Raw genomic sequence first — 57,671 nt, 5'->3', positions numbered from 1 at the left:
TCGCTCAATCCATTTACACAAAAAGGCAATCCGCCGTGGCAAATGCGGTTTTGGGGTTACGAGAGTTTGATGGGGCGGTCTTATGACGAGCCGTTTTCACTCTACGGGTTGCTCGCCGAATCGATTGAAACGCCCGAAGATCGCTCTTGGGTCGAATTCACGCTGCGCGAAGAAGCGCGATTCTCTGACGGAAGCCCGGTGACAGTCGAGGACGTCATTTGGTCCTATGAAACCCTCGGCACCAAGGGCAACCTGCGGTATCGCGGGTTCTGGACCAAGGTGGATAAGATCGAGAAAACCGGCCCGCGCAGTGTCCGCCTCACCTTTAATGTCGAAGACCGCGAGCTTGCGTTGATCGCAGGATTGCGACCGATCTTGAAAAAAGCACAGTGGGAAGGGCGCGACTTTGCGGATGCGGCACCAGATGAGGCCCCTCTGGGCAGCGCACCTTATGTGGTGAGTGATTTTGAGATGGGTCGATCGATCACATTCACCCGCAACCAAGACTACTGGGGCAAAGATCTGCCGCTACGCCAAGGCACAAATAACTTTGACGAAATGCGGTTGGAGTTCTTTGGCGACCAGACGGTGCTGTTTGAGGCCTTCAAGGCGGGCGAGTTGTCTGCTGTGCGTGAATTCAATGCCGCCAAGTGGAGTAGCGACTATAACTTTGCGCGGGTGCAAAATGGCGCGGTCATCAAGACCGAAATTCCAAATCAGAAACCCTCCGGCATGACAGGTTTGGTAATGAACACCCGACGCGCCCCGCTTGATGACTGGCGTGTGCGTCAGGCGTTGATTGAGGCCTTCAACTACGAATTCATCAATGACACGCTGACCGGTGGGCGCTTGCCGCGCATCACCTCGTATTTCTCCAACTCTTACCTGTCGATGCAGCCCGGCGCCGCCACTGGACGGGTGGCCGCGCTGTTGGATCCTTACAAAGATGAACTGCTTCCCGGCACTTTGGAGGGGTATGAGCTGCCCGTCAGTGACGGCAGCGAGCGCAACCGCGCCAATCTGCGTCGCGCCCGTGGGCTCCTGCAGGATGCGGGATGGACTGTCGATGAGGGCGTGCTTCAAAACGCCGAGGGCGAACCGATGCATCTGAAGGTCCTGCTCCAGCACGGCAATCTTGGTGAAGCCGAGATGCAAAAGGCCGTCGATATCTATGCCAATGCGCTCTCGCGCCTCGGGATCACGATGACCGCCGATCTGGTTGACAGTGCCCAATATGTCGAGCGGCAGAATGCCTATGAATTTGACCTGACCTTCTTTCGCCGCTCACTGTCGCTGAGTCCCGGCAATGAACAGATGCTGTATTGGGGCAGCGACGGTGCGGATCTGCCCGGCTCCCGCAACCTGATGGGAATGAACAGCGCCGCCGCTGAGGCCATGATCAAACATATGCTGACGACGAAATCGTCGGATGAGTTTATCGCGGCGACTCGCGCTTTGGACCGGGTGTTGACCGCTGGGCGCTATGTGATCCCCATCTGGCAATATGCCAAGAGCCGGATCGCGCATGACTCGCAGCTTCGCTACCCGATGCGCATTCCGATTTATGGAGATGGCGAATACTACATGCCTGAAGTCTGGTGGCAGGCCTCAGAATAACCATCAAACCGGCCCACTGGGCCGGTTTTTTTACGCGACATAAAGAACTTACCGCGTACTCGGCCTCGAAAATTTGACCTCAAAACACCTGTTCTCGCAGACCGGCCCGATATCTTTCGGTCAGCATCTCCTCGCCGAATGTTTCAAAACCTTCAAATTTCGCTGACAGGCTTATACTTTCTTGCTAGATTTGCGTCTGTAAGTTCGAATTGTGTCCCAGATGCGAGTGTCCCGATGATGAATTGCACTGAATTCGACCTGGCGCGCAGCCTGCCACGCCTACGACAGCGGTTCCCCGGTCTTGTCGTGGACCAGATGCTCAGCGCCCAGACCCAAGCCGATGACCTGATCCGGGCGCTTGCGGCATCACAAGGTATATCAATGACAGAAGCCCGCGAAGAGATGCGGGATTTTCTTTATCTGGAGAGCCTGAGAGCCGAACTCAGCATGCCCAGCTAGCGCCTCAGGGCGTAACGCGTCAGACCTGAACCAGCGAGGTGACCCAGAGGATGGTTGCATCGTCAGAGCTGACGGAAATCACATTGTGCCCCATCGCACCGTCGTAATAGGCGCTGTCGCCACGCCGCATTTCCACTGGTTCATAAAATTCCGTGTAGAGCTTAACGACACCCGTCAGCACATACATGAACTCTTCGCCATCATGGCGCACCCAGCCATCAAATTCATCCATGGAACGCGCCCGGACCCGTGCGCGATACGGCAACATGTTTTTGCGTGTCAGCCCATCCGCGAGCAACTCATGCTCATAGGTGGCAGTCGCATGTGCGGAACCCTCGCCAACCTTGGTGACGATCATCCGCCCGTTGACCTGATCGCGCTGTGGCGGTGTAAACAGCTGCGGCACTGAAATCTGCAAGCCCACCGCCAGCTTCTTGAGCGCCTCATAAGTGGGCGACATCTGGCCGTTCTCGATCTTGGACAGCGTCGAACGCGCAAGCCCTGCCTGACTGGCGGCATGTTCCAAGGTCCAGTCACGTTGTTTGCGTAGCTCTCGCACCCGCGCCCCCAAATCGAGGGCTTCCGGCGCGCTCTGCTCGCCATTGGCGTGAGCGATGGAGATCAGTTTCTTCGGATCGCGTTCTTGCATGAAAACCCTATAAGTCTGCGACGTGAGCCTTGCAACGCTCACTTGCCCGAATTTATGTCGCAGGTTAGGCATTTCATCATGCTTTCCATTTTTGACAATGGCGGCCCGCCAGCCTGCCCCGTGCCATTTAATCTTGCAGCCTATGTTCTGCAGCATGCTGAGGCACGCGCAGAGCATCCCGCTATCCTGATATCGGGGAACAAGGACGATCAGGTCTGGTCCTATGCGGCGTTTTCTGCCGCCGTGCGCGGTACCGCAACGGGTCTGCTCAATTCTGGTTTTAATACGGGCGATATCTTATTGATGCGGATGGGAAATACGTTTGATTTTCCAATCGTTTTCCTGGCCGCTATCAGCGTTGGGATCATCCCCGTTCCCACGTCTGCGCAACTGACACCCCGAGAGGTCGAACGCATTGCGCGCGACCTCAATCCTGCTGGTGTCGTTTCCGCGCCGGGGATCAGCACGGTTTCACATGATCGCCAGCTATCGCTGCCGGACTTGCAAAAGATGCGCGACTGCCCGGCTGCTGATTTTGTGCACAGTGACCCAAACCAGCTTGCCTATATCGTCTATACTTCGGGCACCGGAGGGACACCGCGAGCGGTTGGACATGCCCATCGCGCAATCTGGGCGCGTCGTATGATGATCAGAGATTGGTACGACCTTCGGCCGCAGGATCGCTTGCTGCACGCTGGTGCTTTCAACTGGACCTTCACACTTGGGACCGGGATCATGGACCCGCTGTCCGTTGGCGCCACGGCAGTTATTCCTGCTGCAGATACAGATCTGGCTGGCTTGCCTGAAATTCTAGCACGCACAGAAGCCTCTATATTTGCCGCTGTGCCCGGTGTTTACCGGAAGATCTTAAAATCAGAGACCCTTCCCAAACTGCCCGCTTTGCGCCATGGGCTTGCCGCAGGTGAGAAGCTCTCAAGCGATATTCGAACACAATGGCAGACCCGCCTTGGCACCGCCATTTACGAGGCGTTTGGAATGTCGGAGTGCTCGACTTTCATTTCGTCCGCGCCCCATCGCCCTTCAGAGCCCCAAAACCTTGGCACACCACAGATCGGGCGCCGGATTGCGATCCTTGGTGAAGACGGCCCTGTTCCCATTGGAACTGAAGGCATCATCGCAATCCACCGTGACGACCCCGGCCTGATGATCGGCTACATCAACGCGTCTGAGGAAACCCGCGCGCGTTATGCCGGCGATTGGTTTTTGACCGGTGATCGCGGGATCATGCAGGAGAGCGGCCAGATCACCTATTGTGGCCGAAACGACGACATGATGAATGCGGGCGGCTATCGCGTGTCCCCCTTGGAAGTCGAAGCCATCTTCGCCAACCATCCCGCGCTTATGCAGTTCGCCGTTGCGGAGGTTGAGGTAAAACCCGGCGTTCGCATCATCGCAGGTTTCTACAAGGGTCGCGACGATGTGACCGAATTGGATCTGCATGCTTTTGCACAGGAGCGGTTGGCAGAGTACAAGCGCCCCAAAACCTACAAACGCCTGGCCGAGTTTCCGACAAACCCAAATGGCAAACTCCTGCGCCGCGCCCTGCCCGATCTGTTTAAGGACTAAACCATGACCCAACCGCTTGCGCATGTAAAACTCGATATCTTGTCCGATCCAATCTGCCCGTGGTGCTATATCGGCAAGACTCATTTGGATCGCGCACTGGCGGATGCGCCCGACCACCCGTTTGTCGTAGAATGGCACCCGTTTCAGCTCAACCCCGACATGCCAGAGGGCGGCATGGATCGGCGGACCTATCTGGAAACGAAATTTGGTGGCAAAGACAATGCGGTAAAGGTCTACGCTCAGATCGCAGACCACGCACGCGAAGCCGGTGTGGAGATCAATTTCGAAGCGATGCAGCGCACGCCAAACACGATCGACGCTCATCGCCTGATCCACTGGGCCGGACTGGAAGCAAAGCAATCCGCAATCGTGGATGCGCTGTTTCAAGCGTATTTTGTCGACGGCAAAGATATCGGCGACACCAATGTGCTCGCGGATCTGGCCGAACACGTTGGGATGGAGCGCGCAGTCGTCGAGAAACTCTTGGAAGGCGATAGTGACATCGAGGAGATTCGCTCTCGCGATGCGCATTCCCGAAAGATGGGCGTAAATTCGGTTCCCACTTTCATCATTGCCAATCAACATGTGGTCCCCGGCGCGCAGCAGCCAGAGCTTTGGGCTCAGGTCATAGCGGATATTCGCTCACAGCTTAGCGAACCAGCGCAGAGTGCCGATAATTCTGAACCAAACGGTTCAACACATTAATAGCACTATCGTTTTTAAGGTTTAGCGGGATGCGCGGACCCGGCGATCTGTTTCGGGCGCACAGGTCTTTGTGCGCGCATTTAACAGTTGAACCACTTTCCGGCCCGAAAGATCCGTGTTAGCGCCATACTTGCCGGTGGTCGAACCCGGAGCAATGTCCGCTCCCGTTCTTGCCTCCGTGAGAGGTTACACATGATTGAAACACGCAAAAAAGCACTGTCGCAGGGCGAATTTATCGCCATGATCGCCATGATGTTCGCAACAATCGCTTTCTCGATTGATGCGATGCTGCCCGCCTTGCCGGATATTGGCGCCACTCTGAGCCCGGATGATGTAAATCAAGCTCAGTTGATTGTTACATCCTTTGTGATGGGTATGGGGCTCGGGACCTTCTTTACCGGCCCATTGTCCGATGCCTTTGGCCGTAAACCGGTGATCTTTGTCGGATGCAGCCTCTATTGCCTCGGCGCGCTCGCCTCCTATTTCAGCCAGTCGCTCGAAACCATTCTCTTTTCGCGCCTCCTGATGGGGCTAGGTGCAGCCGCGCCACGCGTCGTTGCGCTTGCGATTGTTCGCGATCTCTATGTCGGTCGTGACATGGCGCGGATCATGTCGCTTGCGATGATGATCTTCACCTTGGTTCCCGCATTTGCGCCGCTTTTGGGTAGCGGGATTATCGCCATCTCCAGCTGGCGCGGTATCTTTGCCGCTTTTGCTGTGTTCTCGCTGATCACAGTCCTTTGGATGGGGGTGCGCCTAGAAGAACCGCTGAAGAAAGCAAACAGACGTCCGTTCCGCCTGCCGCAACTGATCGGTGCCCTACGAGAGATGGTCAGCCATCCAACCGTGCGTCTATCAATCCTCGCACAGACGTTCTGCATGTCCATGTTGTTCACTGTTATCATTATGGTACAGCCCGTTTATGATGTGGTCTTTGACCGCGGAGAGAGCTTTCCGTTCTGGTTCATGATTGTCGCGCTGATGGCCGGTACCGCGAGCCTGTTGAATGCGTCGCTCGTTGGACGCGTTGGGATGCGGCGCATGGTGACATGGGCTTTGGGCGCGCAGATCGTGATCAGCACAGCAATGTTCGCTCTGACGGGGCTGTCGCTGAGCGATCCAATGAGTTTCTATATTTTTGTGTTCTGGCAGACGAGCGTGTTCTTCATGGTTGGGCTGACACTTGGAAACCTGAACGCAATCGCGATGGAGCCGATGGGTCATATCGCGGGCATGGCCGCATCGGTCATGGGAGCGATCTCAACCGTGGCTGCGGCATTCATCGCCGCTCCGATCGGGTTGTTGTTCGATGGAACCGTTGTACCGATGGTTGGCGGCGTTCTGTGTACTGCGGCTCTCGCCTTTGCGGTAATGGTCTGGATGGGCCGCGTTGAGGCGATGACAGCCCCCGCATAAAAAATAAAAGCCCCTCGCTGTCGGAACCTGCGAGGGGCTTTTTATATTTTTCACAATACGTTGCGTGACATTTATAAGGCGATATCAGCTCATCTTGGCTTTCTTACGTTCTGCCACGATCTTCTCTGCCAGATCCCGCGCAATCGCAAACGCGCCTTTGATCTTATCGCTGTCTTTACGCCAGTCACGGCGGACAACGATCTTATTATCCTTCACCTTCGCCAAACCATCCTGCGATTGAATGAACTCGACGAGGCCTTGCGGAGAGGCGAACTTGTCGTTGTGGAACTGAATGGTCGCGCCTTTGGGCCCGCCATCCAGCTTGGCAATACCGGCCTTTTTGCACATCGCTTTAATCCGAACAACCAGCATCAACGTGTTGACCTCCTTAGGCAATTTCCCAAATCGGTCAATCAGCTCGGCGGCAAACCCTTCCAGTTCGACTTTTGATGTCAGCGACGACAGACGGCGGTAGAGCCCCAGTCGCACGTCCAGATCTGGAACATAGGTTTCCGGGATGAGGACCGGCACCCCAAGATTAATCTGCGGCGCCCATTGTTCATCCCCCTCAATCAGCCCCTCGACCTCTCCGGATTTGATCTTGGCGATCGCCTCCTCCAGCATAGATTGGTACAGCTCATAGCCCACATCGCGCATCTGGCCGGACTGTTCTTCCCCCAGCAAGTTACCTGCACCCCGGATATCAAGGTCCTGAGATGCAAGGGTAAATCCTGCGCCTAGGGTATCGAGAGATCCCAAAACACGCAGACGTTTTTCTGCGCTATCAGTCAGCTTCTGGCGCGGTTTTGTCGTAAGATACGCATAGGCGCGTGTCTTTGAGCGTCCAACACGCCCCCGTATTTGATAGAGCTGAGCCAACCCGAACATATCTGCGCGATGCACCACCATCGTGTTGGCAGTTGGGATATCGAGACCAGATTCCACAATCGTCGTCGCCAGCAGGACATCGTATTTCCCGTCGTAAAAGGCGTTCATCCGGTCGTCGAGTTCCCCTGCCGCCATCTGACCGTTTGCCACCACATAGCTAAGCTCCGGCAGTTGCTCCTGAAGGAAGGCCTCAATTTCCGGCAAATCAGAGATCCGCGGCACGACGTAGAAACTCTGCCCACCGCGATAGTGTTCGCGCAGCAGCGCCTCGCGAATGGTGATGGCATCGAACTCCGTCACATAAGTGCGAATGGCAAGGCGATCCACGGGCGGTGTGCCAATAATCGAAAGATCACGCACCCCTGTGAGGCTAAGTTGAAGTGTGCGTGGAATTGGTGTTGCGGTCAGGGTGAGCACATGAATATCGGATCTGAGCTGTTTCAGGCGCTCCTTGTGAGCCACGCCAAAATGCTGTTCCTCATCAATGATCAGAAGGCCCAGATTTTGAAAGCGAATGTTCTTGGCCAGCAACGCATGGGTACCGACAACGATATCAACCGTACCTTTGGCCAGACCCTCGCGCGTTTGACTGGCTTCTTTTGCGGGAACAAACCGCGACAACTGCCTGACTTCTAGAGGAAATCCTCTAAACCTCTCTTTGAAACCGGCCGCGTGCTGACGGGCAAGCAATGTGGTCGGGGCAACAATGGCGACCTGTAGCCCAGACATTGCGGCGACAAATGCGGCGCGCATCGCCACTTCTGTCTTACCAAAGCCCACATCGCCGCAGATCAGGCGATCCATCGGCTGGCCCGAGTTCAGATCACTCATCACGTCCTCAATGGCGCGCAGCTGATCGTCGGTTTCCTGATAGGGGAACCGTGCCGAGAACTCCTCCCATGCGTGCGGCGGTGGATCCATGGCTGGCGCTTTGCGCAATGCGCGTTCGGCAGCAATACGGATCAATCGATCCGCCATCTCGCGAATACGCTCCTTCAGGCGTGCCTTTTTAGCCTGCCATGCGCCACCACCGAGCTTGTCCAATAGCCCTTCGTCATGACCGTATTTCGACAGCAGTTCGATATTCTCAACGGGCAAATAGAGCTTTGATTCTTCGGCATATTCCAACAGCAAACACTCATGTGCTGCACCGGCGGCTGTAACCACCTCCAGCCCGATGTAACGACCAATGCCGTGATCGACATGGACAACAAGATCCCCCGGAGAGAGCGATTGCGCCTCGGTCAGGAAATTCTCGGCTTTGCGGCGGCGTTTGGGTTTTCGGATCAGGCGATCACCGAGCACGTCTTGCTCGGAAATTACCGTCATATCAGGTGCTTCGAATCCGTGCTCCAGCGCCCAGACGGCCAGATGCAGCCCCGCTTTGCCAATTCTGCGCCCATCAGCAACCGCGATTGTCTCAGCCAGCCCTTCATCTTCAATCAGGCCGCTCAACCGTTCGCGCGCACCTTCTGAATAAGAGGCGACAACCACCGGCCCTTTGGTCATTCTTGCTTTGATATGGTCCGCCAAGGCACCAAAAAGGCTTATGCTTTCCTGCTGGCGCTCAGGTGCAAAGTTGCGCCCGATGCGCCCGCCAGCATCCACCACGCCGGGACCAGACGCCTGCGGCAGGGGATGAAACTGCACCGCGCGGTGCGCGCTGATCTGGTGGCTCCATGCGGTCTCATCAAGGTACAGGTTCTTCGGGGGGGTCGGCTTATAAACCGAATCCATCCGTCCCTTGGTGTCCATCGCGATTTTGCGGGTTTCATATTGATCAACGATACTGTCCCAACGCGCCACCCGCGCAGGCGTCAGTTGATCATCCAATGTGACCGTGGCTCCGGGCAGATAGTCGAACAATGTCTCCAGCCGCTCATGGAAAAACGGCAGCCAATGCTCCATCCCTTGATGTTTGCGACCAGCACTTACGGCCTCATAGAGCGGATCATCACTGCCAGCTGCCCCAAACTCAATACGGTAGTTCTGGCGAAACCGCGTGATGGCGGCCTCGTCGAGGATGACCTCAGACACCGGGGCCAGTTCCACCAGATCGAGTTTTTCTGTCGTACGTTGGGTGGCGGGATCAAACCGACGCGCACCATCCAAAGTGTCGCCGAACAGATCCAACCGTACCGGGCCGCTCTCGCCCGGGGGGAAGATATCGATAATGCCGCCGCGCACAGCGTAATCACCGGGTTCCATCACAGTTGGGCTTTGTGAAAACCCCATACGAACCAGGAACTTGCGGAGTGCATCTTCATCTATTCTGGAATTCACGCGCGCAGAGAATGCAGCCTCTTTCAGAACTTCCCGCGCCGGGACACGTTGCATGGCAGCGTTGAGTGTTGTGAGCAAGATGAACTGCTGTGGCAACCCGTGCACCAAAGCCGCAAGCGTCGCCATCCGCGCCGCAGAGATATCTGCGTTTGGAGACACGCGATCATACGGCAGGCAATCCCAGCCGGGAAAAATGACAACGGGAACGTCAGGCGCAAAAAACCGCAGCGCGGATCGCATTGCCTCCATCCGTTTGTCATCGCGCGCGATATGCAGCACCGGCTTACCACCGCGCGCCATTTCCTTCAGAACCAGACGCGCGTCGAACCCTTCGGGCGCGCCCCCCATGACGACGGATTGCTGTGACATGAGTCTTCCTTGTTCTTCGTGTTCGCCGCTCAGCCGAGCACGCCGATTGTCAAATTTTGATACATACCCCAAAGGGCTGTCACAAAGATGGACGCGACACCAACCAATTGGATTATAATCCGCGTGTGCGTTAGCCTCTTGCGCAGAGCTTCGTCATCGTGAGGTGTGCGCAATGCCCGCGCAGTGCGCAAATTGATGAACCCCACAATATACATCGGCAGCAACATCAGCACCACGGCTTGCGCAAATTCAACGTGATACACAAACCCGAGCATCAGCAATGTCGTCACTGCAAAAAACGCGAATGCTGTCAGGATAAATCCTGATACATCAGAGATATATATCAGCCTGTTCACCTGGATACGAACAGCATCCTGCAAATCTTCCGCCGCCTCGCCACCGTGCTTCGCGGCCCGTCCAACCATGTCAAAGGGAACACCAAGTACCCAATGGCTGGCTGAGGACCATAACACCGCCAGCGCAATCCAGTACCACAGATTAGAAAACGACCGAAGGTCAATCAGTTCGAAGATGATACTAAACAGATCCAAGGCGCGTTTATTCCCTGATAGGTTATTGTCGGTGGTGCATATCTGCGCACCCGCCCTGTATCCATCGCCACGCCCTGCGACACAAGTACTGCTGCGTCAGAAATGCGCGGATCGGGCACTTGTGAAACACCTCTGTTCCATGCAACCCATAAGCACCAGAACAGTGTAAGAGACCCAGATGCCCTACGTCAGCACGCCTTTCCCCGCTTCCCGCCCTCGTCGCCTGCGTGCCTCAGCCGCAGTGCGCAACCTGACGCGAGAGAATGAACTGTCGGTGAATGATCTGATCTGGCCCGTTTTTGTACGCGACGGAGAAGGTATCGAGGAACCCGTTCCCTCCATGCCCGGCGTGGTGCGTCGATCCGTGGATAAAGTCGTGGAGGCCGCGATTGAGGCGCACGCGCTCGGCATTCCGGCGATCTGCCTCTTTCCGTATACTGATCCCTCTTTAAAAACAGAGGATTGCGCCGAGGCGTGGAACCCCGAAAACCTCTGCAACCGGGCCATTCGCGGGATCAAGGCAGCGGCGCCTGACCTTGCAGTGATGACCGACGTGGCGCTCGATCCCTATAACATCAACGGGCATGATGGTTTTGTGATCGATGGCGAAATTCGTAATGACGAAACCGTTGAGGCCCTGGTCAAGATGACGATGGCGCAAGCCGAAGCTGGCGCCGATATCATCGGTCCTTCAGATATGATGGATGGTCGTATCGGCGCGATGAGGTCCGCGCTTGAAAGCAAGGGATTTCAGAACGTTACGATCCTATCTTATTCCGCAAAATACGCCTCCGGGTTTTATGGCCCGTTCCGTGATGCGGTGGGAGCATCGGGTGCGCTGACCGGGGACAAGAAGACCTACCAAATGGATCCTGCCAATACCAATGAAGCCATGCGTATGATTGCCCGCGATCTGCGCGAAGGGGCGGACATGGTCATGGTGAAACCCGGTCTGCCATATCTCGATATCTGTCACCGTGTAAAAGAAGAGTTCTCCGTACCCACCTTCGCCTATCAGGTCTCTGGCGAATACGCGATGATCCAGGCCGCTGCACTCAATGGCTGGATCGATGGCGAGAAAGTCATGCTAGAAAGCCTGATGGCCTTTCGCCGTGCCGGTTGCGATGGTGTATTGACATATTTCGCCCCGCAAGTGGCCCGGTTGCTGAACGGATAAGCGGCACGGCAGGTTCCCCCGGCAGGAACCTGCTCAATTTGACAGTCTTCGACATGACAGCCACACGGATTATGCATATAGTGTCGCCAAACAAGGCGTAATAAGCGCTAAATTCCATGAGCAGGTATCAAAATGGACACTTCTAAATCTCGTCTTTCCCGACGTGCGTTTACCGCAACCGGTCTCGCCGCCATTGGTGCAACCGCTGCGTGTAGCAATGGTATTGGCAACACAAACGATGTGAAAATCGACGCACGAGTGAATGCAACGCTCAACCAAATGTATGACCGTTACCCTGGCACGCGCGATCTTGCCAGTAAATCTGCCGGTATGCTGGTGATGCCCCTCGTCACTGAGGCCGGATTTATTTTTGGCGGGGCCTATGGACGCGGTGCGCTGCGGATCAATGGTGCGACCGTTGATTACTACGCCGCACTCAAGGGCAATGCCGGTCTGCAAATGGGCGCGCAGCAATATTCGCATGTGCTGTTCTTTATGACCGATGCCGCTTTGGCCCGCTTCCGCCGCTCCTCCGGTTGGACTGCCGGTGCGGATCTTGAATATGTCGTGATGGATGAAGGCGATGCATTGACCGCTGACACCAACACGCTGACGGCGCCGGTTGTTGCTGCGGTGTTTGGTCAGGCAGGCATTCGCATCGGTGCCACCATCGAAGGCTCCAAATACACGCGCATTATCCCCTGATATTCATAAATATCAGATAGATAAAAGCCTCCCTTCATTTAGGGAGGCTTTGTTTTTTCAGCCCATCGCGCGCAGACGTTTGATAAGAGAAGAGGTGTCCCAACGGCCACCGCCGAGCTTTTGCACGTCCTTGTAGAACTGATCGACGAGCGCGGTCACCGGCAGGCTCGCACCAATATCATCTCCTGTGTCGAGACAGATCCCGAGATCCTTGCGCATCCAGTCCACCGCAAAACCATGATCAAAGTGATCGTCAAGCATGGTCTCATAGCGATTGGCCATTTGCCAACTGCCTGCGGCTCCCTGGCTGATCACCTCAACCACCGCACGCCCATCAAGACCCGCTTTTTCTGCAAAATGCAGCGCTTCGCTCAGACCCTGTACCAAACCTGCAATTGCGATCTGGTTGCACATCTTGGTCATCTGACCCGCACCGCTCTCGCCGATACGGCGGCAAATGCGTGAATAGGCCTCCATGATAGGGGCAGCCTTGTCGAAATGATCAGCGTCTCCACCGCACATGATCGACAAGACACCATTTTCGGCACCCGCCTGGCCGCCGGAAATAGGTGCGTCGACAAAACCAATCCCTGATTTTTTTGCAGCGCTATAAAGCTGCGCAGTCACTTGCGCCGAGACGGTGGTATGATCGACAAAGATTGCTCCCGCCTGCATTCCCGCAAAAGCACCGTCATCGTCCAAACAGACTGACCGCAGATCATCATCATTGCCCACGCAGGCCATCACGAAATCCGCACCTTCCGCGGCTGATTTGGGTGTCGGCGCGAAACTGCCGCCTGTCTCGCTTGCCCAACTTTCCGCCTTTGCGCTTGTGCGGTTATAAACGGTTACAGAATGCCCTGCCTTTTGCAGATGTGCCGCCATCGGATAGCCCATGACGCCCAATCCAAGGAACGCAATTTTTGCCATGTCCTTTCCCCCTGTTCTGTCTTCGCATATGTTGGCGCCAACCCTAGCAGCACCGGCCTAAAGCGCAATGCGGCTTGGCAACAAACACCGAAATACCAAGGGAATAGACAACGAATGGCACGCCTTTTCCGCTGGCTCCTACGCCTGACAGCCGGCACGATTCTGCTTGGGGTTCTGGGGGCGATCCTGGTCTATTTTTTGGCAGCGCAAAGCCTGCCGGAGTACGATAAGGAAATCGCCCTGCCCGGCCCCACTGCTCCGGTCGAAATTGTACGCGACAATGCCAATGTCCCCCATATTTTTGGCAGCTTTGGTGCCTCGGATGAGGATGTGTTTTTTGGGTTGGGCTATGCCCATGCGCAAGACCGGCTCTGGCAGATGGCAGTGATGCGGCGGACTGCCCAAGGGCGTCTATCAGAAGTATTCGGCCCACGCACCGTTAAAACAGACAGTTTTTTGCGCCGCCTTGATCTCTACGGCGCGGCGCGCAGTTCCGTATCCTCACAAAGCCCCGAGGCTTTGCGCGCGCTGACGGCTTATTCTGCGGGCGTCAATGCGCGCCTTCAGGAAGTAAACGAGAATGCTCTTGGTCGTGGCGCGCCGGAAATGTTCCTGTTCAACATGCCGATTGCGCCATGGCAGCCAGCTGACAGTATCGCGATTATGAAACTGATGGCGGTGCAACTGTCTTCGAACATGCAAGAGGAAATCCTGCGCGCCCAAACCTCGATCGCGCTGGATGACCCCAAACGGCTGCTTGATATCCTGCCGGATGCGCCGGGATCTGGTACAGCTACGTTGCCGGAATACACCAGCCTGTTTCCTGGGTTGGACGGCCTTAATTTGGCTGACCCGCAATATGCCGCACTGATGCCAATCGCCCCGCGCGGCCTTGGCGGCGCCTCCAATGCATGGGCCGCAGCGCCCAGCCGCTCCGCTGCGGGCGGCACCCTGCTTGCAAACGATCCGCATATGACCCTGACCGCGCCGGGCACATGGTATCTGGCGCGGCTCGAACTCGGCACGGGTGGCGTGATCGGTGGCACAATTCCGGGTATTCCAGCGGTGCTGACCGGGCGGTCGCAAAAAATGGGTTGGGGGCTGACATCGTCCTATCTGGACGATCAGGATCTGTTTATCGAGAAGATCAACCCTGACAATCCGCAAGAATACCTGACCCCGAACGGCTATCAGGAATTCACCTCTCGTCCCTCTATCGTTCAGATCAAGGGCAATGCACCGCTCACGCTGACCCTGCGATGGACGGACAACGGGCCTGTGTTGCCCGGATCATTATTTGATCTCGCCTCGATCACGCCTCCCGGCCATGTGGTGAGCCTTGGCTGGACAGCCCTGTCGCGCGAGGACACATCCATCACGGCAGCGCTGGACTTGATGCGATCTGAGAACGTGCAGCAAGCCATTGACGCCGGAGAGAAATTCATCGCGCCCTCGCAGAACGTCACGCTTGCGGATCAAGAGACCATCGCGCTGAAAACCATCGGTGTGATGCCTGACCGCGATCTGCGCAACCAAAGCCAGGGCCGCTTGCCCAATCAAGGATGGCGGCGTGAAAACCGCTGGCAAGGGCGGCTGCCCTATGCGGCCAACCCGGAGTTTGTCTCACCCAGCGGCGGTATTCTCGGCAATACCAATAACAAGCTGCTCGAGCGCCCTTTTCCGAACCATGTGACCTACGCATGGGGCGACACCCAACGGATCAATCGTTGGCGCAAATTGATGCAAGGGCGCGAGGTCCATACCCGCGACAGCTTTATCGAAGCGCAGCTTGATACCGTGTCATACAGTGCCCAGACCCTCTTGCCGCTGATTGGCGCAGATCTTTGGTTCACTGGCGAAGCCGCTGCGGATGGCACGCCAGAGCGACAACGCCATATCGCGCTGTCCCTGCTGGCGGAGTGGAACGGCGAGATGAACGAACATCTGCCCGAACCATTAATCTATGCAAGCTGGGTCCGTGCTTTGCAAAAACGCCTGATCGAAGATGATCTTGGTCCGTTGGCTGATGCATATACCCGAGTAGAGCCATTGTTCTTGGAACGGGTGTTCCGCAATGTAGATGGTGCGTCGGCCTGGTGCGATGTCGCGCAAAGCGCACCGATCGAAAGCTGCACCGATATGGCACGGCTCGCACTGGATGACGCGCTGGTCTATATCAGCGAGAATTACGGCAGCACGCTCGAGAGTCTGCGCTGGGGAGATGCCCATCAGGCGACCCAAGATCACGAAGTTCTAGGCGATGTGCCGTTGCTGCGGTATTTCGTGAATATTCGCCAATCCACCAGTGGCGGAGATAACACCCTGCAGCGCGGTTTGACCTCCGGTGAGGAACCAGAGCCCTTTAATAACGTGCATGGAGCCGGTTATCGCGGGGTCTACGATTTTGCCGATCCGGACAGTTCCGTCTTTATCATCGCCACCGGACAATCGGGCCATTTCCTGTCGCGCTACTATGACGACATGGCGCAATACTGGCGTCGCGGCGAATATATTCCGATGTCTCTGGATGAAAACCTGGCGCGGGCTGCCGCCGTCGGCGTCACACGTATTTTGCCGCGCGACTAAAAAAAAACGCAGCGCCCTAAAGCGCTGCGTATTGTGCTTTTTGCTTGTCGGTCCAGCGTACGGAGATCTCAAACCCTGTATCGGTTTGCTCTTCCTTTTGGACCACATCCTGTTTGAACAACCATGCGCGCTGCTTGCCTTGCGAAAAATCGAGGTGCAGCACCTCATGATGACGCACGCCCTGCAATTTCAGCGCGATGTCATTCAAAAGTTCCGGCAGGCCCTCGCCGGTGATTGCAGAGATCGCATATAGCTCCTCGCTACGCTCAGCGCGTTGGCGACAGGCATCTGCGTCCTCTTCTGAGAGCTGGTCGATCTTGTTCCAGACCTCAATCAACGCGCGATCCTCATCCACACCAAGGGAATTGAGGATTTGCTCCACATCTTCGGCCTGATTTTCGGTGTCGCTGTGACTGATGTCGCGTACATGCAGGATCACATCCGCCGCCAACACTTCCTCCAGTGTCGCACGGAAGGAGGCGACCAGCTCGGTCGGCAGATCAGAGATGAAGCCCACCGTATCAGACAAGATCACTTCGGGGCCGTCGGGCAACTCCACGCGGCGCATGGTTGGGTCAAGCGTGGCAAAGAGCATATCTTTGGCCATCACATCTGCACCCGTTAACCGGTTGAACAGTGTGGATTTTCCCGCGTTGGTGTAGCCCACAAGCGCAACAATCGGATAAGGGATCTTGGCCCGCGCCGCGCGATGCAGCGTCCGGGTTTTCACCACCTTATCGAGCTGGCGACGCAACCGCACAAGTTGCTCGTCAATGGCGCGGCGGTCAGCCTCGATCTGTGTTTCGCCGGGGCCGCCGACGAAGCCGAGTCCACCGCGCTGACGCTCCAGGTGGGTCCAGGCCCGCACCAGACGCGTGCGCTGGTAGCTGAGCGCAGCCATCTCCACCTGCAATACACCCTCACGGGTGCGCGCACGATCTGAGAAGATTTCCAAAATCAGACCGGTCCGGTCCAAAATCTTCACCTTCCAGGCTTTTTCCAAATTGCGCTGTTGGACCGGGCTGACTGGGCCATCAATCAGGACCAGTTCCACCTCCTCCGCTTTGAACAGCGTCTTCAGTTCTTCGATCTTGCCGGAACCAAACAGCATACCGGGATGCGCCTTGGGCAAACCCACGACTTTCGCCCCGACCACTTCGAGGTCGGGGAGTGCGGCGGCAAGCGCCACACCCTCTTCGAGCGCCGTAACAGCGTTGCGACGATCCCTGTCTGATTTGATATCCGGATGCAGGACCCAGGCGCGGGTCTGCTTCCTATCATGCTCCATCAATTGGAGTCTTCACCCTCATAGAGACTGATCGGCTGGGCCGGCATGATGGTCGAAATCGCATGCTTATACACAAGCTGCGACTGGCCATCGCGGCGCAGCAGCACACAGAAATTGTCGAACCAGGTGATCACGCCCTGCAGTTTCACACCGTTGATCAGAAAGATTGTGACTGGAACTTTTGTTTTGCGAACGTGGTTCAGGAAAGCGTCCTGAAGATTCTGTCTGTCCGAAGCCATTTGCTTATTATCTCGCCTTTGTTCTTGTTACGCGCTGCGGCCCAACGCGTCCCTTATGTCGAGTATGGACGCAGATTTAGCGGGTTTCCACCCGAAAAACGTCACTTTTCCACATGACTTAGCCAGTTTGTGTCAGTTGCGCCAGAGATTGGGCGACAGAAGCGCAATAATGGCCAGCGTTTCAAGACGCCCCAAAACCATTGCGAAACACAAGATCAGCTTTGCAGGCGCATCCAAAAGGTTCAGCTCAATCGGAACCTGCCCGGCCGCCTCGATCAGCGGACCAGTTGTCGACAGCCCCGCAACGGCGAGAATCATCGCCTGTTCAAACGGAATACCAAAGGCTGACAGCGCCACCGAGATCAGCGTCAGCGACAGTGCGAACAACATGAAAAAGATCCACGCCACAAAAGCACCGTTGCTTTGCAGGCGTCTGTTTCCACGCCCCTCTCCGCTGACGGATGACGGCAGGACCAATCGCTCCATTTCGCGCAGACCATTGAGGTAGAGCGCATAGACACGCAGCAGCTTTACGCCCCCCGCAGTGGTGGCAACACCACCGCCCATCACCGCGAGACCAAGCAGGATCATTCCCGGTGTCTCCAACCCGGACCATTCCTGCGCACTGAACCAATATGCGCTTTCGAATCCGTTGGTGGTCAGAAACGAGGTGACGGTGAACAGCGCGCCCCAAAAGGACGCCAGCGCCATGGTCCAATCGTCCGATGCGTTGACCTCCAGCGCAGCAATCCAGTGGCGCAAAAAGAGTAGCATCGGCACGCCGATGATGATCAGCATGCCGGTCCGGAACTCGGGATCTTTGTCGAGACGCCCATGTCCAACCGCGACCGTGTCGCTGGAAAATGTCAGGCGCGACAGGGCAAACAGCAGGAAGAGGAACATCACCATCTCACCTGCAAGTCCCGATTGAGCTGCGCCAATTCCGCCAATCGGCGAAAGACCAGAGGTCGCCATAATCGACATCGCATGGCTCACCGCGACCAGACCGCTCTCGCCACAGAGCATCAGCAAAAGCGCCAATGCGAAGGTCAGCCCCGCGTAAACAGGTGCCAGCGCCCGGGTTACGAGGATCAGCTTACGACGCGGATCGGGACGCTGGCTTTCGCGCAAGATCGCATCACTGCGGCCCGGCTCGGCGCGGGTTGTGACCTCAAACCCGCCAAGCGACAACGGCGCCAGAACTGCAGATGCCGCGATCCACATGAACATGCCACCCAGCCACGCGACCAATACGCGCCACAGATGCACCGATTGCGGCACTCGCCCGGGACGATCAAAGATATCCGCGCCGGTGGTGGTCAACGCACTGACCATATCGAAGTAGGCGTTCAGGTAGCTTGTGTTTTGCAAAGCATCCTGCAGTGGAATCGCAAGGTACAGGGGCAAAAACACAAAGGTTGCCAGCAAAGTCATCAACTGGCCGGGCATCCCATATCGCGGTACCCGATTGGAAATCGACAACCCCACGAACGTCACCAAGGTCAGCCCAACGATCCCGGAATAAAAGAAACTCTGCGAGGTTTGGTGGTCGTCCACGATCACCGCATAGACAGCCGGGATCCACATGGCGATTGCAAACACCCCCCAGATGAGCAGCAACAGCGGCAACCGCAAGATACCGCGGACTTGGGACAGGGGACGGCGCTTCATGCTAGAAGTAGTCGATCGAGACCTGCATGAGGCGCTCAACCTCGCGCACATCTGCGGCCATGGCAAAGAGCGCGATGGTATCGCCTGCCTCGATCCGGAGGCCCCCGCTTGGGCGCACCACTTCGCCGTTTTTGCTGACAGCACCGACCAGAACACCTTCGGGGAAGTCGATATCGCGAATGGCCTGACCTGCCATCGGCGAAGTCGAAAGGACCTCGGTCTCGATCACCTCCGCCTCAGCGTCACCAATCGAATAAACCTGCCGGATGCGACCATAACGGATGTGGCGCAAGATAGAGCTGACGGTGGTTGCCCGCGGGTTGATATGTGCGTCGATCCCCAAATGCGGCAGCAACGGCAGAAGCGTTGGGTCGTTGATCAGGGCAATCGCGAAGGGACAGCCCTCGGTTTTGGCGCGGACCGCTGCCAGCATATTGGTTTTATCATCATCGGTCACCGCAAGCATGGCGTCGGCCTTGTCGATCCCCGCCTCGATCATCAGGCCCCGGTCCAGACCATCACCGTTCAAAACGATCGTGCGCTCCAATGCTTCGGCGGCAATTTCCGCGTGTTTGCGGCTTTTCTCGATCATCTTGGCACGGGTGCGACCGGTGCGCGCCTCCAGTGCCTTGGCGACCTCCAGCCCCACGTTACCACCGCCGACAATCACCACACGTTCCTGACGTTTCTCTGTTTTACCAAAGACTTCCATGGTGCGGCTCACGTCATCTGCGTGGCAGAACACATAGGCTGCGTCGCCAACAAACAGCTGATCGCCCGGCTCCGGCGCAAAAAGCGTTCCATCGCGGCGAATACCCACAACAATGGCGCGCAAGGTCGAGAACAACTCGGTGAGCTGCCGCAAGGGTGTGTTCACAACCGGGCAATCTTCCTCGACGTGAATGCCCAACAGCTGTGCGCGACCATCCATAAATACTTCGGTGTCGAAGGCCGCAGGCGCGCGCAGACGTTGCATCGCAGCGGCGGCAACCTCTCGCTCCGGGCTGATGACCACGTCAATCGGCAGATGGTCGCGACGATAGAGATCAGAGTAAATCGCGTTCAGATAGCTTTTGGCCCGCAGGCGGGCAATCTTGCGTTGGATGGCAAAGACCGAATGCGCCACCTGACAGGTGACCATGTTCACCTCGTCCGAGTGGGTTGCAGCAATGATCATATCCGCATCCCGCGCCCCTGCCCGATCCAGCACATCCGGATATGAAGCAAAGCCCGCAATCCCTTGAACATCAAGGGTATCTGTCGCTCGGCGCACCAGATCAGGATTGTTGTCGACGACCGTGACATCGTTGTGTTCGCCCGACAAATGCCGCGCGATCTGCCAACCGACCTGCCCGGCTCCACAGATGATAACTTTCATAGACCGCTCTCCGGGCGCTGGACTGCCTGATTTGCATGCCAGATGGTTCTGGCATGGTCAATTCAATTGTCCCGGCACAGGCCGGGCCTGCCCCTTGTTTATGCCGTTTCTTCCGTCTCTTCTTCGTTTTCTACCCGGGCCACGCGGGCGCCAGCCTTGTTGGATGTCACCACACCGAGAGATTTAAGCTTCCGGTGCAGCGCCGAGCGTTCCATGCCAACAAAAGACGCCGTACGGCTGATATTGCCGCCAAACCGATTGATCTGAGTGAGCAGGTATTCGCGTTCAAAGGCTTCACGCGCCTCACGCAAGGGCAAAGTCGCCAGTGCACCCGAAAGAACCACGCGCCCCTCCGTTTCGACCTTTTCCTCTTCGCTGGGCAGGTCTTTGGCCTGAATGGGATCGGTCGTATCACCAAGAATAAGAACACGTTCCACGAGGTTCTTAAGCTGACGCACATTCCCTGGCCACGTCATGGTCTGCATCAAAGCGACCGCATCCTCACTCAACTCACGCAGCGGCAAGCCTTGGCTCTGATTGAACCCTTCGATGAAATATTCGGCAAGAAGCGGGATGTCTTCGCGACGATCCGCCAGTGATGGAACGCAAATCGGAACCACGTTCAGGCGGTGATACAGCTCTTGGCGAAAGTTCCCGTCCTTGATTTCCTGTTCAAGGTCACGATTTGTCGCCGAGACCACCCTCAGATCGACCTTTACCTTATCCGTGCCACCGACGCGGACGAACTGTTGATCCACCAAAACGCGCAGGATCTTGGATTGGGTGCCGGAGGGCATATCCGCGACCTCGTCAAAGAAGATCACACCGCCATCAGCTTGCTCCAGGAGGCCCGGCTCTACACCGCGTTCGCTTCCCTCGCGACCAAAGAGCACATCCTCCATGCGCTCAGGCTCGATGCTGGCGCAGTTCACCGTGATAAAGGGAGCGCTGGCGCGGTTGGAATTGGCATGGATATAGCGTGCGGCCACTTCCTTGCCACTGCCAGCCGGACCGGTCAGCATCACGCGGCCATTGGATTTGGTAACCTTGTCAAGTTGGCTGGTGAGCGCACGAAACGCCGGAGAGGTTCCCACCATATCCGTCGCGCCCACATCCTTGCGCCTGAGATCCGTGTTCTCACGCCGCAGACGCGAGGTTTCCATCGCGCGGCGAATAACGACCATCAACTGATCGATATTAAAGGGTTTTTCGATAAAGTCGTAGGCGCCCTGCTTAATCGCAGCGACAGCAATCTCAATGTTACCGTGACCTGAAATGATGACGACCGGCACCTCGGGGTAGTCGCGTTTCACGGTCTTCAGAATGTCGATCCCATCCATCTGGCTGTCTTTAAGCCAGATATCCAAAATCAGCAGCGCGGGCGGCGCATCCTCAAATGCAGCCATACACTCTTCAGAGTTGGCCGCTTTTCGCGTTGCATAGCTTTCATCCTCGAGAATGTCCGAAACCAGTTCCCGGATGTCACGTTCATCGTCAACAATCAGAATATCACTCATGTCAGCCCTGCTACTATGGTTTGTTTATGGACGATATTTCCCGGTGTCAGTGCCGGAAGGCGGATCACCGCCATAGCGCCCCGGTGGCTCATCCCGTCAAAGATGGGTGCATCTTCAAGCATCAAACTGCCACCATGCTCTTCGATAATTTTCTTCACGATCGGCAACCCCAGACCGGTGCCCTCGTCCCGAGTGGTCACATAGGGTTCGAACAATCGCGCCCGGTCCGCGGGCAATCCGATCCCATTATCCGCGATAGTGATCTTATGTCCGTTCTCATCACTTGTGACCGCCACGCGGATTTCTGGGGCGTAGGTACCTTCTACGCCCTTTTTACGAAGGGTTTCCGTGGCTTCCCCAGCGTTCTTGATCAGGTTTGTCAGCGCCTGACCGATCATCGTTGCATCCACATCCACGCACATCGGATGAGCCGGAATATCCGCTTTGATCTTCAAATCCGGCTGGCCCGCCTGCTGCAAAAGCACGGCGCTCTGCACCAGCTTGCCAAGGTCCTCTTCATGGCGATCCGGTTCAGGCATGCGCGCAAATTTGGAAAACTCATCAACGATGCGACGCAAGTCATTGGTTTGACGCACGATGACGTCTGTCATGGATTGCAGTTGATCACTGTGCTCTTCGCCAAGTTTCGGCGCAAATTTACGTTTGATACGTTCTGCGCTTAGTTGAATAGGCGTCAAGGGGTTCTTGATCTCATGCGCAATGCGGCGCGCGACATCGCCCCATGCCGCCATACGCTGCGCACTGACAAGATCCGTCACGTCGTCGAACGCAACCACATAACCTTCGAGTTTGTCGTCACCCGCATGCCGCCGCGCCATCCGCACCAGAAGATTTTCCAGACGCCCCTGCCGGGTCACCTTAATCTCACCCTGCGCCGTGCTGGTGCCGCTCTCGATCAGATCATCAAACAACGGCCCAAATTCTGGAATCGCCACAGCAAGCGCCAAAGATTTCTGATCTTCCCGCCAATCCAGCAATCGCTTTGCGGAAGTGTTCACAAAGGTCACGCAGCCTTTGGCATCCAGCCCAACCACACCAGACGTCACCGACGACAACACCGAGTCAAACAGACGGCGGCGCTGTTCGATTTGGCGCGTATTTTGCAAAAGTGTTTCTCGTTGCGCCTGAAGTTGTTGGGTCATCTGGTTGAAATAGCGCCCCAATTGCGCAATCTCGTCGTCTCCGTTTTCCTCGACAACCTGAACACTGAGGTTCCCGGCACCCACCCGTTGCGCCGCAACAGTCAATCGCCCAACCGGGCGTGACAGCCGTTCCGCAAACCACATGCCCAGCCACATCGCAGCCAGAATTAGGATCACCGCAAAGCCGAGGTAGAGCAGACCAAACTCAAACAACACGCGCCCGCGTTCACTTTCGAGTTGTTGATAGAGATGCGCTGTTTCCTGCGTGTCATCCAACAGATTCAACAACTCACCGTCCACCTCACGGCTGACATAGAGATACCGGTCGACAAAGGCGTTCAGGCGGACCAGTGCGCGAAACTCGCTGTTGTCCCAATCCTGAATAACGTGGAGCTCATTTGCCTCAGCTGATGCAATTTCTTGATCCGTTGGTTTTTCAAAATCAAACTCATAGGATCGCTCGCCCCGGGTCTGGATTGCACCGGTACCATTGACCACATAGGCCTCTTTCAAGCCGCGTTGAATTTGCAACTGTCCTTGGGAAAGAACTTGCCGTAACTGCCCGTCGCTCATGAAGAAATTGTTCCGGCGACTCCGGTCCAGAAACCGGGCGAGCGCAATGGCGTCTTGTTCCAGATCCTGACGTTGCTGCCGTTCGTAGGCTTCTGCAGCTTTTACGGAGTTTCCGATCACATCGCGCACGCGCTCAGAAAACCACCCCTCAAGCCCGACATTCACCGTCAGTACAGCAAACACCGCAACCGTGACCGTTGGAACCAAGGCAAGAAAGGCAAACGCGCCAATGAGGCGAAGATGCAGGCGTGATCCAGCAGACTTCTCGCGCCTCGCTGCAATCAAACGACCGATTTGGCTCAGCACCAATGCGGTGATTGACAGAACATAGACGAGATCCGCCAGAAGGATCAGGCGCATCGCCGGAGAGCTTGCGTCCTGACTGAGTGGACCGATCACAAGGAAAGTGGCCAGCGCCATGATTGGCCCAAGCAGCACCAGACCAAGCGTGGTGATATTGCGCGCCCGACGCGTCTTTCGCCAGCGATCTAGGGCACCAAACCATAGATACACCGAGCGGATATGTGACATCTGCGCCACCGACTGCCCCCAGTTGATGTTGAGCGTTTTCCGCTCACCACATGATTTCGCGTTACCCCATGCGCCTTCTGGCGGCTGAGCAACGCTCCTGTGGCGATATTACATCAGTTTGCGGCGGCGTGTCACCTCAATATCGAGGTCGGTGATTTTCTTGCGCAATGTATTCCGGTTAATCCCCAGCAGATCGGCGCATTTCGCCTGATTTCCACCAGTTGCAGCCAGTGCAATCTCAATCAGTGGCGTCTCAACTTCACGCAAAAGACGCGCATAAAGCCCCGGTGGCGGCAGCATGTCGCCATGCAAATCGAAATATCTCTGCAAATGTCGTGAGACAGATTCGGAGAGTTTCTCATTGTTCGCGCCGCCGCCCATAACCGGCTCAACGCCGGTGCTCTGGGGACCTAATGCCGCTGCGACTTCTGCCTTGCTAATCATGTCACTTCTCGCGGTAAGAGACAGTCTTTTAACAGTATTTTCCAACTGACGGACATTGCCAGGCCATGCGTAGTGCCGCAAAAGATCGCGCGCGTCATCGCTCAGGATACGTCGGGCAGCGCCTTCAGTTTCAGCCCGCAAGAGGAAATGCTCGCTCAACAGTGCAATGTCTTCGACACGCTCTCGCAGTGCTGGCACGGAGAGCTCTGTTCCACAAATTCGGTAATAGAGATCCTGCCGCAACGCCCCTGCTTCAAGCTGTTCAGCAAGATCTTGCTGACTGGAGGTTGCGATGAACCGTGGCGCATGATCGCCGGGCGAATCCATCATCCGAACCAAACGCGCCTGCGCCTCATCGGTCAGATCCACCAACTCATCAATCAAAAGCGTTCCGCCCTTCACCTGACCAAGCAGTCGGGAAGGCCCTTCCAGTTCAATCAGGTCTGACGCCTCGGCCACCACAAATGGCAAGGTGCGACGGTCAGAAAAATCATGAATAGCCCGTGCAATCAGTGATTTACCGGTGCCACTTTCTCCGGTGATCAACAGCGGCATATCCGTTTTCATCACGCGCGCAATCAACCGATAAAGCGTCTGCATCACCTCTGTGCGTCCCACCAGCGGCAGCTCATCTGGACGCTCTTCCGGCACATCGATCTGACCGGGGACTTGAGCGGTTCGCTTTTCAGTCAGCGCCTTTGCCGTGCGCTTCATCAGTTCGGGCAAGTCAAAGGGCTTGGGCAAGTAATCATAGGCCTCGGCCTCAGCCGCCTTGATGGCCGTCATAATCGTGTTTTGTGCTGAAATCACGATGACTGGCAGCCCCGGACGATCCTGTGCGATCTTCGGCAGCATCTCCAGCCCATTGCCATCGGGCATCATCACATCCGAGATCACCACATCGCCTTTGCCTTCACCGACCCAACGCATCAATGTCGTCAAAGAGGAGGTCGCATGGACCTTGCAGCCCGCCCGGGTCAGCGCCTGGGTGAGGACAGTGCGGATCGTACGGTCGTCATCTGCCACAAGAACGGTGCCGTCCATGTCTTTGTTCTCCTGAGTTATTTTTGCTCACGCGGAACGCGCGAAAGAGACAGTCTGAAGGTTGTGTTACCGGGTTCCGAACGTACCGAAATCCAGCCGTTGTGATCGCCGATGATCTTGCTGACCAGAGCCAGACCAAGGCCGGTGCCATTCTCCTTGCCGGAGACGAAGGGTTCAAAAATGTCTTCGCGGATGCTCTCCGGCAGGCCGGGTCCGTCGTCGCTGATCTCGATCTGGAGCGGCAACAGCTTGCCTTGCCCATCGCTGCGACGCAGACGGAAGGAATGCTCATAGAACGTGCGTACCGTGATGGTGCCACCCGTCGTTCCCGCCGCCTCGGAGGCGTTCTTCAGAAGGTTCAGCACCACCTGCAGCAGCTGGTCTGGGTCTCCCCATGCCAGCGGCAGCGAGGGGTCGTATTTCTCAATGATCTTCATATGGGCGCCAAACCCCAAAAGTGCCGAGCGGCGCGCGCGGTCCAGAACATCATGCAGGTTGACGGGTTTCAAATCGGGCTCCGAGAGGTTTCCGAATTGCTCCACCTGTTCAAGCAGCTTTACGATGCGGCGGCTTTCACTCACGATTAAATCTGTAAGTTCAAGATCATCTGGCGCGAGGTTCATGCTCAACAGCTGCGCCGCACCGGTGATCCCCGCCAATGGATTCTTGATTTCATGCGCGAGCATCTCTGCCATGCCAATGGCCGACTGGGCGGCGGATTTTGCCGAATGGGTCTGTGTCATCCGCCCCGCCAGCTCGCGCGGCGACAGCATCAGGAGCATATGGCCGGGGTGTCCATGCAGCGGCGCGATCTGCACCGCGCATTGCAGCGGCGCCCGTTCGCGCGCCCCAACATCCACATCATTCACAAACAGCGGCGTGCCCTGCGCGCGCGCCTTGTCAAACGCGGTTTCAATCGCGGCTTCTATCGCGACCTTCTGCCAGATCCGCTTGCCGATCAGAGACTTGCGGGAGGAATTGATGAATCCTTCGGCTGCAGAGTTCACATCCACGATGCAGTTTTCAGCATCGACCAGAAAGGCCGGCACCGGCAGCGACGCCCAGATGGCACATTCGGTGCTGTGAGGAACATCAGCAGCATTCATGCCGCATCCTCCTGCGTCTGATCCTGCAATGCTGCGGGCAACAAGCGCAGCACCTCTGCCGGGCTTTTGGCTGTTAGAACCTCACGCCGCAGGGCTGTTGGCGTGCCTGCCTCATCCATATACCAACCCAGATGTTTGCGCGCGACACGCAGGCCTAGGTCGTTGCCATAAAACGCCAACATCGCCTCGTAGTGCCTTGATACCATGTCGATAAGATCCCCTTGGATGGGAATATCAGGCGCAGCACTCCCCCAGAGTTCATGCGCGACCTGTGCCAGCAACCAGGGCTTGCCCTGCACGCCTCGCCCGATCATCACGCCATCTGCGCCCGAGGCACCCAACGCCTGCCGCGCAGTGGCTGCATCGACAATGTCGCCATTGGCCAGCAGCGGCACGGAGATCGCGTTCCGAACCTCGGCAATCGCCGCCCAATCGGCCTGCCCCTTGTAGAACTGGCAGCGCGTGCGGCCGTGGATGGTGACCATCTGCACCCCGGCGTCTTGCGCCCGGCGCGCCACATCTGCGGCATTCAGACAATTATCGTCCCAGCCGAGCCGGGTTTTCAACGTGACGGGCACATCGACCGCCTCGACCACTGCCTCAATGAGTGACAGCGCGTGATCCGGCGTCTTGAGAAGCGCCGAGCCGGAATACCCGTTCGTTACCTTCTTCGCCGGGCAGCCCATATTGATGTCAATCATGCGCGCTCCGCTGCCGGCGACCCGTCGCGCGGCCTCAGCCATCCAATAGGCTTCTCGTCCGGCGATCTGGACGGACGTATTTTCCACATCCGCGCTCAGTTCTGCCTTTTCGCGCACGCCGGGCTTGGCCTGCACCATTTCCTGACTGGCGACCATTTCGCTCACCACGAGGCCCGCACCAAAAGAGCGCACCAGATCGCGAAAGGGACGATCCGTGATGCCAGCCATCGGTGCCAGCGCCACGGGAGGATCGAGATGTGTGGGTCCGACTGAGAAGGACAAATGCTTAATCCTTGTGCATGTGGGTGTTTATTAGCTTGAAACGGAGCTATGCTCCATTCCAACACGCCATTCCAGCCCGGCATATCGGGTGTATTGCCTAATTTTTGTGCATTTCACCTCGGGGCGTTGCCAGTTTATCCACCGCACCGTAAACACGCCGAAAGATTGCCCCAGCTGAGGACGTGTCTCTCGCCATGACCATCGCCGTTTTGATTGTTGCCGCTGGCAAAGGAACCCGCGCCGGCGGCGGCATGGCCAAACAATGGCGCCCCTTGGCGGGGCAGCGGGTGATCGACTGGACCATCGCGGCGTTCAAACGTGCGGGCTGCGACACGATCATGGTGGTCCGCGATCCGGAGAATGAGCACGCGGCAGAGGCGCTCGCAGGTTACGATAATCTTCTCTACGCCGACGGAGGCGCTGACCGTTCAACCTCGGTCCGCAACGGGTTGATCGCGCTCAAAGATCGCGGCATCACGCGGGTCCTGATCCACGATGCCGCGCGCCCCTGTGTGTGCACGCAGGTGATCCATGAAACACTCGCCGCTCTGGATCACGCCCCCGCCGCTGCACCGGGGCTTGCGGTGACAGATGCGCTTTGGACCGGGGCTGAGGGCCATGTCACCGGCACTCAGGACCGCAACGCCTTGTTTGCCGCGCAAACCCCGCAGGCGTTCCATTTTGACGCAATCCTTGCGGCGCATCTTGCGCTGGATGAGGTGGCGGCAGACGATGTGGAGGTTGCGCGCAAGGCGGGGCTGACCGTCCGCATCACCCAAGGCGACGTCAACAATATCAAGATCACCCGGCCGGAGGATTTTGCCCGCGCCGAACATATATTGAGGAGCAGCATGGACGGCATTCCGGATATCAGACTGGGCAACGGCTACGACGTGCATCGTTTTGGCCCCGGTGATCACGTGATCCTGTGCGGTATTGAGGTCCCCCATGACCGCGGCCTGCAGGGCCACTCAGACGCCGATGTGGGCATGCATGCGGTGACGGATGCGCTCTATGGGGCGATGGCGGAGGGCGATATCGGACGTCACTTCCCGCCCAGCGACCCGCAGTGGAAAGGCGCTGCGTCGGAGATTTTCCTACGTCATGCGGTGGAGCTCGCCCGTTCCAAAGGCTTTGTCATCAGCAATGTCGACTGTACGCTGGTCTGTGAGTTTCCCAAAATCGGCCCCCACGCCGAGACCATGCGCACGCAGATGGCCGAGATCATGGGGCTTGATCGCGACCGCGTGTCGGTGAAGGCCACAACGTCCGAACGACTGGGCTTTACCGGCCGTGGCGAGGGGATTGCGGCGCTTGCCACCGCAACGCTGGTGCGCGCATGACACTTCCACAACTCCTTGGAACCTGTTGTGGTGTCGGGTATTTACGCCCTGCCCCCGGCACTTGGGGATCGCTGGTCGCGCTGCCCTTGACCTATGCGCTGCATGTGGCTGGTGGCTTTCCTTTGCTGGCTGTCGTGACCGTCTTGGCGATCATCATTGGCCTCTGGGCCGCCACCGAGATGACTCGCGGTCAGGAAGATCTGGATCCATCCGAATTTGTACTGGATGAACTCGCCGGGCAGATGCTGGCGCTTTGGGCGATCTCATTGCCCGCGTGGCTACACGGTCTGGATATCACAGCGCTTTGGCCCGGTTGGGTTGCAGGTTTCATCCTGTTTCGCCTCTTTGACATCTGGAAACCGGGGCCTGTTGGCTGGGCGGACCGCAAGAAAGGCCCTTTTGGTGTGATGATGGATGATGTGATCGCCGGGGGCATGGCCGGGATTGGCATCGCCCTTCTGGCGGGGTTCTCGCATGGGGTGCTTGGGCTATGAATATCAATGCCTTGTTGGATCTTGCTAAAGCGCAAGGCGCAACCCTTGCCACCGCCGAGAGTTGCACCGGGGGCATGATCGCCGCCGCGCTGACGGATATTCCCGGCTCCTCTGCGGTGGTGGACCGGGGGTTTGTCACCTACTCCAACGCGGCAAAGATGCAGATGCTTGGTGTAAGTGCCCAAACACTCAAGGATTTTGGCGCGGTGAGCAAAGAGACTGCGCGCGAAATGGCCGAAGGCGCGCTGCGCGCCGCGGGAACCACCTTTGCGGTGTCCGTCACCGGCATCGCTGGCCCCGGAGGATCAGAACACAAACCCGAAGGGCGTGTCTGTTTCGGCCTGGCGCAATCCGGCGCAGAGACGGTGACAGAACTGGTAGATTTTGGCCCGTTGGGACGGGATAAGGTGCGCCTTGCCAGCCGGGATCATGCGCTTGCAATGCTTCAGCGCGCGTTGGAGCGGCGCATAGCCTAAAACGCCCAAATCCCCTTGTTAGAGCCTGATACTTTCAGCCGTAGAGCTCTGCTGCGCGGCGTTCAAACGCCCGCACGATCCGCTGCATCGCCTCGTTGAAGACGACACCGATGATCCCCTGCAACACGGCGTTCTTGAACTCGAAATCGACAAAGAAACTTACATCACAGCCGCCATCCGCGCGATCAGCAAACGCCCAGTTGGACTTCATATAGCGAAACGGACCATCGAGATATTCGGTATCGATCTTATGGTCATCGGGGTGCAGCACCACGCGGCTGCCAAAGCGTTCCCGAAACACCTTGAAGGAAATCACCAGATCCGCCTCCATCACCTCGGATGCACCCTGCGGCGTTCGACTGCGGATGCGCGCGGCGGCGCACCACGGCAGGAATTTCGGGTATGATCCCACATCTGCCACCAGATCATACATCTGCTGGGCGCTATAGGGCATCGGTCGGGTTTCCGAATGTGTTGGCATCTCAGCTCAATTCGTCTTCTGTACAGGTGGCGCGTGGTGTCCTATGAACGCGTGCGAAATTCAAGGGGGCAAGCATGTCAGAGCGACCATATGTCATTGATGTAATGATCTCGGCCAAGGCCATCGCTGCACGAATCGAAGAGCTATGCGGCGACATCACCGCCGAATTTGGCGACACAGACAAGCTGGTGGTCGTGGGCCTGCTGCGCGGCAGTTTCGTGTTCATCGCCGATCTGGTGCGAGAGCTGGACCTGCCCATTGAGGTTGATTTCCTTGAGGCGTCTTCGTATGGAGACGGCATGGAGAGCAGCCGAGAGGTGCGTATTCTCAAAGACTTGCGCGGTGCAATTGAAGGGCGCGACGTGCTGGTGGTCGAGGATATCGTCGACACAGGTCACACGCTAAATCACGTGATTTCCCTCCTCAAGAGCCGCAAGCCCGCGCGCCTCAAATCCATCGCCCTGCTCGACAAACCCTCCCGCCGCGAGGTGGATTTCCGCTCTGATTGGATCGGGTTCGAGATCCCAGATGAATTTGTCGTGGGGTACGGAATCGATTTTGCCCAACGCAATCGGAACCTGCCCTATATCGGCAAAGTTCGCTTCACCAATACTGAGGACTAAGAGTAAAGGCGCGAACCTGCGCCTTGTGCTCTTTTTATCCAAGTACGTTTCGAATGGATCTTAGAAAGATCCCGGTGCCGATCGGGATCAATGCATCTGGAAAGTCATAATCCGGATTGTGCAGTTGCGGATGGTCCTCGCCCGCCCCTAGCCAGAACATTGCCGCTTGGGCGGATTTTCCGAACTGCCCAAAGTCTTCTGAAAAGGCCTGCGGGCGTTCGCTCAAGGTGATCGGAACCTCGCCCGTAAGGCAGGCGTTCTCGATCACACTCACAGCTTCCGGCGCATTTCGGCACGCCTCAAACACATCGTGGTAGGTGATCTCATGGCGCAGGCCATAGTCAGCCGCAAGGGTCGCAACCTTGGAAACAAGCGCATCAGAAAGCGACTGCATCTTCTCGTCAGTTACGGTCCGCAGCGTCACCCATAGCTCCGCCTTGCCGGGGGCGACACCAAAGGTCGGCTCGCCCAATTTTGCATGAGTAACAGTGGTTAGCGCGTAATCCTCATCCAAGTCACCACCGGCACCCAGCGTCGCAAGATCCTGCATCAACCGTGCCAGCGCAGGTGCGGGAGACACCCCGTCTTGTGGAGCAGCCGCATGAGATGTGCGCCCGTAAAGCGCGATACGCGCGCCTCGGGATGCACAATTTGCAGGCCCTGTGGGCAAGGACACAGCCCCCACTGCAAGCCCCGGTAGATTATGAAGAGAGAGCACCATATCCGGCGAGATTTCCGCAAACTTCGGATCAGAACGATAAGCGATTGCGCCTTCGCCGGTTTCCTCAGCCGGTTGGAAAATCAAGACCACGCGCCCCCTCTGAGGACGTCGTTCAGCCAGCGTTTCTGCCACAGCGAGCACCATAACCATATGCCCGTCATGGCCGCAAAGATGTGCCTTTCCAGCCACTTGAGATGCGTAGCTTAGGTTTGTTTCTTCCGGGATCGGCAACGCGTCCAACTCGCAACGGATGGCGAGCGTCGGCCCGGCCTCAGCGCCAAGAAACACGGCAGCCACGCCATGCCCGCCAATGCCGGTCAACACTTGATCCGGAGCATACGCCTGCAAGATCTCAGCCACACGTGCGGCCGTCGCCCCCTCTGCACCAGACAGTTCCGGTGCGGAGTGAAGCTCATGGCGCAGGGATATGAAGCGTACGAGCTGTTCTGGCGTCATGCCAAGCCGAGTTTCGCATTCCGCGCGGCGCGAAGCTGCGCAAAATCATCTCCGGCATGGTAGGACGACCGGGTCAGCGGCGTTGCCGACACCATCAGGAACCCTTTACCATAGGCGGCTTTCTCATAGGATTTGAACTCTTCGGGCGTCACAAACCGATCAACAGCGTGGTGTTTCGGCGTCGGCTGAAGGTATTGGCCAATGGTCAGAAAATCCACATCCGCAGCGCGCATGTCGTCCATCACTTGCTTTACCTGCGGGGCTTGCTCGCCCAGCCCGACCATGATGCCTGATTTTGTAAAGATGCTCGGATCAAGCTCTTTCACACGCTGCAACAGACGCAGCGAATGGAAATAGCGCGCACCGGGACGCACTTCGAGATAGAGGCCCGGAACCGTCTCGAGGTTGTGGTTGAATACGTCCGGTTTGGCCTCAACAACAGTTTCCAGCACCTCGGGGGCACATTTCAGGAAATCTGGAGTCAGAATCTCGATCGTTGTGTCAGGCGAACGGTGACGCACGGCCCGAATGGTCTGGGCAAAATGCTCCGCGCCGCCATCCTCAAGGTCGTCCCGGTCCACAGAGGTAATCACAACATGATTGAGACCGAGCTTTTGCACCGCGTGCGCCACGCGCCCCGGCTCAAACGCGTCGAGCGTGTCCGGACGACCAGTCGCAATATTACAGAAGGTGCAGCCCCGGGTGCAGATCTCGCCCATGATCATCATGGTGGCGTGACCTTGGCTCCAGCATTCGCCGACGTTTGGACAGCCCGCTTCTTCGCAGACGGTCACGAGGTTATTCTCACGCATGATCCTATGCGTTTCGGCGTAGCCCTTGCCGCCCGGCGCTTTCACGCGAATCCAGCTTGGCTTTTTGGGCTGAGCATTATCGGGACGATGCGCCTTTTCCGGGTGGCGCTGTTCCGGGATCTTCAGATCTCGCACGGGATCTTCCTTGTGACTGCGATTAGGTGTTGGCGTGGAACATAACAGCAGCCGCACAGCATCACCAGTGCTGCATTGCTGTATTCCGAGTGGCCCAAGCTATCGGATAGTATGCTTCGAATGGGTAAAGAGGCTCTCTCCCCTTACAATTCACTCTACCTTAGCGTGCATATCCGTGTGTTTACAATTCCGTTATCCGATCATCTGGTTCTGCGGCGGAAGGGATTCGTAATGTTGGTGTAATTGCTCCAGCGCAATCCGCAAAACAATTTTACCGGATCTTGCGGACCAGCCAAGCTCGCGTTCTGCGACCTCTAACCCTTCCAGATGACAACAGCATCGCAACGCTATGTCACTTAGACCGGGGCCAAGCGCGCAGAGTGCCGCAGATGCGCGCTGAAACGCTTCACGCGCGGGGCTGCCATCCGTATTCGTCGCACGCAGTTCATCCGTGAACTCCGAGCGCTCTCGGGCGACATGCTGGCCGATCTGCGCCAGTTCGAAATCTTCTCTCAAACGTTCACCTGCGCGCACCATCTCATTGCTAAGAAACGGTTTTCCATCTCGCCCTGTAAGCCGGGATAGCGTTTGCAGCGGTGTTTCCTGCAACCCGTATCGCGCGCGTTTGGCGGCTGAGAGATCCGCGGATGGAAACGTCGCGATATGCCCGGAAATCCCTGATTGCGTGGTTGTTTCGGTGCGGGCCCGGCGATGTTGCTCTGCTTTGGCCATGAGTTGTGCAAGCGCCTGACGACCGTCCTTTGTCAGTCGGTAGCGAAACACGCGGCCTGATGAGAAACAGCTAATCCAATCACGCAGAGCCAGAACTTCGGCGAGCCTGCGTTCGACCACCGATTTTTGCACCTCTGTCCCCATGTCGCGCAGGATCACGGCCTTGGGCATGTCGCGCCCGACAGCCAATACCGCTCCTTTGCACGAAAGCAGACTTAAGCCTTGTATCGCATCCTCTTCTGAATAAACGTCTTTCTTACAGTCCTCTTGATCTGCACCTTGTTGTAGAACTGTCGACAGATACTGCAACGCACCATCTATCAGGGGGTCTTCGCGCTGATGTTCTACCCGATGAATCTGACGCATCACCGTGGACGGGTGACAGTCCGCAGAGCGGGCAAGCTCGCGGATCGAAATCTGCGAGACCGTGTGTGAGAGATATCGTGAAACTTCAACAGGTACCCAATCCGGCAAAAACGGCCTGGTTACTCCAGTCATAGCTGACCCCCAACTGTGCCCAGGCCCACGCCACCGGTCATAAGTCAGATGACCTGCATCATGACCGTGATGATCCCCCCGATCCTGAACGTTTGAACTTTGGCAACCCAGAAACTTTGCCACAAATTTTCAAATCTATCGGAAATGGACCGTTCGCTCATATGTCAATTTTCGCAACACCCGCTTGGGTTGAGTATTATTCCCCTCATCGTTCACAAGTTCACTGGGGAATGTCATGCAGGATCTCGTTACACGGCTCACACTGTTAAACCGTCCGCGTCTGCTGGCGCGCAGCGCCCGCTTTGGTGCGGATGATTATGTCCGCCACCGTGATCTGAAACGCCTGCTGCGCAACCCTGCCTCTCAGGGGCTGGCTGTGATCCTGATGCAATTGCTGGACCTCGAAGCCGCACAAGAAGCCGCGCGCAAATCACAAAATCCCGGATATTCCTTTGCGCGCCATATTGAGGTTTTGATCGCGCTTGTTGCAGAAAGCCGCGTCTATCTTGCGTCGCGCGCCACAAAAGGGACGGTAACAAAAAACGGCGCCACACTGGGCGCCGTCTGATCAGTCTGAATGGGCTGTCCTTACATAAAGGCGTCGGGCATAGACGCCTTTTTCTCAGCCACATAGGCCACCAGAGCCTCGCGGATCGCCGGATCCAACTCGGGTTGCTTATAGGTCGCAAGCAGGTGCTCCACGCGGGAAGTTGCAAGCTTGTAAGTGTCGCGCGCGCCTTCTTCTTCCCACTGTTCAAACGGTTTGTAGTCCAAGAGGTTAGACTTCCAGAATGCCGTCTTGAAATTCGCCTGCGTATGCGCGCAACCAAGGTAGTGACCACCCGGACCAACCTCTCGGATCGCATCCATGCCTTGCCCGTTTTCATCCATATAGATGCCTTTGGCCAAACCATGCAGCGCGCCAAGCTGGTCGGCGTCCATCACGAATTTCTCAAAATCCGCGACCAGACCACCCTCAAGCCAACCACAAGAGTGCAGCATGAAGTTCACGCCCGCCAGCAAGCCCATGTTGAGCGAGTTTGCGGTTTCGTATGCGGCCTGCGCGTCGGGCAGTTTGGAGCCGCAGAAAGACCCGGCAGAGCGGAACGGCAGATTAAGACGCCGTGCCAATTGCCCTGCCCCATATGTGACCATCGATGCCTCAGGTGTGCCAAAGGTCGGCGCGCCGGAGTTCATATCGATTGAGGACACAAACGCCCCAAAGATCACAGGGGCGCCGGGACGGATCAGTTGACTGTAAGCAACACCGGCCAATACCTCAGCCAAAACCTGTGTCAGCGTGCCCGCAATGGTCACCGGCGCCATCGCGCCCCCGACGATAAACGGAGAGATAATGCAGGCTTGGTTGTTCTGTGCGTAGACCTCAAGAGCGCCCATCATCACATCGTCGAACGTCATTGGCGAGTTGATGTTGATGAGCGAGGTCATCACGGTGTTTTCCTGCACAAAGTCTTTGCCGAACAGGACACCGCACATGTCAACGGAATCCTGCGCGCGGCTCGGCTCTGTGACTGATCCCATAAAGGGTTTGTCGCTCAACTCCATATGCGCCATCAACATGTCGAGGTGACGTTTGTTCACCGGCACATCCGTTGGTTCGCACACGGTCCCGCCAGAGTGGTGCAACCACTTCGACATATAGCCCAGCTTCACGAACTTCTGGAAATCTTCCAGAGTCGCATAGCGACGGCCACCGTTGGCATCGCGCACGAAGGGCGGGCCGTAAATGGGAGCAAGAACGAGATTCTTGCCGCCAATCACCACGGATTTCTCCGGGTTGCGCGCGTGCTGGGTGAACTCGCTCGGTGCGGTTTCGCAAAGCTTACGCGCCAAACCGCGCGGAATGCGAACCCGTTCGCCCTGCACATCCGCTCCGGCCTCACGCCAGCGATCCAGCGCGGCGGGGTTGTCGACAAAATTGACGCCGACTTCCTCAAGGATGGTTTCAGCGTTGGTCTCGATGACCTCAAGCGCCTCTTCGGTCAGCACCTCGTAGTTCGGAATATTCCGCTCGATATACTTCGCTGTCTCAATCTTGACGCTGGTGCGTTCGGCGCGACGGGCGGCGCCACCGCCACCCCGGCTGCGACGACGTGGTGCTGCATCTGTCATTGTTCTTCCTCACGACAGTATGAATTCTGTGCAATCTGATTACCGAAGCAAGATTAAGACGCGCCGAAGGATAACGGCTATTCTCGCATAAATGCGACATCTGAGACCGGATTTTACGGCAAACTGCCCGGTTTGGACTACCAAGTTCCGCGCGAAGCATTGAAAGAAGATGAAAACCCCGGCGGCAGGTAATCTGACCTCTTGCCAGACGTCCCGCCAGACCCTAAGAGCCAAGCATGACCGAGACAGCCCATGACCGCCTTTTAATTATAGACTTCGGCAGCCAGGTAACGCAGCTGATTGCGCGCCGCCTGCGCGAATTGAACGTCTATTGTGAAATCCACCCCTATCAGAATGTCACCATGGACTTCGTGCGCGAATTTGCGCCCAAGGCGGTGATCTTCTCAGGTGGTCCTGACAGCGTGACGCGCGAGGGCTCTCCCCGCGCGCCGCAAGAGATTTTTGACTATGGCGTGCCGATCCTCGGTATTTGCTATGGCCAGCAGGTGATGATGCATCAGCTGGGTGGCACCGTTCAGTCCGGCCACGGCACCGCTGAGTTTGGCCGCGCCTATGTGACCCCGACCGAAGAGCGCATCGACATGCTCAGCGGCTGGTTCCTTGATCAGACCGAGCAGGTCTGGATGAGCCACGGCGATCATGTCTCTGAAATCGCACCTGGTTTTAAGGTTTACGGCACCTCGCCCAATGCGCCTTTTGCGATCACGGCGGATCTGGAACGGAATTTCTACGCCGTTCAGTTCCACCCCGAAGTGCACCACACGCCCAACGGCAAGACGCTTTATGAAAACTTCGTGCGTCTGGCTGGGTTTGCGGGCGACTGGACCATGGGGGCCTACCGCGAGCAGATGGTCGACACCATCCGCGAACAGGTCGGCGACAAGAAAGTCATCTGCGCCCTTTCTGGCGGCGTTGACAGCTCGGTCGCAGCAGCCCTGATCCATGAGGCAATCGGTGACCAGCTGACCTGTGTGTTTGTGGACCATGGGCTTCTGCGCAAGAACGAAGCGGAAGAAGTCGTAGGTATGTTCCGCGACCACATGAACCTGCAGGTGATCCACGCGGATGAAACCGAGCTGTTCCTCGGCGAGCTGGAAGGTCAGTCCGACCCGGAAACTAAGCGCAAGATCATCGGCAAGCTCTTCATCGACGTGTTCCAGAAATACGCCGATCAGATCGAGGGCGCTGAGTTCCTTGCTCAAGGCACCCTCTACCCGGACGTGATCGAGTCGGTCTCTTTCTCTGGCGGCCCGTCCGTGACGATCAAATCGCACCACAACGTCGGTGGCCTGCCCGAAAAGATGGGCCTGAAACTGGTGGAGCCGCTGCGCGAGCTCTTTAAGGACGAGGTCCGCGCCCTAGGTCGTGAACTTGGTCTGCCCGACAGTTTCATCGGACGGCACCCCTTCCCCGGACCGGGTCTGGCGATCCGTTGCCCCGGCGAGATTACCCGCGACAAGCTGGACATCCTGCGCGAGGCGGATGCGATCTATATCGACCAGATCCGCAAACACGGTCTTTATGATGAGATCTGGCAAGCCTTTGTGGCGATCCTGCCGGTGCGCACCGTCGGCGTGATGGGCGATGGCCGTACCTACGATTACGCCTGCGCCCTGCGCGCGGTCACCTCGGTGGATGGCATGACGGCGGATTACTACCCGTTCAGCCATGAATTCCTTGGTGAGACCGCAACACGGATCATCAATGAGGTCAAAGGCATCAACCGTTGCACCTACGACATCACCTCAAAGCCTCCGGGCACAATCGAGTGGGAATGATCTGAAGGTTTCACCTCTTACAAGCCCCGGTGCACTGCGCCGGGGCTTTTTTATAGGCGCATGAAACCCCTTTTGTTTTTCGGCACTTGCACACCTGATATTAACGCCCGGACTGATACGGAGATCGGACACCAAATAAGGGAGTGGTGCCATCTCCGATCTCTATTTTTCTCTCGCCTCGGGTCGTTCAGGGTCGGCTTGGCTTGCAGATTTCCTCTCAGCCAATCTGGGTTTCCCCGTCATTCACGAGCCGCTCGCGATCGAGGATTTCGAAACCCGCATGCCGAGCATTCGGCTGATGCGCAGCTTCAACACCTATGGGTATAATTCCGAGGTGCGCCAGTTCTGGTCAAATAAGCTCGCCGCTTTACCTACCGATGCCCCTTATGGCGAAACGAACCACACGCTGCGAAAATGCGGGCTGATTGAGGCGCTTGCGGATCATCCGCGGGCGAAAGATGCCAAAATCATCGTCCTGCGCCGAGATTTGGCCAAGCAATGCGCCAGCTATATCAATCGGCATGATTTCAGCAATATATCACTGTTGTGGCAATGGTACCTAGACCCGCAGTACCCCAACAGAATTTTGAAATCAGAGCCGTTTCTGAAGCTTGGGCAAGTGGGATGTGCGATATGGTACACCTTGGAAATGGAGTGCCGACAGGTCTACTATCAACGCGTTTATTCTGATCGCCTCACATTCCTGCCAATTCAGCTCGAAACTGTAACGCGCGAGAAAGCGGCCTCCGAGTTTCTGACAGAGCTGGGCATTCAGCAAAAACCGGTTTTGCCGAAGAAAAAGAACGCCAATCAGATCTCGGCCCAATCCGAACTTGTCGAACAAATCGCGATCCATATCCACAATTTGAACTTCAATCCGGAGGCCATCGTCGACGATTATATCGCTTCAGGGCGTGATCTCGATCTGATGCAGGACCAACGCGCGGCCTGATCGGGGTTGACGCTGCCGGGCATTTAACCCTTTCTGCACAAAAGTACAGTGAGGACCATCATGCCGGGCAGCGCAACCACACCTGCGTCAGAGCAGGACAACACGCTTTTGCGCGCTGCGATCTGGATGATCGGTGCGATTTTGTCCTTTTCGGCGATGGCGATCGCAGGCCGGGAGGCCAGCCTGTCGCTCGATACGTTTGAAATCATGATGTATCGCAGCTTTGTGGGGGTCATCGTGGTTGCTGCTGCGATCACGGTGCTGCGGCGCTGGCATATGGTCAGCACCAAACGTCTTGCGCAGCATGGGCTGCGGAATATGGCGCATTTTACCGGTCAAAACCTTTGGTTTTATGCGGTATCCGTCATTCCGTTGGCGCAGGTTTTTGCGTTGGAATTCACCTCTCCGATCTGGGTCATTCTGTTGGCCCCTCTGTTGCTGGGCGAAAAACTCACGCGCATGCGCGGTATTGCCGTCACGCTTGGGTTTATCGGTATTCTGATTGTGGCTCGGCCAAGCCCAGCGACATTCAACATTGGTCTGGCCTGCGCAGCGGGTTCGGCAATTTTCTTTGCCCTGACCAATATCGCCACCAAACGCCTAACTCGAAATGAGAGCATTTGGTCGATTATGTTCTGGCTCACCACGATGCAATTGATCATGGGGATCATCTTTGCGGGATGGGATTTTGATATCACCCTACCCGATGCGCAAAGCCTGCCATTCATCCTGATTATCGGCTGCGCGGGGCTCAGTGCACACTTTTGCATCACCAATGCGCTGTCACTGGCTCCTGCCGCATTGGTTGTGCCAATTGACTTTGCCCGACTGCCCTTTATCGCCCTGCTCGGCTGGTTGATCTATGGTGAGTCGGTTGAAATCTGGCTCTTCGTGGGTGCGGCACTTATTCTCGCGGGCAATTTCATCAATATTGTATCCTCCCGGCAACAGTAGCCCTATTGACGCACTGCCGCGACACAAGCTGCCGTCCCGTCAACATTGCGAGGTGTGTCACATTCCCTTTACGCTCAGAGCAGAACGCGGTGCGACACAAAATGTCGCCAAGCGCCTGAGGGAGGACATTTATGAAACATTACATCGCAGCATCCGTTGCTACGACGCTTCTGGCGTCCAGCGCCATGGCGAGCGGGCTTGACCGCACCGGCCAGCCCATCGGTCTGATCTTTGAGGAAGGCACCTACGCGGAGTTTTCTTTCGCGACCACGGATGTTGAACTCAGCGGCAATGACCGTACGTCGCTCAACCCGTTTGGCTCTGCCACCGGGGATGTAGGCAAGCGCTTCAACATGCTGAGCGGCGGGTTCAAAACCGACATCACGGAACAACTGTCTCTGGCGGTGATCTTTGATCAACCTTGGGGTGTGGATGTCGACTATCCAACCACTGGCGGCTCTGCTTTGCTGGGTGGCACCATGGCGCAAGCGGATTCCAATGCGCTTACGGCCCTGCTCCGCTACAAGTTCAATGACCGTTTCAGTGTCCATGGCGGCCTGCGCTATCAGGAAACTGATGGCGAAATCACCCTGGCGGGCGCAGCCTATAACGCAACTGTCCCGCTCTCCGGTTATAACGTGAAAGTTGGCCGCGATGGTGCGTTTGGCTGGGTTGCCGGCGTCGCCTACGAGATCCCTGATATCGCGTTGCGTTTTGCGCTGACCTATCAGTCTGAGATCGAGCACAACTTTGATCTGGTTGAAACCACGCCAGCAGGTGTTCCATTCATCGGTGGCACGACTCTCAACACAAGCACCACAACCAAGACGCCGCAGTCCGTGAACCTTGATTTCCAATCCGGTATCGCAAAAGACACCATCTTGTTTGGTAATGTGCGCTGGGCAGAACACAGCGTCACCGATCTCGTCGTGCTTGGCGCATTGGGTGGGCGCGATCTGATCGATCTCGATGACTCTTTCACCTACACCATCGGCGTGGGCCGCCGTTTCAATCAGAACTGGTCCGCATCGCTTGCCTATATCTATGAGGATGCCGATGGCGACAATCTGGTGTCACCGCTGGCGCCCACACATGGAATGGAAGCCATCCGCCTCGGTGTGCAGTATCAGACCGAAAAGATGAAAGTCGCTGCGGGCGTACGCTACACCAAACTGGGTGATGCAGTTGCGGCTCCTGGCGGCACACCGGTTGCCAACTTCAACGACAACGATGCTCTGAGCCTCGCGGTCAAAGTGGGCTTTTACTTCTAAATAGAAGATCCGTTGACAGCTCAAAGCCCCGCTCTTGTTAGCGGGGCTTTTTTGATGCGGCTGCAATGCCTTGCGCATCGTTACCTGCCAAGCACAATTGACCTGCCGCCCCAGCCTGTCTAGCAAGGCAGCGTAGACCGCGAAAAAGGCAGCAGTTTTATGCTTTATACCTCAGCTCAGGCATGGCGCGACGCGCCCTCCAAACGGGTTCTTTTCTTTGGCATGTCCGGCCTTGGAAAGACCTATATCAGCAATATCCTGCGCCATTCCGGTCAATGGTTTCACTACTCTGCCGACTACCGTATTGGCACCCGGTATATGGGGGAGTATATCGCCGATAACGCCAAGGCGGAGGCGATGAAAGTTCCCTTCCTGCGCGACCTGCTGCTGTCAGATTCCATTGATATTTCCTCCAATATCACCTTTGAAAACCTAAGCGCTGTGACCGCCTATCTTGGGGTGCCGGGTGATGCGCGTAAGGGAGGCTTGCCGATTGAGGAATATCGCACCCGGCAGGACCAGTTCCGTCGCGCTGAAATCGACGCGCTGCTGGACACGCGCTACTTTATCGACCGTTCGGAGCGGATTTATAGCTATCCGCATTTCATTTGCGATTCCGGGGGCTCCATTTGCGAATGGGTGGACGCCGATGATCCCAACGATAAGCTCCTGACAGAACTCAGTGCGCACACGCTTCTGGTCTGGATCAAAGGTACCGAAGACCACACCCAAGAGCTGATCCGTCGCTTTGATCGCGCGCCCAAGCCGATGGCGTATCAACCCGCCTTTCTAACCCGCGTTTGGGAAGAATATCTCAGTGGAAACAATATCTCAGACGAAGATGTTGATCCCCATTCCTTCTTGCGCTGGACCTATGCTCAGGCATTGGCACATCGTCAGCCCCGCTATGAGGCGATGGCAAGGAACTGGGGCGTCACCGTCACCGCCGATCAGGTGGCGCAGGTGCGGAGCACACTCGATTTCGAGGAGTTGATCGCATCCGCCCTTGAGGCAGGCTCAGAACAGACTTAATTAACAGCACCCTGCTATTTCTAGCGAACCTAAGAAGGACCTGACATGCCTATCAAGATCCCCGCTGACCTGCCCGCCTACTCCGTCCTGTCGGACGAGGGCGTTATGGTCATGTCGCCGGATCACGCGGCGCGTCAGGATATCCGTCCGATCAAAATCGGCCTCCTCAATCTGATGCCCAAGAAGATCCAGACGGAGAACCAGTTTGCCCGTCTGATCGGCGCCACGCCGCTTCAGATTGAATTCTCGCTGATCCGTATGACCGAGCATCAGACCAAGAACACCGCCGCCGAGCATATGGAAGAGTTCTACCGTCCGTTCGAGGAAGTTCGGGATGAAAAGTTCGACGGGCTGATCATCACCGGCGCGCCGATTGAGCATTTGCCGTTTGAGGATGTCACCTACTGGCAGGAACTCTGCGAGGTGTTTGAGTGGACCCAGACCAATGTGCACTCCACCTTTGGCGTCTGCTGGGGTGGCATGGCGATGATCAATTACTTCCACGGCGTGCGCAAACATATGCTGGATCACAAGGCCTTCGGCTGTTTCCGGCATCGGAACCTGCAGCCGACCTCGCCTTACCTGCGGGGATTTTCTGATGATTTTGTGATCCCTGTCTCCCGCTGGACCGAGATGAGCCAGCGCGAGATTGACGCGGCTCCGGGGTTGACGACGCTGTTGGGCAGCCCGGATGTGGGACCCTGCCTCGTCGAGGATAAAGGCCACCGCGCGCTCTATATCTTCAACCATTTTGAGTATGACAGCGACACGCTGAAGCAGGAATATGATCGCGATGTCGCCAGCGGCACCGAGATCAACGTACCAATCAACTACTACCCCGATGACGATCCAAGCCAGCGCCCGCTCAACCGCTGGCGCAGCCATGCGCATCTTCTTTATGGCAACTGGGTGTCTGAGATTTACCAGACCACCCCTTATGATGTGGAGCGCATCGGTCTGGATACCACGGACCTCAGGGCCTGATCTGTGCGGATGAGTGCAATTGTTGCTCTTGGCCTGACGCTCAGCGTTGCAGGTGTTGGACTTGCCACCGCCCTGCGCGCCCCTGCGCGCGAAGCGCAGGCGATGGCCAACCACCCGCCACAAGGTCAGTTCGTCACCGTCGATGGCCATCAGATTCATGTGGTTAAACGTGGTCAGCCCCAAGGCAGCGCTCCGGATCTGGTGTTGATCCACGGCTCCAACGGCAGCAGCCGGGACATGACGTTCCGGCTGTCGCCTGCATTGGAAGACGCCTATCACATTCTGATTTTTGATCGCCCGGGGCTGGGCTATTCCGATGCCCTAACCGAAAAAGGCACCAGCATCCAAACCCAAGCCGCCGTGCTGCAAAAAGCAAGCGCCAGCCTTGGCGTGGACCGCCCGATTGTACTTGGGCAAAGCTATGGCGGTGCGGTGGCTCTTGCATGGGCGACACAGTTTCCTCAGCGCACCGCCGCAGTGGTTAATGTCTCTGGCGTCTCCCACCCTTGGGATGCGGAGTTGCCGACATTCTACAAACTGACCTCCTCGCGCCTTGGCGGCGCGTTGATCGTGCCGGTTCTGACTGCTTTTGTCCCCAAAAGTTATGTGCGTTCCTCTTTGGAAGAGGTGTTTGCCCCGCAAGCGGTGCCTGAGGGGTTTGCGGAGCATTTCGGTCTGGCCATGAGCCTGCGCCGCAGCTCTTTGCGTGCCAATGCCAAACAACGCGCCAACCTGCTGAAAGAGATTGAGGCCATAGCGCCGCTATATCCGCAGCTTGAGATGCCAATCGAGATCGTGCATGGAACTGCAGATACAACGGTGGGAATTTCCATTCACGCAGAACGGCTTGTGCAGGACAGTTCCACCGCGCGGCTGACCCCACTACCGGGTGTTGGGCATATGCCGCATCAGACCCATACACAATCCATTGTGGATGCGGTGAACCGGGCCGCAGCACGCGCAAACTTGCGTTAATCGCTTTAACATTGAAGAGTGATGCTTCAGGAATATGCGGGCAAGAAAGGATGGGTCTGATATGAGTTTGCCGTTTGACGGAGCAATCAGCGCGTATTTTCAGGAAGCTGCGCCCAAAGAGATCCGCAAAGCGATCGATGACGCGGGCAAGGACGATATCCTGAACCCGAGCTACCCGTATGACGCGGAAATCTCCAAAGGGGATTACAAGGATCAATACAAGGCGCTGCAGGTCGAACTGGTCAAACTTCAGGCCTCGGTAAAGGCCTCAGGCCAACGTGTCGCCATCGTGTTTGAGGGCCGTGACGCCGCAGGAAAAGGAGGCACAATCAAGCGCTTTCGCGAAAACCTTAATCCGCGTGGCGCCCGTGTCGTCGCACTGTCGAAACCCACCGAGACAGAAGCGACGCAGTGGTATTTTCAACGCTATATCTCGCAACTGCCTTCCGGCGGCGAGATCGTGTTCTTTGACCGCAGCTGGTACAATCGTGGCGTGGTGGAGCAGGTGTTTGAATTTTGCACCCATAGCCAGCGCGAGCACTTCTTTTCTCAGGTTTCAGACTTTGAAAAAATGTTGGTGGATGAGGGCATCCAGCTCTTTAAATTCTGGCTGAACGTGGGTCGTGCCGAACAATTGCGCCGGTTCCTCGCCCGTGAGCGTGATCCGCTCAAACAATGGAAACTCAGCTGGATCGATGTTGAGGGGCTAAAGCGCTGGGACGCTTATTCCAAGGCCATCGAGGAAACCCTGGAGCGCAGTCAAAGCCTCCACGCGCCATGGACAATCGTGCGGTCTGACGACAAAAAACGCGCCCGCCTCGAAGCGATCCGCCACGTGCTACAGTCGGTAGACTACGCCAATAAAGACAAGGACGCGATTGGATCGGCCGATCCTTTGATTTGCGGAGGCCCCGAAATCTGGGATGGCTAAACGCGGCTACCATCACGGCAATCTCCGTCAGGCTCTTGTGGAGGCTGCTCTTCGCCTCATTGAGGTGAAGGGCCCGACGGGGTTCACCCTATCGGAGGCCGCCAAGCAGGCCGGCGTCACCCCGGCTGCCGTCTATCGCCATTTCGAAGGGCGAGAGGATCTGATTGCCGAGGCCGCGCGACAAGGGTTCTTGATGTTTGCGGATCTCATGCAGCACGCCTATGACAAATATCAGCCCTCTGCCCTTGCGGCGTTTGAGGCCACTGGCCGCGCCTACCTCGCCTTTGCGCGCAAACATCCCGGTCATTATATCGCGATGTTTGAAAGCGGTGTGTCTGCAAATCGCACACCCGAACTTGCCGAGGCAGCAAGCCGCGCCCGCGGGGTTCTGGAACATGCTGCGACAAAACTCAGCCAGCATATCCCGGCGGAAAAACGCCCGCCTGCTTCAATGTTTTCGGCCCACATCATGGCGATGAGCCACGGCGTCGTAGAGCTCTACGCCCGAAACGCCCCCGGCACCGCTTCCCCCTATGCACCGGAGGATCTGCTGGAAACGGGGATCGGGATCTATCTGCGCGGGTTGGGATTGATTGACCCAGACCTCTGACACCTCCCTACATGCACAACAATTAAGCACTTAAAAAAGGCCTGACGCTTTTAACGCTAGACTTATTCTTGTTTCAGCATGAGTTAATAGCCCTTCCCTAGTTTCGGCTCCGTTCGCGGTCATTTCGAGGAGTCTGCTATGCGTCTGCGATTTGTAATGTTTCTGGTGATCGGCCCGCTGATCGCATTGGCCTGTTTTTTTGCTGCGGACGAGTTGCAGATGCAGTGGGACGATTACTCACTTGCGCGCGAAACGCGGGAAAAAACGCTCGAAGAGACGCTGGTCAACACACTTGTTCACGAGATGCAAAAGGAGCGCGGCTATTCCGCAGGATTCATCGCATCAAAGGGCAAGAACTTTCCACAAGAGCTGTCTGAACAGCGGCAGATGACGGATGAAGCACTGAATACCGTCCTTTCGGACGTGCGCTCTCTCGCGCTCAAAAAACCTGAGCTGTCGGACATGGTGCGCGCTCGCACGGAACAGCTTGCAGATATGCGTCAACAGGTTGATGGCTTTGAACTCACCGTGCCGGAAATGGCAAAGTTCTACACATCCACCATTGGCATGATGCTCGATCTGGCGCGCCCTGTACAATCGGCATCGCCCTCTCAGAAATTGCAGATGTTGGCTCAGGCGCGGACGTTACTCGGTGCAGCAAAAGAAGCCGCAGGGCTGGAACGCGCTATGGGCGCTACCGGTCTTGGGGGGGGATTTGGCCTGCCCTTGCATGATCGTTTTGTCTCTCTGGGCGGCGCGCAGATGGCGCATCTTAACGAGGTGGACGCATTGGTTGATCTGGACGTCTGGATGGCAGAGCTTTTGACAAAAGAGGAATACGCCCAGATTGCGCAGGCTCGAAAAGCGATTGTGGATGGTTATGAAAGCGGTGACTTCGGCGATCTGACAGCACCGCGTTGGTTTGCCATCTCTACCAATTGGATCAATGCCCTCAGGGCAGAAGAAGAACGTCTCGCCACTGAAATCAACCAGATTTCGACCAGTATCGAACAACGCGCGGGCACTGCATTTCGAAACTTTGCGATTCTGAGTGCGGTTGCCGCTTTGGGCTGTTTGGCATTCGCCGTCATCATGTTTGAAAAAGTCATCAAACGTATCCATGGGCTGACCGCAGTGGTCGAAGGTTTCACCAAGGGAGACTACGATATCCACGTCCATGGCATCGATGGCAAAGATGAACTCAGCCGCATGGCCCGTGTGATCTACACCTTCAAGCAAGAGGCGTTGCAAATGATCCGCGACGCCAAGGCGCTGGAGGTTGAACAAGGCAAGCGCAAAAAAGAGCAGGACTTTGTTGTGAGCGAACTGCGCAATGGCTTCTCGCGCCTGTCCGACGGAGATCTGACGGTTAAATTCGACAACACCTTCCCCGCTGATTACGAAGATGTGCGCGCAGACTTCAACCAAACCATCGGACGGCTACGTGAGTCGATAGAACGGGTGATTGAGGCAGCCAGCAGTCTGCGATCCGGTGCTGCGGAAATCGATCAGGCGGCAAGCGACCTTTCGCATCGCACCGAAAGTCAGGCGGCCACGCTTGAGGAAACCGCAGCCGCCCTAGAAGAGTTGACCGCCAGCGTCAAATCTGCGGCAGATGGCGCGCGTACCGTTGAGCGCACCACAGAGGATGCCAAGACCGAAGCCACCCAAAGCGGCACGGTGGTCAGAGACGCCGTAAAGGCGATGGCGGAGATCGAAAAAGGCTCTGAACAGATTGCACAGATTATCGGTGTGATCGACGATATCGCCTTCCAGACCAATCTTCTGGCCTTGAATGCTGGCGTCGAAGCCGCGCGCGCTGGCGAAGCGGGACGTGGATTTGCGGTTGTTGCATCCGAAGTCCGTGCTTTGGCACAGCGATCCTCGGATGCGGCAATGGAGATCAAGTCTCTGATTGGAAACAGCTCGCTTCAGGTTGAACGCGGTGTCGATCTGGTGCGCAATGCAGGCCAGGCGCTTGAAAGCATCGTAACCCAGGTCACGCATATCTCGACTCTGGTGAGCGAAATCGCCGAAGGTGCTGCAGAGCAATCCACAGGTCTGGAGGAGATCAACACCGGTGTTGTTCAACTTGATCAGGTCACGCAACAAAACGCGGCGATGGTTGAGGAAACAACAGCCGCCAGCAATATGCTCAATACCAACGCCCAGCAGTTGGGAGACATTGTGCAGCGGTTTAAAATTCACGGCGATCAGACGGTTTCGGCCCCTGCGCAGAGCGAGCCCTCAGCGGACGACGAGGCTATCGCTCTGCCCCGTGCCAGTTGAACCTGAGATCAGCCCCTAGCTGTTAGGGCAAGTGGGGCGGCAAAGAAGCCACCTCAGGCCGACACGACAAAAGAAAAGGCCGCCCGAAAGGCGGCCTTTTGCATATTGATGTGATCCAGCAGCTTAACGCTTGGAGAACTGGAAGGAACGACGGGCCTTGCGGCGGCCGAACTTCTTACGTTCCACAACGCGGCTGTCGCGGGTCAGGAAGCCTGCGGCTTTCAGTGCACCACGCAGGGAGGGATCATAAAGCTGCAGCGCTTTGGAGATGCCGTGCTTGACCGCGCCAGCCTGACCGGAGAGACCACCGCCCTTAACGGTTGCGTAGACGTCGAACTGGTCTTCCACACCGGCAACGGTGAAGGGTTGACGCAGGATCATCTGCAGCACCGGACGTGCGAAGTATTTGTTGATCTCTTTGCCGTTCACTTCGACCTTGCCGGAACCCGGCTTGATCCAAACGCGTGCAATTGCGTCTTTCCGCTTGCCAGTGGCGTAGGAACGACCCAGTTCGTCACGAACGGGTTCACGCGGGGCCAGCTCTTCGGCTGCGGTTTCGACGCCTGCGACAGCGCCCAGCTCTTCGAGAGTGTTGATCTGATCAGCCATCGTCATTAGCTCCGGGTGTTTTTCTTGTTCATGGATTTGACATCCAGAACTTCGGGGCTCTGGGCTTCATGCGGGTGCTCAGCACCAGCGTAGATGCGCAGGTTGGTCATCTGCTGACGGGACAGGCGGTTGCCCGGCAACATGCGCTTAACGGCCTGCATGACCACGCGCTCGGGGTGTGCACCCTCGAGGATCTGCTGTTTGGTGCGGGATTTGATGCCGCCCGGGTGGCCAGTGTGCCAGTAGAAGTGCTCTTCGCGCTTCTTGCCGGTCATCTGGATCTTTTCAGCGTTGATGACGATTACGTTGTCGCCCATGTCCATGTGGGGGGTGAACGACGGTTTATGCTTGCCGCGCAGGCGGGTGGCAACGATCGACGCAAGACGGCCCAGCACCACGCCCTCGGCGTCGATGATGATCCACTTCTTGTCGATGTCTGCCGGGGTAGCAGAGAAGGTTTTCATGTCAGGTCAATCCTGTTTGTCGTGACGATAGCGCCGCAAGCGACTCCATCTGAATTCGATGGACGGGGTTTACGGCGCTGTCACACAACAGTCAACATAGCAAAATCACATAAAAATGCGTAATTTCAATGGTTTAAAAAATAGGTATTAAAATACCCCACATTGCGGAGCGTTCAGACGCTGATTTGCTCAGGTGGGTTATCCAAAAGCATACGCAAACGCAGCATTGCATCCTCAAATCGCGCCAATGTGACATGCCCGTTGATGGCGATGCGCACCGCATTTGGCGCTCGCCCATCGCGCAACGCAAACTCATCAGCAGAGCGCAGTTGCACCCCCTGCCCTTCGGCTGCACGGGTAAACGCCCCGGCGCGCCACCCCGAAGGAAGCCGAAGCCACAGAAACGGCACCTGTGAATCCCACGTCAACTCAAAGGCCCCCAGCGCGTTCACCGCAACCCGGACATATTCGGCCATCTCATCGCGCACGGTCTGGACCAGTTTTTTGCTGCGCGGATCTGACAGCAACACACGTGTGACCTCTGCCAATGGCTGCGCCAGACCGAAGAAACCATATTCCGCAACTCGGCGCAGATCCGCAGACTTGCCAACTGGCGCAATCGCAAACCCAACGCGCAGCGCCGGCGTCAGTGATTTGGAGATAGAGGTCACATGCCAGCTGAGTTCCGGTGCAAGCGCCCGGTAGGTCGGCGCACGCGCCTCTCCCATACGGTAACAATCGTCCTCGATCAGCTGCACATTGTGTCGCCGCAAGATAGCGAGGATTTCCTTTCGCCGTTCAAGCGGCGTGAATGTACCGGTGGGATTGTGCACCTCGGGACTGGTACAAAGCACCGCCGCACCGGATTTTTTGATCACCGCCTCGAGCGCATCGGGCACAATCCCGTATTCATCAATGGCTACGCCCACAACTTTAGCACGCAGTATCTCTGCCGCACGACGAAACCCGGCGTAGGAGAGATCCTCGACCAGAATGGTGGGATTGCTATCCTTGAGGATCGCCTGCATGACGGTCATAACCGCGTTCTGTCCGCCATGGGTCAACACGACATCTCGTTCCGTCAGGGGGCCAAGCGGCGTGTCTGACAACCAATCGACCACCGCTTGCCGCACCGGCTGATAAGCATCTCGTGTCGGGTAATTCAGCAGTGCCAAACGGTCGCAATCCGCCGCTTTACGCAGGGCTTCACGGATCAGTTTGACCTGTCCGACATCCACAAGACGCGGACTAAAGAGCGAGACATGATTGGGGTTGGACCGCTCAAGCAGATGCAATTGGCGCGACCACACGTCATCCATAACAGCCGTTTCACGCTCTGCAACAAAGGTGCCACGCCCAACTTCTGCTTGCAGGATACCTTCGTCAGTCAGTATGGTATAGGCGCGCGCGACAGTGCCCGGTGTAATGCTGAGCTGATAGGCCAACTCCCGCACAGGTGGCAGTTTCGACCCCACCTGTAATGTACCACTCTCGACCGCCAATCGTATCGTATCTGCGACTCGTTTGTATTTCGGGCCGGGCTTTTCGGCCAGCGATCCGGTCAAGGTGGAGGGCCAAATTGTACCCATCACAATCTCCGCTTAGACAATCCGTATCACGTTTTGTACGCATTACATGCCAGTACATTCAGATTGCATCAATACAAAATGTGAGACAGATCATGACAAATGTGACAGAACACCCGACACACCTTGCCTATCTGACCAACCGCCCGGCCCTGCCGATGGTTGCTGAAGCGGCGATCGGATTTGCGGTTCTGGTCACCAAATGGTCTGTCCGAAAGCGCACTCGCCGCCAACTGAGCCGCCTCGACGCCCATCAGTTGCGCGATATCGGCCTCCAACGAGAGGACGCCATGCGCGAAGGAACTCTTCCGTTCTGGAGACCCTGATCCCCGGGGCACAGAACCAACTGGCAGGCCGGAGCTCGTCTCCGGCCTTTTTTCATTCCCGACGGTGCAAAACGACTTTCATAAATTTTTGCCTTGATCGAATCTTTGCGCTTTCCTATCTGCCCCTCACTTTCGGTACCGATCCCAACCCTGAACTCTTATTCGGGGGGGCGCTAAGGACCGTCTGGATTGTCATCTACTGGAACGAAGGGGAGTGTCATGTCTGACGCCAACCTCTTCCAACTGGGGATCGGTCTGGAGACAGGCGCCCATGAGGAAGATACCGCCCGCGGTGTACCCACCGCTATTGTGAACTCTTTGGTCGACGCCGACCGCGAGGATCACTTCATCCGTCGCGACGGCAAGGTTTTTGCCGGCACCCATCTGATCATCGAAGTGATGAAAGGCACCGGTCTGGACTGTCAGACCCGGATTGAGGACGCTTTTCGCAAGATGGTCGAGGTTTGCGGCGCAACCCTGCTGCACATCCACACCCATAAATTCTCGCCGCAGGGCGTATCCGGTGTGGCCGTGCTGGCCGAGAGCCATATCTCCGTGCACACTTGGCCGGAAATCGGCTACGGCGCATTTGACGTCTTCATGTGTGGCGATGCAGAGCCATGGAAGGCTGTCGATGTGCTGAAATCTGCCTTTGAGACCGATGTGGTCGAGGTGCGCGAACTGTTGCGCGGCGAGGAAATCGTCGCGAAGGAGATCGCGGCATGACGGATGAGGTCTGGAACACCGAACGCCTGCACGATTATTTCGCCCAATCCCTACGGGTGAGCGAAATGTATTACGACAGCAAGACCGAGCACCAGCGGCTCAAGGTCTTTCAGAACGGCACCTTCGGACGCGTTCTGACGCTCGATGACGTGGTTCAGACCACCGAAGGCGACAACTTCATCTATCACGAGATGCTGACCCATGTGCCGATTTTGGCGCACGGGGCCGCAAAACGTGTGCTGATTATTGGCGGCGGCGATGGCGGCATTGCCCGTGAGGTGCTGAAACACGCGTCGGTCGAGCATGTCACAATGGTGGAAATCGACGCAGGCGTTGTCGATTTTTCAAAGGAATACCTGCCGATGTTGAGCCAGGGTGCCTTTGACGATGCGCGGCTCAATCTGGTGATCAACGATGGCGCAGTCTTCATGAAGGAGACCGATGACAAATTCGACGTCATCATTGTCGATTCCACCGACCCAATCGGCCCCGGTGAGGTTCTGTTTACCGATACATTCTACGGCCATGCCGCCCGCGCCCTGACCGAGGACGGCATCATCGTCACCCAGAATGGCGTGCCCTTTATGCAAGGGGACGAGCTGACCAATACGATGCGGGCCTTTCAAGCGCTGTTTCAGGACGCGACCTGCTATCTCGCCACCATTCCGACCTATGTCGGCGGCCCGATGGCGCTTGGCTGGGGCAGCCACTCGACCAAGGCGCGCGATGTGGATCTGGCAACGCTCGCGGCGCGCTTTGCCGCCGCGAACCTCACCCCCGACTACTACACGCCCGAAGTGCACAAGGCGGCGTTTGCCCTGCCGGGTTATGTCAAAAAATTGTTCCCCTGAAATAGGTTGAACAGGACACTTAAAGAGCGCCCGTGGAGCGATCCGCGGGCGCTTTTATCGTTTCGGCGGGATCGAATAGGTCATGGTCGAACGCGCAACCGGCGCGGGCTTTCCTTCGGAGAACAGCAGCACATCCCCCACGGCCAGGCTGCGGCCAAGCTTCAGCAGCCGCGCCTGCCCCAGCAGATCGCAGCCGCTTTCAGGTTTGCGCATGAAATCAAGCGAGGCATTGGTCGTGACCGCAAGCGCCTCGCGTCCCAGATGCGCCAGCACCAGCGCATAGACCGCCACATCGGCCAGCGCAAACATGGAAGGCCCCGACACAGTTCCACCGGGACGCAGGTGCCGATCCTGGACGTTCAGGCGCATGGTGATCGCGCCGGGGCTCAGCTCATCAATGCTGAACTCACCCCGGATCTGGGGGAAAACGTCCTCCAAATAGGCGCTCAGCCCCTCTTTTTCAAAAACCAATTCCATCCCGGAGCCTCCGCCACTGACTGATCGTCAGTCTGCACGCAGTGAAGCGGCGCTCAAGAAATTTTGCATAAAACGCCACGGCATTTCAGGTCCTGCCTTTCACGGGTTTAGAACTTCTAATGATTTTTTCTAAAATTTTCGGATAATTCAGCCTTTGTTTACGAATGGCGCGATATTGTTTCCATATTGAGGCTTCTAAAGAAGGCAAGAAAGTGGCAAGAGTTGGGCAGGCCAACTGGCTTGCCGCAATTCGGGCCGCTGCTTCGGATCGTCCCTCCTACCGGATCTCTCACCCGGGTTTGACGTCCACGAAGCTGCGGCCCTAATTATTTGCGCCTCCCCGCACCGATTACCATCAGGCGATATTGCGCCCGCAGGCCACCTGCCCTATGTGCCCTGTCATGACACAAGAGCTTCATATCGTCGGCGGCGGAATGGCCGGATCCGAGGCCGCCTGGCAGGCGGCCCACATGGGCGTCAACGTGGTGATCCACGAGATGCGGCCCAAGGTTGAAACCTTTGCCCACCAGACCGGCAACTTGGGCGAAATGGTCTGCTCCAACTCCTTCCGTTCGGATGATGACGAGCAGAACGCCGTGGGGCTTTTGCATTGGGAAATGCGCGCGGCCAATGGTCTGATCATGACCACGGCGGACGAGCACCGCCTGCCCGCCGGTGGCGCCCTGGCGGTAGACCGCGACCCGTTTGCGGAAACCGTGACGGCCAAGCTCAAGGCCCTGCCCAACGTGCGGATCTCTTACGAGGAAGTCACCGACCTGCCCGCGGACGGCCAGTGGATCTTTGCCACCGGCCCGCTGACCTCGCCTGCCTTGGGTGAGGCAATCCAGCGCGAGACCGGCGCAGAGCGACTGGCGTTTTTCGATGCCATTGCGCCGATCGTCTACGCCGACAGCATCGACATGTCGCAAGCCTGGATGCAGTCACGGTACGATAAGGGCGAAACCGAGGAAGAGCGCACCGCCTACCTCAATTGTCCGATGACCAAGGATCAATACGAGGCCTTCATCGACGCGCTTCTGGCTGCAGACAAGACCGAGTTCCACGAAGGCGAGACCGCCGGATACTTCGACGGCTGCCTGCCGATCGAGGTGATGGCAGAACGCGGGCGCGAGACCCTGCGCCATGGCCCGATGAAACCCGTGGGCCTGACCAATCCGCATAAACCGGACGAGAAAGCCTGGGCCGTGGTGCAGCTGCGCCGCGACAATGCGCTGGGCACGCTGTTCAATATCGTCGGCTTTCAGACCAAGATGAAATACGGCGCCCAAGCTGATGTTTTCCGTATGATTCCGGGGCTGGAGAATGCAAGTTTTGCGCGCCTTGGCGGCATCCACCGCAACACATTCCTGAACTCGCCCACATTGCTGGATCATGAGATGCGGCTGAGATCAAAGCCCAACATCCGCTTTGCCGGTCAGGTCACGGGCGTCGAGGGCTATGTCGAAAGTGCTGCGATGGGGTTGCTGGCCGGGCGTCTTGCTGCGGCAGAGATCCTCGGCAAAGAGCTACCGCACGTGCCGCAGGACAGCGCCATGGGGGCCTTGATCCATCACATTACTGGCGGCGCTGAGGCCAAAACCTTTCAGCCGATGAATGTGAACTTCGGCCTGTTCCGCCCTGTTGACGGGCTGAAAGGTGGGCGTCGCGGGCGCAAGGACCGCTACAAAGCCTATACCGACCGCGCCAAGGCGGCGTGGCAGGACTGGCTGCAAAACTTTTGATGGACGCGCGCATGATCCCGGCTTTAGACTGGGATCATGACTGAAAAGTTCCTCGAAAAGGTCTACGGTCTCAGTACAGTTGAAGAGACTGTCGACCATTACAATCGCTGGGCAGCCAGCTATGATGCGGAAATCGCTGAAAATAATTATGCGACTCCCGGCCGGATTGCGGATGCGCTCTGGTCTGTGCTGCCTGATGCTACGGCACCCTTACTGGACTTTGGCTGCGGGACCGGGCTCTCCGGGATCGCGCTGCGCCGGGTTGGATATGAGACCATAGATGGCGTTGATCCCTCGCAGGAAATGCTGAACGTCGCCCGCAGCAAGGGCGCGCACAGGCACCTGACACAGATTGATCCCGACAGCAGCACCCCGTTCAAATCAGGTGTCTACAAAGCCGTTGTCGCCTGTGGCGTGCTGGGTACCGGGGCGGCACCGGCCTCCGTTTTTGGGCATTTGATGCATGGGCTGAACCGGGGCGATCTGCTGGCATTTTCTCTGAACGATCATGCGCTTGCCGATCCCAGCTACATCGGTGCGATGAATGAATGGCTTGATTGCGGGGCGGCCCGGTTGCTATTCAAGGAAAATGGCCCGCACCTACCGGGCCTCGACTTGAACGCTGACGTCTATGTGATTGAAAAAGTGTGACCTTCACCACTCGTTTTGCTCCGTCTCCGACTGGGCCACTGCATCTCGGACATGCCTATTCTGCGCTGCTCGCGTCCGACATGGCCAAACGGCAGAACGGTCAGTTCCTGCTGCGTATTGAAGATATCGACCAATCCCGCGCCCGGGCCTCGTGGGAGGAGCAGATCTATGAGGATCTGACGTGGCTGGGCCTAACGTGGCCCACACCCGTTTTGCGCCAATCAGATCGCCTGCCACGATACCGTGCGGCGCTAGAACGGCTCAATGCGCGTGGGCTGACCTATCCGTGCCGTTGTAATCGCTCCGATATTGAGCTGGCTGCGGGCGCTCCCCAGGAAGGCGTGCCGCAGTTCGGCCCCGATGGACGGATCTACCCCGGAACCTGTCGCCAGCGCAGCATAGCGGAGGCCGGTCCGAATGATGTGATCCGCCTCAATATGGCGGCCGCGCTGGAGCAGCTCTCTCAATTGGCTTTTATTGAGACATCGCAGGATCTTGGCGGATGTATTTCACTCGAACGGGACCACCTAATTCAGGCGGTGGGCGACATCATTCTCGTGCGCCGCAATATGGGCAGCTCCTATCACCTGTCCGTGGTGGTGGACGATGCAGATCAGGGGATCACCGATGTAGTGCGTGGGGCAGATCTGTTTGAGAGCACGCAGATCCATGTGGTTTTGCAAGCCCTCTTGGATCTACCCGTGCCGCACTATCACCACCACCGACTGATCCGCGATCCGCAGGGCAAGCGCCTCGCCAAGCGGGACGACGCCCGCGCGATTGCGAAATATCGTGCCGAAGGTGCGAGTCCGCAAGACATCAGAGCGCTTGTCGGATTGGATTGAAAAGAGAGAATTATCAGGCCATTGGCGTCATAATCTCAACTTCGTCCCCATCGCGCACAGCGGTGTAGAAACAACTGCGCCGGTTGGTGTGGCACGCGGGGCCGGTTTGCCGCACCATCGCCAATAGCGCATCCCGGTCACAGTCGACGCGCAGTTCTACCAACTCCTGAACGTGGCCGGAGCTTTCGCCCTTGATCCAGAACGACTGGCGCGAGCGCGACCAATAGGTCACCCGCCCGGTCTCGAGTGTCTTGGCAACGCTTTCCGCATTCATCCAGGCCATCATCAGGATCTCGCCGCTTTCCACGTCCTGCGCGATACAGGGCACCAGACCGGCCTCATTGTAAGTGAGTGTTTCGGGCGAAAATTTCACCAGATCTTGCATGTCAAAAACCTTTTGCATCTCAGGGGCGCGCCCCTATGTATGGGGAACACGGCCTTAGGGAAACCCAGGAACACGACATGTCCGGCGAAACCGACCTGATCAAGCTCTACTCCACCAAGATCCTCGCTCTTGCGACGGATATACCGCATCAGGGACGGCTGGAACATGCCGACGCGACGGTAAAGCGCCGCTCGCCCCTGTGTGGGTCAACTGTAACGGTAGATGTGGCGCTGGAGGATGGCAAAGTCGCGCGATTTGCACAGGACGTCAAAGCCTGTGCGCTCGGGCAAGCCTCAGCCGCGGTTGTCGGCGCGGCGATCATCGGGCGCAGCACGGGTGAGGTTGAAACAGCGCGCGATCAGCTCAAGGCGATGCTGACCGAGGGCGGCCCTGCCCCGGATGCCCCATTTGACGGTCTCGAAGTGCTGACGCCGGCCCGAGAATTTAAG

At 57.1% G+C, this 57,671-nt stretch carries 53 protein-coding genes (2 of these 53 cut by a window edge); 30 read left to right on the top strand and 23 right to left on the bottom strand.

Annotated features, from left to right (window positions below; genetic code table 11):
* Together QNI81_RS06430 and QNI81_RS06425 are read left to right on the top strand one after the other, a co-directional pair.
* On the top strand, nucleotides 1–1,617 hold the 3' portion of the coding sequence (locus tag QNI81_RS06430; protein ID WP_283967741.1) for an extracellular solute-binding protein. The gene continues 210 nt to the left of window position 1, outside the view; 1,617 of the gene's 1,827 nt are visible here — the last part of the coding sequence; its start codon lies off the left edge, out of view; it ends in the stop codon at nucleotides 1,615–1,617.
* 234 nt (nucleotides 1,618–1,851) lie between these two features.
* Nucleotides 1,852–2,076, top strand: a complete 225-nt coding sequence (locus QNI81_RS06425) for a hypothetical protein (RefSeq protein WP_005611535.1) — start codon at nucleotides 1,852–1,854, stop codon at nucleotides 2,074–2,076.
* A 19-nt stretch (nucleotides 2,077–2,095) separates the two neighbouring features.
* Here the strand turns inward: QNI81_RS06425 and QNI81_RS06420 are convergent, their stop codons facing one another.
* A complete protein-coding gene (locus QNI81_RS06420) occupies nucleotides 2,096–2,725 on the bottom strand; it encodes a helix-turn-helix domain-containing protein (RefSeq protein ID WP_283967740.1) in 630 nt (209 codons plus the stop codon).
* A gap of 78 nt (nucleotides 2,726–2,803) precedes the next feature.
* Here QNI81_RS06420 and QNI81_RS06415 point away from each other — a divergent pair, with 78 nt between their 5' ends.
* From QNI81_RS06415 to QNI81_RS06405, 3 genes are all read left to right on the top strand, one after another.
* Nucleotides 2,804–4,312, top strand: coding sequence for a class I adenylate-forming enzyme family protein (locus tag QNI81_RS06415; protein WP_283967739.1), 1,509 nt, complete (start codon nucleotides 2,804–2,806; stop codon nucleotides 4,310–4,312).
* 3 nt (nucleotides 4,313–4,315) lie between these two features.
* Nucleotides 4,316–5,017, top strand: a complete 702-nt coding sequence (locus QNI81_RS06410) for a DsbA family oxidoreductase (protein ID WP_283967738.1) — start codon at nucleotides 4,316–4,318, stop codon at nucleotides 5,015–5,017.
* A gap of 192 nt (nucleotides 5,018–5,209) precedes the next feature.
* Nucleotides 5,210–6,433 carry a multidrug effflux MFS transporter gene (locus QNI81_RS06405; RefSeq protein ID WP_283967737.1) on the top strand — a complete coding sequence of 408 codons (1,224 nt, stop codon included), beginning with the start codon at nucleotides 5,210–5,212 and terminating at the stop codon, nucleotides 6,431–6,433.
* An 84-nt stretch (nucleotides 6,434–6,517) separates the two neighbouring features.
* On the opposite strand, the gene mfd is transcribed toward QNI81_RS06405, so the two are convergent.
* On the bottom strand, nucleotides 6,518–9,973 hold the full coding sequence (gene mfd, locus QNI81_RS06400) for a transcription-repair coupling factor (protein ID WP_283967736.1): 3,456 nt from the start codon (nucleotides 9,971–9,973) through the stop codon (nucleotides 6,518–6,520).
* A 29-nt stretch (nucleotides 9,974–10,002) separates the two neighbouring features.
* On the bottom strand, nucleotides 10,003–10,524 hold the full coding sequence (locus QNI81_RS06395) for a component of SufBCD complex (RefSeq protein ID WP_283967735.1): 522 nt from the start codon (nucleotides 10,522–10,524) through the stop codon (nucleotides 10,003–10,005).
* A gap of 178 nt (nucleotides 10,525–10,702) precedes the next feature.
* Here QNI81_RS06395 and hemB point away from each other — a divergent pair, with 178 nt between their 5' ends.
* Together hemB and QNI81_RS06385 are read left to right on the top strand one after the other, a co-directional pair.
* Nucleotides 10,703–11,701, top strand: a complete 999-nt coding sequence (gene hemB, locus QNI81_RS06390; RefSeq protein WP_283967734.1) for a porphobilinogen synthase — start codon at nucleotides 10,703–10,705, stop codon at nucleotides 11,699–11,701.
* A 132-nt stretch (nucleotides 11,702–11,833) separates the two neighbouring features.
* Nucleotides 11,834–12,406: a lipid-binding SYLF domain-containing protein gene (locus QNI81_RS06385; RefSeq protein WP_065321865.1), complete on the top strand. Its 573-nt coding sequence runs from the start codon at nucleotides 11,834–11,836 to the stop codon at nucleotides 12,404–12,406.
* Between the two features lie 57 nt (nucleotides 12,407–12,463).
* On the opposite strand, the gene QNI81_RS06380 is transcribed toward QNI81_RS06385, so the two are convergent.
* Nucleotides 12,464–13,336, bottom strand: a complete 873-nt coding sequence (locus QNI81_RS06380) for an NAD(P)-dependent oxidoreductase (RefSeq protein WP_283967733.1) — start codon at nucleotides 13,334–13,336, stop codon at nucleotides 12,464–12,466.
* 114 nt (nucleotides 13,337–13,450) lie between these two features.
* Here QNI81_RS06380 and QNI81_RS06375 point away from each other — a divergent pair, with 114 nt between their 5' ends.
* On the top strand, nucleotides 13,451–15,922 hold the full coding sequence (locus QNI81_RS06375) for a penicillin acylase family protein (protein ID WP_283967732.1): 2,472 nt from the start codon (nucleotides 13,451–13,453) through the stop codon (nucleotides 15,920–15,922).
* A 16-nt stretch (nucleotides 15,923–15,938) separates the two neighbouring features.
* Here the strand turns inward: QNI81_RS06375 and hflX are convergent, their stop codons facing one another.
* The 9 genes from hflX to dusB form a co-directional block, all read right to left on the bottom strand.
* Nucleotides 15,939–17,210 (bottom strand): GTPase HflX, encoded by a 1,272-nt coding sequence (hflX, locus tag QNI81_RS06370; protein ID WP_283967731.1) that lies wholly within the window; start codon nucleotides 17,208–17,210, stop codon nucleotides 15,939–15,941.
* Complete coding sequence (hfq, locus tag QNI81_RS06365; RefSeq protein WP_005611588.1) at nucleotides 17,210–17,449, bottom strand: RNA chaperone Hfq; 240 nt, start codon at nucleotides 17,447–17,449, stop codon at nucleotides 17,210–17,212. The genes hflX and hfq overlap by 1 nt, the downstream gene beginning before the upstream one ends.
* Before the next feature lie 132 nt (nucleotides 17,450–17,581).
* Nucleotides 17,582–19,120, bottom strand: coding sequence for a TrkH family potassium uptake protein (locus QNI81_RS06360; RefSeq protein WP_005611591.1), 1,539 nt, complete (start codon nucleotides 19,118–19,120; stop codon nucleotides 17,582–17,584).
* Between the two features lies 1 nt (nucleotide 19,121).
* Entirely contained in the window at nucleotides 19,122–20,498 is a 1,377-nt protein-coding gene (trkA, locus tag QNI81_RS06355) for a Trk system potassium transporter TrkA (RefSeq protein WP_009176502.1), read from the bottom strand.
* A 98-nt stretch (nucleotides 20,499–20,596) separates the two neighbouring features.
* On the bottom strand, nucleotides 20,597–22,015 hold the full coding sequence (gene ntrX, locus QNI81_RS06350; RefSeq protein ID WP_009176688.1) for a nitrogen assimilation response regulator NtrX: 1,419 nt from the start codon (nucleotides 22,013–22,015) through the stop codon (nucleotides 20,597–20,599).
* Complete coding sequence (locus QNI81_RS06345; protein WP_283967730.1) at nucleotides 22,012–24,291, bottom strand: sensor histidine kinase NtrY-like; 2,280 nt, start codon at nucleotides 24,289–24,291, stop codon at nucleotides 22,012–22,014. The genes ntrX and QNI81_RS06345 overlap by 4 nt, the downstream gene beginning before the upstream one ends.
* Before the next feature lie 99 nt (nucleotides 24,292–24,390).
* A complete protein-coding gene (locus QNI81_RS06340; RefSeq protein WP_283967729.1) occupies nucleotides 24,391–25,770 on the bottom strand; it encodes a response regulator in 1,380 nt (459 codons plus the stop codon).
* A 17-nt stretch (nucleotides 25,771–25,787) separates the two neighbouring features.
* Entirely contained in the window at nucleotides 25,788–26,876 is a 1,089-nt protein-coding gene (locus tag QNI81_RS06335) for a two-component system sensor histidine kinase NtrB (protein ID WP_283967728.1), read from the bottom strand.
* Nucleotides 26,873–27,859 (bottom strand): tRNA dihydrouridine synthase DusB, encoded by a 987-nt coding sequence (dusB, locus tag QNI81_RS06330; protein WP_283967727.1) that lies wholly within the window; start codon nucleotides 27,857–27,859, stop codon nucleotides 26,873–26,875. Before dusB ends, QNI81_RS06335 begins: the two co-directional genes overlap by 4 nt.
* A gap of 194 nt (nucleotides 27,860–28,053) precedes the next feature.
* Between dusB and QNI81_RS06325 the strand changes: the two genes are divergently transcribed.
* From QNI81_RS06325 to QNI81_RS06315, 3 genes are read left to right on the top strand one after another with little or no spacing between them, the layout of a single operon-like run.
* Nucleotides 28,054–29,202, top strand: a complete 1,149-nt coding sequence (locus QNI81_RS06325; RefSeq protein ID WP_283967726.1) for a bifunctional 2-C-methyl-D-erythritol 4-phosphate cytidylyltransferase/2-C-methyl-D-erythritol 2,4-cyclodiphosphate synthase — start codon at nucleotides 28,054–28,056, stop codon at nucleotides 29,200–29,202.
* Nucleotides 29,199–29,696, top strand: a complete 498-nt coding sequence (locus tag QNI81_RS06320) for a phosphatidylglycerophosphatase A family protein (protein ID WP_283967725.1) — start codon at nucleotides 29,199–29,201, stop codon at nucleotides 29,694–29,696. Before QNI81_RS06325 ends, QNI81_RS06320 begins: the two co-directional genes overlap by 4 nt.
* Nucleotides 29,693–30,172 carry a CinA family protein gene (locus QNI81_RS06315; RefSeq protein ID WP_283967724.1) on the top strand — a complete coding sequence of 160 codons (480 nt, stop codon included), beginning with the start codon at nucleotides 29,693–29,695 and terminating at the stop codon, nucleotides 30,170–30,172. The genes QNI81_RS06320 and QNI81_RS06315 overlap by 4 nt, the downstream gene beginning before the upstream one ends.
* A 34-nt stretch (nucleotides 30,173–30,206) precedes the next feature.
* Here the strand turns inward: QNI81_RS06315 and QNI81_RS06310 are convergent, their stop codons facing one another.
* Nucleotides 30,207–30,653, bottom strand: coding sequence for a type II toxin-antitoxin system RatA family toxin (locus QNI81_RS06310; RefSeq protein ID WP_283967723.1), 447 nt, complete (start codon nucleotides 30,651–30,653; stop codon nucleotides 30,207–30,209).
* 74 nt (nucleotides 30,654–30,727) lie between these two features.
* On the opposite strand from QNI81_RS06310, the gene hpt reads away from it, so the two are divergent.
* Nucleotides 30,728–31,276, top strand: coding sequence for a hypoxanthine phosphoribosyltransferase (gene hpt / locus QNI81_RS06305; RefSeq protein WP_283967722.1), 549 nt, complete (start codon nucleotides 30,728–30,730; stop codon nucleotides 31,274–31,276).
* A 34-nt stretch (nucleotides 31,277–31,310) separates the two neighbouring features.
* Here the strand turns inward: hpt and QNI81_RS06300 are convergent, their stop codons facing one another.
* The 3 genes from QNI81_RS06300 to QNI81_RS06290 all read right to left on the bottom strand — a co-directional run bounded on the left by QNI81_RS06300 (nucleotide 31,311) and on the right by QNI81_RS06290 (nucleotide 34,321).
* Nucleotides 31,311–32,453, bottom strand: a complete 1,143-nt coding sequence (locus tag QNI81_RS06300; protein ID WP_283967721.1) for an amidohydrolase — start codon at nucleotides 32,451–32,453, stop codon at nucleotides 31,311–31,313.
* Nucleotides 32,450–33,400, bottom strand: coding sequence for a lipoyl synthase (lipA, locus tag QNI81_RS06295; protein ID WP_283967720.1), 951 nt, complete (start codon nucleotides 33,398–33,400; stop codon nucleotides 32,450–32,452). The genes QNI81_RS06300 and lipA overlap by 4 nt, the downstream gene beginning before the upstream one ends.
* Nucleotides 33,401–33,592: 192 nt before the next feature.
* Nucleotides 33,593–34,321 (bottom strand): DUF6456 domain-containing protein, encoded by a 729-nt coding sequence (locus tag QNI81_RS06290; RefSeq protein ID WP_349636772.1) that lies wholly within the window; start codon nucleotides 34,319–34,321, stop codon nucleotides 33,593–33,595.
* 544 nt (nucleotides 34,322–34,865) lie between these two features.
* On the opposite strand from QNI81_RS06290, the gene QNI81_RS06285 reads away from it, so the two are divergent.
* Nucleotides 34,866–35,198, top strand: coding sequence for a DUF6477 family protein (locus QNI81_RS06285; protein WP_283967719.1), 333 nt, complete (start codon nucleotides 34,866–34,868; stop codon nucleotides 35,196–35,198).
* 20 nt (nucleotides 35,199–35,218) lie between these two features.
* Here QNI81_RS06285 and QNI81_RS06280 read toward each other — a convergent pair whose 3' ends face one another.
* Nucleotides 35,219–36,763: a trimethylamine methyltransferase family protein gene (locus QNI81_RS06280; RefSeq protein WP_283967718.1), complete on the bottom strand. Its 1,545-nt coding sequence runs from the start codon at nucleotides 36,761–36,763 to the stop codon at nucleotides 35,219–35,221.
* Between the two features lie 236 nt (nucleotides 36,764–36,999).
* Between QNI81_RS06280 and guaA the strand changes: the two genes are divergently transcribed.
* The 10 genes from guaA to QNI81_RS06230 all read left to right on the top strand — a co-directional run bounded on the left by guaA (nucleotide 37,000) and on the right by QNI81_RS06230 (nucleotide 48,560).
* The gene (gene guaA, locus QNI81_RS06275; protein ID WP_065325851.1) at nucleotides 37,000–38,562 is read left to right on the top strand and encodes a glutamine-hydrolyzing GMP synthase; all 1,563 of its coding nucleotides are present in this window, start codon (nucleotides 37,000–37,002) and stop codon (nucleotides 38,560–38,562) included.
* Between the two features lie 280 nt (nucleotides 38,563–38,842).
* Nucleotides 38,843–39,514, top strand: coding sequence for a hypothetical protein (locus QNI81_RS06270; protein ID WP_283967717.1), 672 nt, complete (start codon nucleotides 38,843–38,845; stop codon nucleotides 39,512–39,514).
* Between the two features lie 60 nt (nucleotides 39,515–39,574).
* Nucleotides 39,575–40,468, top strand: coding sequence for a DMT family transporter (locus QNI81_RS06265; RefSeq protein WP_110364332.1), 894 nt, complete (start codon nucleotides 39,575–39,577; stop codon nucleotides 40,466–40,468).
* 131 nt (nucleotides 40,469–40,599) lie between these two features.
* On the top strand, nucleotides 40,600–41,739 hold the full coding sequence (locus QNI81_RS06260; protein WP_283967716.1) for an outer membrane protein transport protein: 1,140 nt from the start codon (nucleotides 40,600–40,602) through the stop codon (nucleotides 41,737–41,739).
* A 159-nt stretch (nucleotides 41,740–41,898) separates the two neighbouring features.
* Nucleotides 41,899–42,771 (top strand): ATPase, encoded by an 873-nt coding sequence (locus QNI81_RS06255; RefSeq protein WP_283967715.1) that lies wholly within the window; start codon nucleotides 41,899–41,901, stop codon nucleotides 42,769–42,771.
* A gap of 45 nt (nucleotides 42,772–42,816) precedes the next feature.
* Nucleotides 42,817–43,755: a homoserine O-acetyltransferase MetA gene (metA, locus tag QNI81_RS06250; RefSeq protein ID WP_005611646.1), complete on the top strand. Its 939-nt coding sequence runs from the start codon at nucleotides 42,817–42,819 to the stop codon at nucleotides 43,753–43,755.
* Between the two features lie 9 nt (nucleotides 43,756–43,764).
* Nucleotides 43,765–44,730, top strand: a complete 966-nt coding sequence (locus QNI81_RS06245; RefSeq protein ID WP_283967714.1) for an alpha/beta fold hydrolase — start codon at nucleotides 43,765–43,767, stop codon at nucleotides 44,728–44,730.
* A gap of 61 nt (nucleotides 44,731–44,791) precedes the next feature.
* Entirely contained in the window at nucleotides 44,792–45,661 is an 870-nt protein-coding gene (gene ppk2, locus QNI81_RS06240) for a polyphosphate kinase 2 (protein ID WP_283967713.1), read from the top strand.
* Entirely contained in the window at nucleotides 45,654–46,271 is a 618-nt protein-coding gene (locus QNI81_RS06235) for a TetR/AcrR family transcriptional regulator (protein WP_005611651.1), read from the top strand. The genes ppk2 and QNI81_RS06235 overlap by 8 nt, the downstream gene beginning before the upstream one ends.
* Nucleotides 46,272–46,409: 138 nt before the next feature.
* Complete coding sequence (locus QNI81_RS06230; RefSeq protein ID WP_283967712.1) at nucleotides 46,410–48,560, top strand: methyl-accepting chemotaxis protein; 2,151 nt, start codon at nucleotides 46,410–46,412, stop codon at nucleotides 48,558–48,560.
* Between the two features lie 123 nt (nucleotides 48,561–48,683).
* Here the strand turns inward: QNI81_RS06230 and rpsI are convergent, their stop codons facing one another.
* From rpsI to QNI81_RS06215, 3 genes are all read right to left on the bottom strand, one after another.
* Complete coding sequence (gene rpsI, locus QNI81_RS06225) at nucleotides 48,684–49,169, bottom strand: 30S ribosomal protein S9 (RefSeq protein ID WP_005611659.1); 486 nt, start codon at nucleotides 49,167–49,169, stop codon at nucleotides 48,684–48,686.
* A 5-nt stretch (nucleotides 49,170–49,174) separates the two neighbouring features.
* Entirely contained in the window at nucleotides 49,175–49,633 is a 459-nt protein-coding gene (gene rplM, locus QNI81_RS06220; protein ID WP_005611662.1) for a 50S ribosomal protein L13, read from the bottom strand.
* Nucleotides 49,634–49,806: 173 nt separating this feature from the next.
* On the bottom strand, nucleotides 49,807–51,222 hold the full coding sequence (locus tag QNI81_RS06215; RefSeq protein WP_005611664.1) for an aminotransferase-like domain-containing protein: 1,416 nt from the start codon (nucleotides 51,220–51,222) through the stop codon (nucleotides 49,807–49,809).
* Nucleotides 51,223–51,314: 92 nt separating this feature from the next.
* On the opposite strand from QNI81_RS06215, the gene QNI81_RS06210 reads away from it, so the two are divergent.
* The 3 genes from QNI81_RS06210 to speE all read left to right on the top strand — a co-directional run bounded on the left by QNI81_RS06210 (nucleotide 51,315) and on the right by speE (nucleotide 53,122).
* Nucleotides 51,315–51,545 (top strand): DUF1127 domain-containing protein, encoded by a 231-nt coding sequence (locus tag QNI81_RS06210; RefSeq protein ID WP_005611666.1) that lies wholly within the window; start codon nucleotides 51,315–51,317, stop codon nucleotides 51,543–51,545.
* A 219-nt stretch (nucleotides 51,546–51,764) separates the two neighbouring features.
* Nucleotides 51,765–52,271: an adenosylmethionine decarboxylase gene (gene speD / locus QNI81_RS06205; RefSeq protein ID WP_009176470.1), complete on the top strand. Its 507-nt coding sequence runs from the start codon at nucleotides 51,765–51,767 to the stop codon at nucleotides 52,269–52,271.
* A complete protein-coding gene (gene speE / locus QNI81_RS06200) occupies nucleotides 52,268–53,122 on the top strand; it encodes a polyamine aminopropyltransferase (RefSeq protein WP_283967711.1) in 855 nt (284 codons plus the stop codon). Before speD ends, speE begins: the two co-directional genes overlap by 4 nt.
* A gap of 54 nt (nucleotides 53,123–53,176) precedes the next feature.
* Here speE and QNI81_RS06195 read toward each other — a convergent pair whose 3' ends face one another.
* On the bottom strand, nucleotides 53,177–53,599 hold the full coding sequence (locus QNI81_RS06195; RefSeq protein ID WP_283967710.1) for a PaaI family thioesterase: 423 nt from the start codon (nucleotides 53,597–53,599) through the stop codon (nucleotides 53,177–53,179).
* Between the two features lie 401 nt (nucleotides 53,600–54,000).
* On the opposite strand from QNI81_RS06195, the gene trmFO reads away from it, so the two are divergent.
* From trmFO to gluQRS, 3 genes are read left to right on the top strand one after another with little or no spacing between them, the layout of a single operon-like run.
* A complete protein-coding gene (gene trmFO / locus QNI81_RS06190) occupies nucleotides 54,001–55,341 on the top strand; it encodes a methylenetetrahydrofolate--tRNA-(uracil(54)-C(5))-methyltransferase (FADH(2)-oxidizing) TrmFO (protein ID WP_283967709.1) in 1,341 nt (446 codons plus the stop codon).
* Nucleotides 55,342–55,377: 36 nt separating this feature from the next.
* Complete coding sequence (locus tag QNI81_RS06185; protein WP_283967708.1) at nucleotides 55,378–55,992, top strand: class I SAM-dependent DNA methyltransferase; 615 nt, start codon at nucleotides 55,378–55,380, stop codon at nucleotides 55,990–55,992.
* Nucleotides 55,989–56,837 (top strand): tRNA glutamyl-Q(34) synthetase GluQRS, encoded by an 849-nt coding sequence (gluQRS, locus tag QNI81_RS06180; RefSeq protein WP_283967707.1) that lies wholly within the window; start codon nucleotides 55,989–55,991, stop codon nucleotides 56,835–56,837. Before QNI81_RS06185 ends, gluQRS begins: the two co-directional genes overlap by 4 nt.
* Nucleotides 56,838–56,850: 13 nt before the next feature.
* Here gluQRS and hisI read toward each other — a convergent pair whose 3' ends face one another.
* Nucleotides 56,851–57,240, bottom strand: a complete 390-nt coding sequence (gene hisI / locus QNI81_RS06175) for a phosphoribosyl-AMP cyclohydrolase (RefSeq protein ID WP_065333960.1) — start codon at nucleotides 57,238–57,240, stop codon at nucleotides 56,851–56,853.
* 59 nt (nucleotides 57,241–57,299) lie between these two features.
* Between hisI and QNI81_RS06170 the strand changes: the two genes are divergently transcribed.
* Nucleotides 57,300–57,671 carry the 5' portion of an iron-sulfur cluster assembly scaffold protein gene (locus QNI81_RS06170; protein WP_283967706.1) on the top strand. It continues 81 nt past the right edge of the window, so the window shows 372 of its 453 coding nt (coding positions 1–372); it begins with the start codon at nucleotides 57,300–57,302; the stop codon falls past the right edge of the window.

Source organism: Tritonibacter sp. AK171 (assembly GCF_030127025.1).
GTDB classification, from domain to species: Bacteria; Pseudomonadota; Alphaproteobacteria; order Rhodobacterales; family Rhodobacteraceae; genus Epibacterium; species Epibacterium mobile.
The sequence above is the reverse complement of the archived record's forward strand: the minus strand, read 5'-3'. Positions and strand labels throughout refer to the sequence as shown.

Coding starts and splice junctions, on each gene's coding strand:
- QNI81_RS06420 (WP_283967740.1), bottom strand. CDS start 2,725: ATGCAAGAACGCGATCCGAAGAAACTGATCTCCATCGCTCACGCCAAT.
- QNI81_RS06300 (WP_283967721.1), bottom strand. CDS start 32,453: ATGACGCCAGAACAGCTCGTACGCTTCATATCCCTGCGCCATGAGCTT.
- QNI81_RS06230 (WP_283967712.1), top strand. CDS start 46,410: ATGCGTCTGCGATTTGTAATGTTTCTGGTGATCGGCCCGCTGATCGCA.
- ppk2 (WP_283967713.1), top strand. CDS start 44,792: ATGAGTTTGCCGTTTGACGGAGCAATCAGCGCGTATTTTCAGGAAGCT.
- QNI81_RS06285 (WP_283967719.1), top strand. CDS start 34,866: ATGCAGGATCTCGTTACACGGCTCACACTGTTAAACCGTCCGCGTCTG.
- hemB (WP_283967734.1), top strand. CDS start 10,703: ATGCCCTACGTCAGCACGCCTTTCCCCGCTTCCCGCCCTCGTCGCCTG.
- QNI81_RS06280 (WP_283967718.1), bottom strand. CDS start 36,763: ATGACAGATGCAGCACCACGTCGTCGCAGCCGGGGTGGCGGTGGCGCC.
- QNI81_RS06415 (WP_283967739.1), top strand. CDS start 2,804: ATGCTTTCCATTTTTGACAATGGCGGCCCGCCAGCCTGCCCCGTGCCA.
- QNI81_RS06325 (WP_283967726.1), top strand. CDS start 28,054: ATGACCATCGCCGTTTTGATTGTTGCCGCTGGCAAAGGAACCCGCGCC.
- QNI81_RS06340 (WP_283967729.1), bottom strand. CDS start 25,770: ATGGACGGCACCGTTCTTGTGGCAGATGACGACCGTACGATCCGCACT.
- QNI81_RS06320 (WP_283967725.1), top strand. CDS start 29,199: ATGACACTTCCACAACTCCTTGGAACCTGTTGTGGTGTCGGGTATTTA.
- QNI81_RS06210 (WP_005611666.1), top strand. CDS start 51,315: ATGACAAATGTGACAGAACACCCGACACACCTTGCCTATCTGACCAAC.
- guaA (WP_065325851.1), top strand. CDS start 37,000: ATGACCGAGACAGCCCATGACCGCCTTTTAATTATAGACTTCGGCAGC.
- QNI81_RS06235 (WP_005611651.1), top strand. CDS start 45,654: ATGGCTAAACGCGGCTACCATCACGGCAATCTCCGTCAGGCTCTTGTG.
- speE (WP_283967711.1), top strand. CDS start 52,268: ATGACGGATGAGGTCTGGAACACCGAACGCCTGCACGATTATTTCGCC.
- hflX (WP_283967731.1), bottom strand. CDS start 17,210: ATGGAGCATGATAGGAAGCAGACCCGCGCCTGGGTCCTGCATCCGGAT.
- QNI81_RS06385 (WP_065321865.1), top strand. CDS start 11,834: ATGGACACTTCTAAATCTCGTCTTTCCCGACGTGCGTTTACCGCAACC.
- rplM (WP_005611662.1), bottom strand. CDS start 49,633: ATGAAAACCTTCTCTGCTACCCCGGCAGACATCGACAAGAAGTGGATC.
- QNI81_RS06195 (WP_283967710.1), bottom strand. CDS start 53,599: ATGGAATTGGTTTTTGAAAAAGAGGGGCTGAGCGCCTATTTGGAGGAC.
- QNI81_RS06185 (WP_283967708.1), top strand. CDS start 55,378: ATGACTGAAAAGTTCCTCGAAAAGGTCTACGGTCTCAGTACAGTTGAA.
- QNI81_RS06380 (WP_283967733.1), bottom strand. CDS start 13,336: ATGGCAAAAATTGCGTTCCTTGGATTGGGCGTCATGGGCTATCCGATG.
- mfd (WP_283967736.1), bottom strand. CDS start 9,973: ATGTCACAGCAATCCGTCGTCATGGGGGGCGCGCCCGAAGGGTTCGAC.
- QNI81_RS06270 (WP_283967717.1), top strand. CDS start 38,843: ATGCCGAGCATTCGGCTGATGCGCAGCTTCAACACCTATGGGTATAAT.
- QNI81_RS06245 (WP_283967714.1), top strand. CDS start 43,765: ATGAGTGCAATTGTTGCTCTTGGCCTGACGCTCAGCGTTGCAGGTGTT.
- trmFO (WP_283967709.1), top strand. CDS start 54,001: ATGACACAAGAGCTTCATATCGTCGGCGGCGGAATGGCCGGATCCGAG.
- QNI81_RS06260 (WP_283967716.1), top strand. CDS start 40,600: ATGAAACATTACATCGCAGCATCCGTTGCTACGACGCTTCTGGCGTCC.
- QNI81_RS06410 (WP_283967738.1), top strand. CDS start 4,316: ATGACCCAACCGCTTGCGCATGTAAAACTCGATATCTTGTCCGATCCA.
- ntrX (WP_009176688.1), bottom strand. CDS start 22,015: ATGAGTGATATTCTGATTGTTGACGATGAACGTGACATCCGGGAACTG.
- QNI81_RS06215 (WP_005611664.1), bottom strand. CDS start 51,222: ATGGGTACAATTTGGCCCTCCACCTTGACCGGATCGCTGGCCGAAAAG.
- QNI81_RS06405 (WP_283967737.1), top strand. CDS start 5,210: ATGATTGAAACACGCAAAAAAGCACTGTCGCAGGGCGAATTTATCGCC.
- QNI81_RS06360 (WP_005611591.1), bottom strand. CDS start 19,120: ATGAAGCGCCGTCCCCTGTCCCAAGTCCGCGGTATCTTGCGGTTGCCG.
- trkA (WP_009176502.1), bottom strand. CDS start 20,498: ATGAAAGTTATCATCTGTGGAGCCGGGCAGGTCGGTTGGCAGATCGCG.
- hisI (WP_065333960.1), bottom strand. CDS start 57,240: ATGCAAAAGGTTTTTGACATGCAAGATCTGGTGAAATTTTCGCCCGAA.
- QNI81_RS06375 (WP_283967732.1), top strand. CDS start 13,451: ATGGCACGCCTTTTCCGCTGGCTCCTACGCCTGACAGCCGGCACGATT.
- hpt (WP_283967722.1), top strand. CDS start 30,728: ATGTCAGAGCGACCATATGTCATTGATGTAATGATCTCGGCCAAGGCC.
- QNI81_RS06255 (WP_283967715.1), top strand. CDS start 41,899: ATGCTTTATACCTCAGCTCAGGCATGGCGCGACGCGCCCTCCAAACGG.
- QNI81_RS06265 (WP_110364332.1), top strand. CDS start 39,575: ATGCCGGGCAGCGCAACCACACCTGCGTCAGAGCAGGACAACACGCTT.
- speD (WP_009176470.1), top strand. CDS start 51,765: ATGTCTGACGCCAACCTCTTCCAACTGGGGATCGGTCTGGAGACAGGC.
- rpsI (WP_005611659.1), bottom strand. CDS start 49,169: ATGGCTGATCAGATCAACACTCTCGAAGAGCTGGGCGCTGTCGCAGGC.
- QNI81_RS06335 (WP_283967728.1), bottom strand. CDS start 26,876: ATGAATGCTGCTGATGTTCCTCACAGCACCGAATGTGCCATCTGGGCG.
- QNI81_RS06425 (WP_005611535.1), top strand. CDS start 1,852: ATGATGAATTGCACTGAATTCGACCTGGCGCGCAGCCTGCCACGCCTA.
- QNI81_RS06315 (WP_283967724.1), top strand. CDS start 29,693: ATGAATATCAATGCCTTGTTGGATCTTGCTAAAGCGCAAGGCGCAACC.
- hfq (WP_005611588.1), bottom strand. CDS start 17,449: ATGGCTTCGGACAGACAGAATCTTCAGGACGCTTTCCTGAACCACGTT.
- metA (WP_005611646.1), top strand. CDS start 42,817: ATGCCTATCAAGATCCCCGCTGACCTGCCCGCCTACTCCGTCCTGTCG.
- QNI81_RS06310 (WP_283967723.1), bottom strand. CDS start 30,653: ATGCCAACACATTCGGAAACCCGACCGATGCCCTATAGCGCCCAGCAG.